Source organism: Flavobacterium covae (assembly GCF_001534645.1).
GTDB classification, from domain to species: Bacteria; Bacteroidota; Bacteroidia; order Flavobacteriales; family Flavobacteriaceae; genus Flavobacterium; species Flavobacterium covae.
On record NZ_CP013992.1, the window covers coordinates 2,761,511 to 2,819,181 of the forward strand.

General features: G+C 32.2%; 46 protein-coding genes (2 of these 46 running past the window's edge). 21 read left to right on the forward strand and 25 right to left on the reverse strand.

All coding sequences use genetic code 11. The annotated features are described in order from the left end of the window. Positions 1 to 1,712, reverse strand: partial view of a DNA mismatch repair protein MutS gene (gene mutS, locus AWN65_RS12155; RefSeq protein ID WP_145902577.1) — the 5' portion only. The gene continues 874 nt to the left of window position 1, outside the view; only the first 1,712 of its 2,586 coding nucleotides appear in the window; it begins with the start codon at positions 1,710 to 1,712; its stop codon lies beyond the left edge, outside the window. A 139-nt stretch (positions 1,713 to 1,851) separates the two neighbouring features. On the opposite strand from mutS, the gene AWN65_RS12160 reads away from it, so the two are divergent. Then, positions 1,852 to 2,370, forward strand: a complete 519-nt coding sequence (locus tag AWN65_RS12160; protein WP_060383409.1) for a DUF1573 domain-containing protein — start codon at positions 1,852 to 1,854, stop codon at positions 2,368 to 2,370. 182 nt (positions 2,371 to 2,552) lie between these two features. Beyond that, positions 2,553 to 3,086, forward strand: a complete 534-nt coding sequence (locus AWN65_RS12165; RefSeq protein ID WP_060383410.1) for an RNA methyltransferase — start codon at positions 2,553 to 2,555, stop codon at positions 3,084 to 3,086. Positions 3,087 to 3,238: 152 nt separating this feature from the next. Here AWN65_RS12165 and folK read toward each other — a convergent pair whose 3' ends face one another. Then, positions 3,239 to 4,375, reverse strand: a complete 1,137-nt coding sequence (folK, locus tag AWN65_RS12170; RefSeq protein ID WP_060383411.1) for a 2-amino-4-hydroxy-6-hydroxymethyldihydropteridine diphosphokinase — start codon at positions 4,373 to 4,375, stop codon at positions 3,239 to 3,241. A gap of 120 nt (positions 4,376 to 4,495) precedes the next feature. Between folK and sppA the strand changes: the two genes are divergently transcribed. Together sppA and AWN65_RS12180 are read left to right on the forward strand one after the other, a co-directional pair. Then, positions 4,496 to 6,265: a signal peptide peptidase SppA gene (gene sppA / locus AWN65_RS12175; RefSeq protein WP_060383412.1), complete on the forward strand. Its 1,770-nt coding sequence runs from the start codon at positions 4,496 to 4,498 to the stop codon at positions 6,263 to 6,265. 105 nt (positions 6,266 to 6,370) lie between these two features. Next, positions 6,371 to 9,001: an AsmA-like C-terminal region-containing protein gene (locus AWN65_RS12180; protein WP_060383413.1), complete on the forward strand. Its 2,631-nt coding sequence runs from the start codon at positions 6,371 to 6,373 to the stop codon at positions 8,999 to 9,001. Between the two features lie 206 nt (positions 9,002 to 9,207). On the opposite strand, the gene AWN65_RS12185 is transcribed toward AWN65_RS12180, so the two are convergent. Beyond that, entirely contained in the window at positions 9,208 to 10,002 is a 795-nt protein-coding gene (locus AWN65_RS12185) for a DUF2797 domain-containing protein (RefSeq protein WP_060383414.1), read from the reverse strand. A 95-nt stretch (positions 10,003 to 10,097) separates the two neighbouring features. On the opposite strand from AWN65_RS12185, the gene AWN65_RS12190 reads away from it, so the two are divergent. After that, entirely contained in the window at positions 10,098 to 11,609 is a 1,512-nt protein-coding gene (locus tag AWN65_RS12190) for a GH3 auxin-responsive promoter family protein (protein WP_060383415.1), read from the forward strand. A 166-nt stretch (positions 11,610 to 11,775) separates the two neighbouring features. On the opposite strand, the gene clpX is transcribed toward AWN65_RS12190, so the two are convergent. The 6 genes from clpX to AWN65_RS12220 all read right to left on the reverse strand — a co-directional run bounded on the left by clpX (position 11,776) and on the right by AWN65_RS12220 (position 17,631). Next, positions 11,776 to 13,008, reverse strand: a complete 1,233-nt coding sequence (gene clpX / locus AWN65_RS12195; RefSeq protein ID WP_060383416.1) for an ATP-dependent Clp protease ATP-binding subunit ClpX — start codon at positions 13,006 to 13,008, stop codon at positions 11,776 to 11,778. Between the two features lie 66 nt (positions 13,009 to 13,074). After that, the gene (gene clpP, locus AWN65_RS12200) at positions 13,075 to 13,731 is read right to left on the reverse strand and encodes an ATP-dependent Clp endopeptidase proteolytic subunit ClpP (protein ID WP_014165004.1); all 657 of its coding nucleotides are present in this window, start codon (positions 13,729 to 13,731) and stop codon (positions 13,075 to 13,077) included. 243 nt (positions 13,732 to 13,974) lie between these two features. Next, positions 13,975 to 15,303, reverse strand: coding sequence for a trigger factor (gene tig / locus AWN65_RS12205; RefSeq protein WP_060383417.1), 1,329 nt, complete (start codon positions 15,301 to 15,303; stop codon positions 13,975 to 13,977). A gap of 95 nt (positions 15,304 to 15,398) precedes the next feature. Further along, positions 15,399 to 15,737: a phage holin family protein gene (locus AWN65_RS12210; protein WP_014165006.1), complete on the reverse strand. Its 339-nt coding sequence runs from the start codon at positions 15,735 to 15,737 to the stop codon at positions 15,399 to 15,401. Positions 15,738 to 15,772: 35 nt separating this feature from the next. Then, positions 15,773 to 16,558 carry an alpha/beta fold hydrolase gene (locus AWN65_RS12215; RefSeq protein ID WP_060383418.1) on the reverse strand — a complete coding sequence of 262 codons (786 nt, stop codon included), beginning with the start codon at positions 16,556 to 16,558 and terminating at the stop codon, positions 15,773 to 15,775. A 347-nt stretch (positions 16,559 to 16,905) separates the two neighbouring features. Next, positions 16,906 to 17,631 (reverse strand): pyridoxine 5'-phosphate synthase, encoded by a 726-nt coding sequence (locus tag AWN65_RS12220; protein WP_060383419.1) that lies wholly within the window; start codon positions 17,629 to 17,631, stop codon positions 16,906 to 16,908. A gap of 123 nt (positions 17,632 to 17,754) precedes the next feature. On the opposite strand from AWN65_RS12220, the gene AWN65_RS12225 reads away from it, so the two are divergent. The 8 genes from AWN65_RS12225 (at position 17,755) to murI (ending at position 26,036) form a co-directional block, all read left to right on the forward strand. Beyond that, positions 17,755 to 18,414, forward strand: coding sequence for a CBS domain-containing protein (locus tag AWN65_RS12225; protein WP_060383420.1), 660 nt, complete (start codon positions 17,755 to 17,757; stop codon positions 18,412 to 18,414). Positions 18,415 to 18,471: 57 nt separating this feature from the next. Continuing rightward, complete coding sequence (locus tag AWN65_RS12230; RefSeq protein ID WP_060383421.1) at positions 18,472 to 19,356, forward strand: NAD kinase; 885 nt, start codon at positions 18,472 to 18,474, stop codon at positions 19,354 to 19,356. Between the two features lie 125 nt (positions 19,357 to 19,481). Further along, a complete protein-coding gene (gene porG, locus AWN65_RS12235) occupies positions 19,482 to 20,165 on the forward strand; it encodes a type IX secretion system protein PorG (protein WP_060383422.1) in 684 nt (227 codons plus the stop codon). Continuing rightward, positions 20,165 to 20,905 carry an isoprenyl transferase gene (locus AWN65_RS12240; RefSeq protein ID WP_060383423.1) on the forward strand — a complete coding sequence of 247 codons (741 nt, stop codon included), beginning with the start codon at positions 20,165 to 20,167 and terminating at the stop codon, positions 20,903 to 20,905. Before porG ends, AWN65_RS12240 begins: the two co-directional genes overlap by 1 nt. Then, the gene (bamA, locus tag AWN65_RS12245; RefSeq protein ID WP_060383424.1) at positions 20,838 to 23,570 is read left to right on the forward strand and encodes an outer membrane protein assembly factor BamA; all 2,733 of its coding nucleotides are present in this window, start codon (positions 20,838 to 20,840) and stop codon (positions 23,568 to 23,570) included. The genes AWN65_RS12240 and bamA overlap by 68 nt, the downstream gene beginning before the upstream one ends. 70 nt (positions 23,571 to 23,640) lie before the next feature. Continuing rightward, positions 23,641 to 24,660 carry an OmpH family outer membrane protein gene (locus tag AWN65_RS12250; protein WP_060383425.1) on the forward strand — a complete coding sequence of 340 codons (1,020 nt, stop codon included), beginning with the start codon at positions 23,641 to 23,643 and terminating at the stop codon, positions 24,658 to 24,660. Positions 24,661 to 24,687: 27 nt separating this feature from the next. Continuing rightward, complete coding sequence (locus AWN65_RS12255) at positions 24,688 to 25,185, forward strand: OmpH family outer membrane protein (RefSeq protein WP_060383426.1); 498 nt, start codon at positions 24,688 to 24,690, stop codon at positions 25,183 to 25,185. 71 nt (positions 25,186 to 25,256) lie between these two features. Next, positions 25,257 to 26,036 carry a glutamate racemase gene (gene murI / locus AWN65_RS12260; RefSeq protein ID WP_060383427.1) on the forward strand — a complete coding sequence of 260 codons (780 nt, stop codon included), beginning with the start codon at positions 25,257 to 25,259 and terminating at the stop codon, positions 26,034 to 26,036. A 2-nt stretch (positions 26,037 to 26,038) separates the two neighbouring features. Here the strand turns inward: murI and AWN65_RS12265 are convergent, their stop codons facing one another. Together AWN65_RS12265 and AWN65_RS12270 are read right to left on the reverse strand one after the other, a co-directional pair. Then, complete coding sequence (locus tag AWN65_RS12265) at positions 26,039 to 26,551, reverse strand: gamma carbonic anhydrase family protein (protein ID WP_060383428.1); 513 nt, start codon at positions 26,549 to 26,551, stop codon at positions 26,039 to 26,041. A 175-nt stretch (positions 26,552 to 26,726) separates the two neighbouring features. Beyond that, positions 26,727 to 27,713 carry a PorP/SprF family type IX secretion system membrane protein gene (locus AWN65_RS12270; protein ID WP_060383429.1) on the reverse strand — a complete coding sequence of 329 codons (987 nt, stop codon included), beginning with the start codon at positions 27,711 to 27,713 and terminating at the stop codon, positions 26,727 to 26,729. A gap of 191 nt (positions 27,714 to 27,904) precedes the next feature. Between AWN65_RS12270 and AWN65_RS12275 the strand changes: the two genes are divergently transcribed. Both AWN65_RS12275 and AWN65_RS12280 read left to right on the forward strand, forming a co-directional pair. Beyond that, positions 27,905 to 28,798 carry a NifU family protein gene (locus AWN65_RS12275; RefSeq protein WP_060383430.1) on the forward strand — a complete coding sequence of 298 codons (894 nt, stop codon included), beginning with the start codon at positions 27,905 to 27,907 and terminating at the stop codon, positions 28,796 to 28,798. A 441-nt stretch (positions 28,799 to 29,239) separates the two neighbouring features. Further along, positions 29,240 to 29,995, forward strand: a complete 756-nt coding sequence (locus AWN65_RS12280; protein ID WP_060383431.1) for a mechanosensitive ion channel family protein — start codon at positions 29,240 to 29,242, stop codon at positions 29,993 to 29,995. Positions 29,996 to 30,166: 171 nt separating this feature from the next. On the opposite strand, the gene tsaB is transcribed toward AWN65_RS12280, so the two are convergent. The 3 genes from tsaB to AWN65_RS12295 all read right to left on the reverse strand — a co-directional run bounded on the left by tsaB (position 30,167) and on the right by AWN65_RS12295 (position 33,781). Next, entirely contained in the window at positions 30,167 to 30,829 is a 663-nt protein-coding gene (gene tsaB, locus AWN65_RS12285; protein ID WP_060383432.1) for a tRNA (adenosine(37)-N6)-threonylcarbamoyltransferase complex dimerization subunit type 1 TsaB, read from the reverse strand. A 133-nt stretch (positions 30,830 to 30,962) separates the two neighbouring features. After that, complete coding sequence (locus tag AWN65_RS12290) at positions 30,963 to 32,276, reverse strand: efflux RND transporter periplasmic adaptor subunit (protein WP_060383433.1); 1,314 nt, start codon at positions 32,274 to 32,276, stop codon at positions 30,963 to 30,965. 77 nt (positions 32,277 to 32,353) lie between these two features. Continuing rightward, complete coding sequence (locus AWN65_RS12295; protein WP_060383434.1) at positions 32,354 to 33,781, reverse strand: TolC family protein; 1,428 nt, start codon at positions 33,779 to 33,781, stop codon at positions 32,354 to 32,356. Between the two features lie 108 nt (positions 33,782 to 33,889). Here AWN65_RS12295 and AWN65_RS12300 point away from each other — a divergent pair, with 108 nt between their 5' ends. Next, complete coding sequence (locus tag AWN65_RS12300; protein ID WP_060383435.1) at positions 33,890 to 35,287, forward strand: DUF4403 family protein; 1,398 nt, start codon at positions 33,890 to 33,892, stop codon at positions 35,285 to 35,287. Positions 35,288 to 35,318: 31 nt separating this feature from the next. Here AWN65_RS12300 and AWN65_RS12305 read toward each other — a convergent pair whose 3' ends face one another. The 8 genes from AWN65_RS12305 to cyoE form a co-directional block, all read right to left on the reverse strand. Further along, positions 35,319 to 35,567, reverse strand: a complete 249-nt coding sequence (locus AWN65_RS12305; RefSeq protein WP_060383436.1) for a hypothetical protein — start codon at positions 35,565 to 35,567, stop codon at positions 35,319 to 35,321. Beyond that, positions 35,557 to 36,096 (reverse strand): DUF420 domain-containing protein, encoded by a 540-nt coding sequence (locus AWN65_RS12310; protein WP_060383437.1) that lies wholly within the window; start codon positions 36,094 to 36,096, stop codon positions 35,557 to 35,559. The genes AWN65_RS12305 and AWN65_RS12310 overlap by 11 nt, the downstream gene beginning before the upstream one ends. Positions 36,097 to 36,124: 28 nt before the next feature. Further along, on the reverse strand, positions 36,125 to 36,808 hold the full coding sequence (locus AWN65_RS12315) for an SCO family protein (RefSeq protein ID WP_060383438.1): 684 nt from the start codon (positions 36,806 to 36,808) through the stop codon (positions 36,125 to 36,127). 17 nt (positions 36,809 to 36,825) lie between these two features. After that, positions 36,826 to 37,500, reverse strand: a complete 675-nt coding sequence (locus tag AWN65_RS12320; protein ID WP_060383439.1) for a hypothetical protein — start codon at positions 37,498 to 37,500, stop codon at positions 36,826 to 36,828. Between the two features lie 75 nt (positions 37,501 to 37,575). Then, positions 37,576 to 37,926 (reverse strand): cytochrome C oxidase subunit IV family protein, encoded by a 351-nt coding sequence (locus AWN65_RS12325; RefSeq protein WP_060383440.1) that lies wholly within the window; start codon positions 37,924 to 37,926, stop codon positions 37,576 to 37,578. 16 nt (positions 37,927 to 37,942) lie between these two features. Beyond that, positions 37,943 to 38,920 (reverse strand): cytochrome c oxidase subunit 3, encoded by a 978-nt coding sequence (locus AWN65_RS12330; RefSeq protein ID WP_060383896.1) that lies wholly within the window; start codon positions 38,918 to 38,920, stop codon positions 37,943 to 37,945. Between the two features lie 43 nt (positions 38,921 to 38,963). Next, the gene (locus AWN65_RS12335; protein ID WP_060383441.1) at positions 38,964 to 39,542 is read right to left on the reverse strand and encodes a cytochrome c oxidase subunit 3; all 579 of its coding nucleotides are present in this window, start codon (positions 39,540 to 39,542) and stop codon (positions 38,964 to 38,966) included. Continuing rightward, a complete protein-coding gene (gene cyoE / locus AWN65_RS12340; RefSeq protein WP_060383442.1) occupies positions 39,542 to 40,429 on the reverse strand; it encodes a heme o synthase in 888 nt (295 codons plus the stop codon). The genes AWN65_RS12335 and cyoE overlap by 1 nt, the downstream gene beginning before the upstream one ends. 232 nt (positions 40,430 to 40,661) lie before the next feature. Between cyoE and AWN65_RS12345 the strand changes: the two genes are divergently transcribed. The 3 genes from AWN65_RS12345 to AWN65_RS12355 are packed head-to-tail and all read left to right on the forward strand — an operon-like array spanning position 40,662 to position 53,046. After that, entirely contained in the window at positions 40,662 to 50,108 is a 9,447-nt protein-coding gene (locus AWN65_RS12345; RefSeq protein WP_060383443.1) for a T9SS type B sorting domain-containing protein, read from the forward strand. A 54-nt stretch (positions 50,109 to 50,162) separates the two neighbouring features. After that, complete coding sequence (locus AWN65_RS12350) at positions 50,163 to 51,077, forward strand: PorP/SprF family type IX secretion system membrane protein (protein WP_060382883.1); 915 nt, start codon at positions 50,163 to 50,165, stop codon at positions 51,075 to 51,077. A 10-nt stretch (positions 51,078 to 51,087) separates the two neighbouring features. Then, a complete protein-coding gene (locus tag AWN65_RS12355) occupies positions 51,088 to 53,046 on the forward strand; it encodes an OmpA family protein (protein ID WP_060383444.1) in 1,959 nt (652 codons plus the stop codon). Positions 53,047 to 53,348: 302 nt separating this feature from the next. On the opposite strand, the gene AWN65_RS12360 is transcribed toward AWN65_RS12355, so the two are convergent. The 3 genes from AWN65_RS12360 to ruvC form a co-directional block, all read right to left on the reverse strand. Then, positions 53,349 to 54,128, reverse strand: coding sequence for a cyclase family protein (locus AWN65_RS12360; RefSeq protein ID WP_060383445.1), 780 nt, complete (start codon positions 54,126 to 54,128; stop codon positions 53,349 to 53,351). Positions 54,129 to 54,187: 59 nt separating this feature from the next. Beyond that, complete coding sequence (hemW, locus tag AWN65_RS12365; RefSeq protein ID WP_060383446.1) at positions 54,188 to 55,339, reverse strand: radical SAM family heme chaperone HemW; 1,152 nt, start codon at positions 55,337 to 55,339, stop codon at positions 54,188 to 54,190. 66 nt (positions 55,340 to 55,405) lie between these two features. Further along, positions 55,406 to 55,960: a crossover junction endodeoxyribonuclease RuvC gene (gene ruvC / locus AWN65_RS12370; RefSeq protein WP_060383447.1), complete on the reverse strand. Its 555-nt coding sequence runs from the start codon at positions 55,958 to 55,960 to the stop codon at positions 55,406 to 55,408. A gap of 54 nt (positions 55,961 to 56,014) precedes the next feature. Between ruvC and AWN65_RS12375 the strand changes: the two genes are divergently transcribed. Together AWN65_RS12375 and AWN65_RS12380 are read left to right on the forward strand one after the other, a co-directional pair. Further along, positions 56,015 to 56,956: a lysylphosphatidylglycerol synthase domain-containing protein gene (locus tag AWN65_RS12375; protein WP_060383448.1), complete on the forward strand. Its 942-nt coding sequence runs from the start codon at positions 56,015 to 56,017 to the stop codon at positions 56,954 to 56,956. 14 nt (positions 56,957 to 56,970) lie between these two features. Next, positions 56,971 to 57,671, forward strand: partial view of a glycosyltransferase gene (locus tag AWN65_RS12380; protein ID WP_060383449.1) — the 5' portion only. The gene runs 409 nt beyond the window's last position; 701 of the gene's 1,110 nt are visible here — the first part of the coding sequence; its start codon is at positions 56,971 to 56,973; its stop codon lies off the right edge, out of view.

Sequence of the window (57,671 nt, forward strand, 5' to 3'; positions counted from 1 at the left end):
TTTATATCTAATACATACGTATCGTTAATTTCTGGGCACACATAATTATTATCAATTGCTTGTTGTGCAAACGAAGTCAAACAATCTAACTGAGCAATGAGGTTAGCATTATGTTGAACAGGCTTAATATAGGTTGCAACCCAAGCTACTAACTGTTCAAACAGAGACATTTCTAATTGATGAATTTTTTCTTCGGCTCCTAATATTTTTGATTCGTATTCTTTTAATTCCTCTGTTATATAGCGTTCTGCATTTACCAATGTTTGTTTACGAATCCACTCTGAAGGCACTTTATCTTTATGTGTATTCCGAACTTCTATATAATACCCAAAAACATTATTAAAAGAAATTTTTAAAGATGGGATACCCGTTTTTTCAGATTCTCTTTTTTCTATTGCCTCCAAAAACTCTTTTCCTGAATTTGAAATATTTCGTAATTCATCTAATTCCTCATTTACTCCTGACGCAATAGCATTTCCTTTATTAATTGCTACTGGTGCGTCTGGATTTAATGTATTAGTAATTTTTTCCCTCAACAATTCACAAGCGTGCAAACTATCTCCTATTACTTTTACTGCTTCCTGAGTACTTTTTAAAGCAAGAGTCTTAACTGGTTCGATAGCATCTAAAGAATTTTTCAAATACACTAATTCTCTTGGTGAAACTCTTCCAGCTGCCACTTTAGATATCAAACGTTCTAGATCTGATATCTGCTTAATCTGTTGTTGAACTTGATATAATATTTCTTGATTATCTTTAAAATAGCCAACTACTTCATGGCGTCCTTTAATCTTATTTATATCTTTTAGTGGAAGAGCTAACCATCGTTTTAACAAACGTCCTCCCATAGGAGAAAGAGTACGATCTATTACATCTAACAAGGTAACAGCGTTAGGATTATAACTATGGTACAACTCTAAATTACGAATAGTAAAACGATCCATCCAAACGTAAGCATCTTCTGCAATGCGGTGAATAGAGGTTATATGTTGAATTTTATTATGTTGGGTTTCGGATAAATAATACAAAATAGCCCCTGAAGCAATAACACCATACTCTAACTCTTCTATTCCAAAGCCTTTTAGTGAATTAGTTTGAAAATGATTAATCAAACTTTCAGTTGCATAGTCTTGTTTGTACACCCAATCTTCAAGATAAAAAGTGTGAAAATTTTCGCCAAAAATCTCCACAAACTCTTTTTTATTATGTTTAGGAACTAAAATTTCACTTGGATTAAAATTTTGCAATAATTTATCTACATAATCTGCATTGCCTTCAGAAGTTAAAAACTCCCCTGTTGATACATCTAAAAAAGCCACACCTAATTGTTTCTTTCCAAAATAAACAGAAGCCAAAAAGTTATTGGATTTAGACATCAATACTTCGTCATTCATAGAAACACCAGGGGTTACTAACTCCGTTACTCCTCGTTTTACAATAGTCTTGGTCATTTTAGGATCTTCTAACTGATCACAAATAGCTACACGTAAACCTGCCTTTACCAATTTTGGCAAATACGTATTTAAGGAGTGATGTGGAAACCCCGCCAAGGCTGTTTCACTTTCTGTTCCGTTGCCTCTTTTTGTTAAAGTGATCCCTAAAATACGAGCTGTACGAACAGCATCATCTCCAAAGGTTTCGTAAAAATCGCCCACTCTAAATAACAAACAAGCATCTGGATACTTGGTCTTGATCTCGTTATACTGTTTCATTAGAGGAGTTTCCTTAGGTGTTTTAGCTTTTACTGACAAAACGTTAAATTTTTTGATTAATCGCGACGAATTTACTTATTTTGGCGTAATATTTGATCAAATATTTTTACATTTGTGTATAACTAATTACAAGTCAATTATGAAAAAGGCAATACTAGCAGTAGCAACAATAGTATTTTTAGGAAATTTATCAGCTACTGCTCAAGAAAAAGCAAAAAAAGCAGCTTCAAAAGCGAAAATGGAGGTAGCTAAAAAAGTAGAAGAAACAAAATTTGAAATTACGAAAGTATCAGGTCCTGGGATGTATGTAGAAAAAGAAACTATAGACTATGGTACAATTGAACAAGGTGCTGAAGGAAAAAGAGAATTTGTTATTGTAAATAACGGTAACGAACCATTAGTTATTTCAAACGCTCAAGGTTCTTGTGGCTGTACTGTTCCTTCTTTCCCTAAAGAACCAATTGCTCCTGGAGCAAAAGCTGTAATTGGCGTTAAATATGACACAAACCGAGTAGGAGCTATTAACAAATCTGTAACAGTTACTACAAACATGAAAGATAATCCTACAAAAGTATTACACATCACAGGTAATGTTGTAGCTAAACCAACACCAACTAGTCCTTTAGATGCTAAACCAACAGGTCCAACTGCACAGTAGTTAAACTTTAAAAAGACATCAAAAAGCTCTCATTGGAGGGCTTTTTGATTTCATTTCAGTTCTATTTTTACTAGAATAGTAATTCACAAGATACCTACATCAAACAGATAATACTAAGATTATTTCCTGTCTATTCAAAAACAGAATCATCATTATTATCGAAAGAAATGTAAATTTGCCAAATGAGAAAAATTGAAAATAGCGAATTAGAACGCAAAACAGTAGAGCAATTTAAAAAAGCTCAAAAAACACCTCTTATTATTATATTAGACGACATACGAAGCCTTCATAACATTGGTTCTGTGTTCAGAACAAGTGATGCTTTTTTAATTGAAAAGATCTATTTATGTGGAATTACCGCCACGCCTCCTAACAAAGAAATTCACAAAACAGCTTTAGGAGCAACCGAAACGGTTTTTTGGGAATACCACAAAGATGTGTTAGAGCTTATTGAAAATCTTAAAAAGGAAGAAGTTGAAGTGTATGCTATTGAACAAGTTGAAAATGCTATATTCCTTGATCAATTTAGACCGAAACCTACTAAAAAATATGCTTTAGTTTTTGGAAATGAAGTTTTTGGAGTAAACCAAGAAGCTATAAAACTTTGCAACGGAGCGATTGAAATACCTCAACTGGGAACTAAACATTCTTTAAATATTTCTGTAAGTACTGGTATTGTTATTTGGGATTTATTTTGCAAATTGAACGAAAAATAAAACAGAGGCTGTCCGAAAAGATCTCAATCTTATCATTTCAACCAAAGAGGAAATCAAACGAAGAACAACGAAACCTTTAGATTTATTATTTGATCGAAGTGACAAACCAGACGTTGAGTTTAAACTTTTCAGACACCCTCTCTTCATTTTTTTTAACAATTTAATTTTTCTTGTATTTTTTGTAAGATGATTACATAATCTTCTTGTCTTTTTACAAAATCTAAATCAGAAACATCTATTACTAGCATATTTAAGCCTAATTGTGTTTTAATATAATCTAAATAACCTTTATTAATCTTATCTAGATATTCTGCTGGTATTTCTTGTTCATAACTACGCCCTCTCTTTTTTATATTTTTAAGTAATCTATCCGTATTCTGATATAGATATACATATAAATCAGGTTTAGGCATTTCTTTATAAATAATATCAAATAGGGTTTTATAAAGACGAAACTCATCACCTTGCAAAGTAACTTTTGCAAAAATCAAGGATTTAAAAATATGATAATCTGCTACTACGAAATCTGCAAAGAGATCAAATTGTGACAAATCGTCAGCTAATTGTTGATAGCGATCAGCCAAAAAAGACATTTCTAAAGGAAAAGCATAACGTCCTTGATCTTTATAAAATTTTGGCAAAAAAGGATTATCTGCAAAACGTTCTAAAACTAATTTTGCATTAAAATCAGCTGCTATTTTAGAAGCTAAAGTAGTTTTTCCCGCCCCAATATTCCCTTCTATGGCTATATAATTTAATTTATCTACATCAAACTGTTTAATAGGAGCCGTAAGTTCCGTAACCACTTCACAGGAACTCATATCAGGACAGTCCAACAATAAACGATCTACATTTTTAGACAAAATAGGATGTACCCACTCTACTCCAAGATCCTTCATGGGATATAATACAAAACGCCTGTTTTGCATGTGAGGATGCGGAATTATTAAATTTTCTGTATTTAATATTTGGTCATCAAATGCTACAATATCAATATCAATAATACGGGGTTCGTATCCTACCTCTTTCTTCTTTTGACGCCCCATTTCTTTTTCAATACTTGTTATTTTTCTTAAAACTTGTTCAGGAGTAAAAGAAGTATGAATAAGTATTGCACAATTATAAAAAGCATCACTCTCAAAACCCCAAGCAGGTGTTTCATACAACTTTGACACCTGTAAAACCAATCCAATTTTACTATGAATCAACTGTATACAAGCCGTTATATGACCAAGCTTATCTCCTTGATTGCTTCCTAAAGATAATATTACTTTTTTTTGTATTCCCATGCTTGGCAAAGTAACTAAAAAGTTTTGGAGAATAGAAGTATATTTGCATCTGTGTTAATAACTTATTTTTTCGTGTAACTTTTTTAATATTTTAAACACTAATCTGTAAAAAACAAAACAATGAATTTTTTAAAGAATGTATTAGCAAGCATAATTGGGCTTTTTATATTTTGCATTATCTGCTTTTTTGGCATTATTATACTAAGTACATTAGTTGCTAGTGGAAAGGAAAAAGTTGAAATTCAAGATAATTCTGTACTGGTATTAAACTTAGAAAAAATAACAGAAGATTACGCTGGAAAATTCAATTATGAAGATATGCCCTTTTTAAATGAAAAAGGAAAAGGAGAAGGTCTTATAGACATATTAAAAGCAATTAAAGAAGCTAAAAACGATAGTAGAATAAGAGGTATTTCTATTTTAAACAACACTCTTCATTTAGGTACTGCTCAAACTAAAGCTCTTAGAGACGAGATAGAAAATTTCAGAAAATCAGGAAAGTTTGTTTTAGCGTACGGAAATAGCTATTCACAAAAAGAATATTACCTAAACTCTGTTGCCAGTACAGTTTATTTAAATCCTGTTGGAGAATTAGAATTTAAAGGATTATCAAGTGAAGTAATGTACTTCAAAGATTTTCAGGATAAAACAGGAATGAAAATGGAAATTATTCGACACGGAAAATACAAAAGTGCAGTTGAACCTTTTCTAACGAATACTATGAGTCCTGAAAATCGAGAACAAATTAGTGGTTTTTTAAATTCTATTTGGAATGCTATTACCGAAGATATCTCGAAATCAAGAAACATATCTGTAACGGACTTAAATTTAATAGCTACTGATTTATTGGCCCGTACTCCTGAGTTGGCAAAAAACAATAAGTTGATAGACATCATAGCCTATGAAGACGTATATCATCAGGACATCAAAAAAAGATTAAAAGTAGCTGAAAGTGAAGATTATAACACTGTAAATATTCTTGATTACTCAAAAGAACTAGCTAACAATGAAGAATTTAGTTTAGGTGAAAAAATTGCGATTATTTATGCACAGGGCGAAATAGGCTCAGGAGAAGGGGATCTAAATACCGTAGGAGAAGGTTCTATGAAAAGATCTTTAAAAGAAGCTCGTGAAGATCAAGATATAAAGGCTATTGTTCTACGAATTAACAGCCCTGGAGGAAGTGCTTTAACATCTGACCTAATATGGAGAGAAATAGAATTAACTAAAAAGGTAAAACCAGTCGTTGTTTCTATGGGTAATCTAGGCGCATCTGGTGGTTATTATATTGCTTGTAATGCTCATAAAATTTTTGCGGAAGCAAGTACAATAACAGGTTCTATTGGAGTTTTTGGGATGTTGCCTAATTTATCTGAAATCAGCAAACGATATGGAATTAATACAGAAACAGTAGAAACTCATAAAAACGCATCTGGATATAGTGTTTTTGAACCAATAGACACTGATTTTAGAAACTTTACACAAGAGGGCGTAGAAACCATCTATAAAACATTTGTAAACCGGGTAGCTAAAGGTCGCAAAATGACTTTTGAACAAGTAGATGCCATAGCACAAGGTCGCGTTTGGAGTGGCACAGACGCACTCAAAATTGGATTAGTAGACAAAATTGGAGGCTTAGATGATGCTATAACCTACGCAGCTACTCTTTCAAAAACAAAAAAATACAGCACTATTTCATATCCTGAATTTGAAAAAAATTTCCTTGATGAATTAGAAAAAAGTGGCTTTATGAGTTTCTTTAAAACACGTGAAAATCTGCTAAAGGAACAAGTTGGTGAAGAAGGTTTAGAAATGATTAATCAGATAAAACGAATGAATAATCGAAGAGGAATACAATTAATACTTCCTTATGAATTAAAAATAAATTAGCCTCTAACACAAAAATCCGTTTTCATATTAAAGCGGATTTTTTTTATGTATTTTTGTAAATAAACTAAAAAGTTTTACAACATACAATTTCAAAAAGATTACAAAATGAAAAAGAAAATTTTTATAGGTATTGGAGCCTCTCTCTTTATTATAATTGGCGTCTTAGCCTCCATTCCTTTATTTTTTAAGGATACAATAAAAGCTAAAATTCAGGAAACCATTAATGAAAATCTAAATGCTAAAGTTGCATTTGCCGATGCTGATATAAGCTTGTTCAAAAGTTTCCCAAAAGCTACCATTTCCTTAGAAAAATTCACAATCATTAATCATGCTCCTTTTGAAGGCGATACACTTGTTGCTTTTGATGAATTAAATCTAAAAATGTCCGTAACTGAACTTTGGAAAGACAAAAAAGAACCTATGTCGTTAGAGGCAATCAGTATTAAAAACGGTTTAGCCAACATCCTTTTCAATAAAGAAGGAAAAGGAAATTTTGATATTGCAAAAAAAACGAACGAACCTACTTCTTCTAATGAAAAGAGCGAACCTTTTTCAATGAACATACAAAATTATGCTGTTGAAAATTTTCGTTTCAAATTCTATGACGAGCGTTCTAAAATTAAAATGGTTTTAGATAGTATACAACATAGTGGAAAAGGTGACTTTGGCTCTCAAAAATTAGATTTACAAACTCAATCTGTTGCTAAAGTATCTCTTGATATGGATAAAATGAACTATATGAAAAATGTAGTTATAACATTAGATGCCGTATTAGGAATAGATCTATCTGCTAATAAGTATACATTTAAAGAAAATAAGGCAAAAATTAACGAACTCCCTCTTGAGTTCAATGGTTTTATACAAATGCTACAAGGAGAACAACTTTATGATTTAACCTTCAAAACCCCTACTTCTTCTTTTAAAAACTTCTTGGGTCTTGTACCTGCACAATATGCAGGCAATCTAGAAACAGTGAAAACTTCGGGTGATTTTACGATAAATGGAAAAGTAAAAGGAAAACTCAAAGAAAATATAATTCCTACATTTAATATTTCAATAGCATCTAACAATGCCTCTTTTCAGTATCCCCAACTTCCAAAATCAGTCCGAAATATTGTAATTGACACTAAAATAATTAACGATAGCGGTGCTTTAAGCGATACCTATGTAAATCTAGACCAATTATCTTTTCAAATAGATCAAGATGTTTTTAACGCAAAAGCATCTATCAAAAATGTAGCTACAAACCCAAATGTTAACGCAGCTCTAAAAGGAACTATTAATCTAGGTAATTTCACAAAAGCGTACCCCATAAAAATAGACAAACCGCTTTCTGGAATTCTAAAAGCAGATATAACAACAGAATTTAATATGCAAGCTGTTGAAAAGAACGAGTATGAAAAAATTAAAAATGCAGGCACTTTACATTTAACTGGATTTAACTATACTGGTCCTGAAATGGCTAAACCTGTTCAAATAAAACTAGCTCAAGTTAGTTTTAATAATAGTCAGATTAAACTGAATCAATTAGACATGAAAACAGGGAGTTCAGACTTAAAAATAAATGGTGTATTAGAAAATTTCTATGGCTTTTTCTTCAGAAAACAAACCTTAAAAGGTAATTTTAATATGGGGTCAACTCAATTATATGTAGCCGATTTTATGGCTCCTGCTCCAGTAAATTCAACAAACAAACCTAATTCAAGCACATCCAACAGCGAAGAAAATACTTCTTCCGTTAAAAAAGGAAAAAAAGAAGCGGTTAAAATACCTGCTTTTCTTGATTGTACAATTAGCGCAAAAGCAAACACAGTTGTATATGATAATTTAGCACTTAAAAATGTATCAGGTAAAATGATGATTAAAAATGAAACTGTTTCCTTACAAAACGTAAAAACAGACATTTTTAACGGCACTATTGGTTTTAATGGGCTTGTATCTACAAAAGGCAATACTCCAACGTTTAATATGAATTTAAATCTCGACAAGGTGGATATTACCCAATCTTTTACTCAATTAAATCTACTAAAAAATATCGCACCTATAGCAGGAGCTATCACTGGAAAACTTAATTCTACTATTAAGTTAAATGGTAATTTAGATGCTGTTGAATTAACTCCAGACATTAAGACTTTAACAGGTGACTTATTAGGACAATTACTTTCTGCTTCAATAAATGCTAATAATTCGCAAATGCTTAGTGCATTAGGATCTCAACTAAAATTCTTAGACATCAAAAAAATCAATTTAAATGATATTAAAGCCAATTTAGCATTTGATAAAGGACGTGTAATTGTTAAACCATTTAAAATAAAATATCAAGACATCGTAGCTGAAGTAGGTGGTACACATGGTTTTGATCAAAACATGAATTACAATATCAAATTAGATGTACCAGCCAAATATTTAGGAGGTGATGTAAATAAATTATTAGCGAAACTGAGTCCTAACGAAGCATCAAAAATTGAAAGTGTTCCTATTAACGCGTTGATGACAGGTAATTTTAAATCACCAAAAGTGACCACAGACCTAAAACAGGCAAGCTCTAACTTAGCCTTACAAATTGCTAAATCACAAAAAGACAAATATCTTAATCAGGGAGTTGACGCTCTTAGCAATATTCTAGGAGGAAATAAAAAAGGAAAAGACTCTACGTCTACAAAAGACCCTAAAAAAGAAGCTATTAAAAACACTGCTAATCAAGTCCTTGAAGGTCTTTTTGGCAGAAGAAAATAACTAATTATTAAAAGCAAAAAACTATGGGTGTCTAAAAAAAGGATCAATTAGCATCTAGTTTATCTCTTACACAACAGGAAAAATCAGATTATCAACGTTATATAATTTGATTTTTCCTGTTCACTTTATTCAAGCCTCCTTTTGGTTGAAATAAGTAGATTGTACCCTTTTGAACACCCTCAGTTTTTGTATTTTTTTATATGGTATTATAGCTCAATCTTTACTACATAACCTTCGTAGGTTCTAATATTAAAAACAGTATTATCTTCAAATATTAAATATTGTCCTTTAATTCCTTTTAAAATTCCTGTATAATGTGGTGTTTTTTCTAAATTCAAACTCATTACTTTTTTAGGATATTCTAAAACGGGGTACTGAATTTCATATAAATCATCTGCAACAGGGTGATAATACTCTTGTACCTCTTGGGGTAAAATAGACTGTAAATTATTACGTTCTAGTATCAAATCTACATCAGGCACTTCATTTTTCAGCATACGTTGCCAGTTCGTTTTATCCGCATATTTATTTTTCAACGCTACCTCTGTTATACCTGCCAAATAACGATTTGGAACTTCAACAATAGGAATAGCCTGTACAGCTCCCTGATCTATCCATCTAGTTGGTACTTGAGTTTTTCTTGTTACTCCTACCTTCACTTCGCTAGACAAAGCTAAATACACTACATGAGGCTGTAATTGTACTTTTTTTTCATATTCTAGATCACGATCTTCAACATCTAAATGAGCTTTACTTAATTCTGGTTTCATAATCCAATCACCCGCCGATGCACTTGCCATAAAACAATCATAACAAAAACCTTGTCTAAAAATTTTTTTTTCTTTCCCGCATTCTAGACATTGATAACCAAGATGTAAAAATGTTATTGGCTTACCTAATAACTGATTAATATTTAAAAAGGAGTTTTCAAGAACTAGATAATATTCAATAGGATTAACAAATTCTGTCTGCATTTTGGTAAGTACACCTTGAAATGTCATAGTGATTTTAGATTTTAGATTTTAGATAACCTTTTTTTTTATATTTTAGCGTAAAGTTATAATTCAAAATTCAAAATTCAAAATTCACGATTATAATGCCTTTACCAATTATAAATTCTATTGCCTCTTGGGTTTTAAAACAACGTATTCATCAGATAGAACTTTTTTTAAAATATCCAAATGAAGTACAAGAAGAACTGCTGACAAACCTAATTCGTCAATCAGAAAACACCATAGTTGGTAAAATATATGATTTCCAATCAATAAAAACATATCACACTTTTCAAGAAAGAGTCCCTATTTCATGCTATGAAGATTTAGAGCCTTTAATTGAACGTACACGCAAAGGAGAGCAAAATGTTTTTTGGCATCAACCCATTAAATGGTTTGCTAAATCAAGTGGAACAACTAATGCAAAAAGTAAATATATTCCTGTAAGTAATGAAGCTCTTGAAAACTGTCATTATAAAGGTAGTAAAGATTTACTTTGCATGTATCTTAATAATAACGAAAACTCTCAGCTTTTTACAGGAAAAAGCCTTCGTTTAGGAGGCAGTAAACAGCTTTATGAAGACAATAATACTTTCTTTGGCGATTTATCTGCTATTCTTATTGATAATATGCCTTTTTGGGCTGAGTTCAGCAGTACCCCATCCAATAAAACCTCTTTAATGAGTGAATGGGAAACGAAACTTTTAGCAATTGTTAACGAAACTAAAACCGAAAATGTGACCAGTTTTGCGGGGGTTCCATCTTGGATGATGGTATTACTTAACAAACTTATGGAAGAAACTGGCAAAACAAATCTATTTGCAGTTTGGCCTAATCTAGAGGTATATTTTCACGGTGGTGTAAGTTTTGAGCCATATCGTGAACAGTATAAAAAGATACTTCCTAATCCTGACTTTAAATACTATGAAATATATAATGCTTCTGAAGGTTTTTTTGCCATACAAGACCTCAATAATTCGAGCGACTTATTACTAATGTTAGATTATGGTATTTTTTATGAATTTATACCTATGGATACATACGGTACTGTAGATCAAAAAATAGTACGTCTAGCAGAGGTAGAACTTTATAAAAACTATGCTGTTGTAATTACTACTAATGCAGGCTTATGGCGTTATTTAATTGGCGATACTGTTCGATTTACCTCTTTATCCCCTTATAGAATTCGGATTACAGGACGAACCAAACATCATATTAATGTATTTGGAGAAGAATTAATGGTTGAAAACACTGATAAAGCGTTGGCAAAAACCTGCCAACTAACGAACTGTGAAATAAAAGATTATACTGTTGCTCCTATTTTTATGAATGGAAAAGAAAAAGGGGCTCATGAATGGGTTATTGAATTTAAGACTCAACCTAAATGTATTGATCAATTTAGTCAAATTTTAGATCAAAGTATACAATCATTAAATTCTGATTATGAAGCTAAACGGTATAACAATATGACTTTAAATCCTCTAAAAGTTAATATAGCTCGTGAAAATTTATTTTATGATTGGTTAAAGGAAAAAGGAAAATTGGGTGGTCAAAACAAAATACCTCGCTTATCAAATTCTCGTGAGTACTTAGAGAGTCTCTTAAAAATTCAGTAATTTAATTTCTGCAAAGTTTATTTCAAAATCTTTATTTTTTTTATTTTGTTAACTCTAATGAATAACTAAAAAACTGTCTAAAAACTCACTAACTCCTCATCTTATTAAAAAATGATTGTTGTTATTTTAAATTTTCAGACAGTCTATTTATGATTATAAAAAAAGTTTATGATGCAATTTCTAAACGCTTAAGCAAATTCTTATTAAGGGCTACTTCCACGTATTTTTTATCTACATTTAAGAGTTTTTCATCTGAACTTGGTATCTCATACATTGCATCTGTTAGAACAGCCTCACATAACGAGCGTAAACCACGCGCGCCTAGTTTATATTCTAATGCTTTGTCTACAATAAAGTCCAATGCTTCATCACTAATATTAAACTCGATTTCATCCATAGCAAACAATTTTTTATATTGTTTTATGAGTGCATTTTTAGGCTCTGTTAGAATAGCACGCAAAGTGGCCTTATCTAAAGGATCCATGTGTGTTAATACTGGTAATCGTCCTATTATTTCAGGAATTAATCCAAAATCTTTAATATCTTTTGGAATTATATACTGCAACAAATTGGATTCATCTATCTTATCTGTTTCTTTAGATGCTCCGAAGCCCATTGCTTGACGATTTAAACGTTTTGATATAATACGTTCTACCCCATCAAAAGCTCCTCCTGCAATAAATAATATATCCTTAGTATTAACTTCTACAAATTTTTGATCAGGATGTTTACGTCCTCCTTTTGGAGGAACATTAACTACAGTTCCTTCTAACAACTTTAACATGGCTTGTTGTACTCCTTCACCAGAAACATCACGTGTAATAGATGGATTATCGCTCTTACGTGCAATTTTATCAATCTCATCAATAAAGACAATACCTCGTTCTGCTCTTGTTACATCATAATCCGCTGCCTGTAATAAACGAGTTAAAATACTTTCTACATCTTCTCCTACATAACCTGCCTCAGTTAGTACCGTGGCATCTACTATTGCTAGTGGCACATCTAACATTTTGGCAATTGTTTTGGCTACCAAAGTTTTTCCTGTACCTGTTTGACCTACCATAATAATGTTTGATTTTTCAATTTCAACATCATCTCCGTGATCTAATTGCATTAAACGTTTATAGTGGTTATATACTGCAACTGAAATAACTTTTTTGGTTTGTTCTTGTCCTATAACATATTTATCTAAAAAAGCTCTAATATCTTTTGGTTTTTGCAGAACTAAATCGGTTATTTTAGCAGACAAACCACTTGCTTTTAATTCTTCTAAAACAATTCCATGTGCTTGCTCGATACAATGGTCGCATATATGTGCATCAATACCTGCAATTAATAAATTAGTTTCAGGCTTTCTCCTTCCGCAGAAGGAACATTCTAAAATTTCTTTTGCCATTATTTAAGTTTAATGTCATAAAGTTCAGAATCTAAGATCAAAGACTCTGAACTTTAGACGAAAAATTTATCTTCTTAAAACTTCATCAATCATTCCGTATTCTTTTGCTTCATCGGCTTTCATCCAATAATCTCGCTCAGAATCTTTATATACTTTTTCGAAAGGTTGCTTTGAATGATGTGAAATAATTTGATATAATTCATCTTTCAATTTTAACATTTCTTTCAAATTTATTTCCATATCGGTTGCTACACCTTGTGCTCCGCCAGAAGGTTGATGAATCATTACTCTTGAATGTGGTAAAGCAGAACGTTTTCCTTCCGCACCTGCACATAAAAGTACGGCTCCCATAGATGCTGCCATACCTGTACAAATAGTTGCTACATCAGGTTTTACAAACTGCATAGTATCATAAATACCTAAACCTGCATATACACTTCCTCCTGGAGAGTTAATATATATTTGAATATCTTTGGAAGCATCTACACTTTCTAAGAACAACAACTGTGCTTGAATGATATTAGCCATATAATCATCTACTCCTGTTCCCATAAAAATGATTCGATCCATCATCAAGCGTGAAAAAACATCTAACTGGGAAATATTTAATTGACGTTCTTCAATTACATAAGGAGTCATGCTACTTACGATTTTATCATAGTACATACTATTTACTCCGTGATGCTTGGTAGCATATTTTTTAAATTCTTTACCGTAATTCATTTACTAATTAGTTTAAAAGTTTAGAGGTTTAAAGTTTAAATTTATAGGATTAAACGATTTAAACTTATTACAATTTTTAGACCTTTTTATTCCTAATGACAGTTTGTCAATAAAAAAGCGTCAAATAAAACATTTGACGCTCAAACTTACGTATTTTTTTATGATTTTTCTTTAAGAAAATCTAAAAGTTTACAGAAGTAAATTCTTTCTTTTAATTATTTTTAAAGTATATAATTCTGTGTATTAGATTTCACCATACATGGCTTTAACGAACTCATCATAAGTAACTTCTTTAGTAGATGTATTTAATTTTTCTTTAAATACATTCAATAATCTTTCACTCATTACTTGTTCTGACAAACGACGAACTTCTTCTTGATTTGTCATTACACGGTTCACGATATTATCTACATCTTCTTGTGAAGGATCTAACTGACCAAATTGTGCCATTTGTTTTTTAATAATATCACTAGCGTATGTTTTTAAATCTTCAAAAGTTACTTGTAGATTATTAGAGGTAATGATCTTGCTTTCGATTAATTGATAACGTAAACCGTTTTCAGAACGGGCATACTCAACTTCTGCTTGTTCAGCTGTTAATGGTGTTTCTCCAACTGTTTGAATCCATCTCTTTAAGAATTCAGTTGGCAACTCAACTTGATGATTTTTGATTAAATATTCTGTTGCATCATTATAAAACTTTTGATCTGCTTGTTGTGCGAAAGTTTTCTCTGCATCTTCTTTAATTTTAGCTTTTAGGTCTTCTACTGAGGTTACATTTCCTTCGCCAAATAATTTATCAAATAATTCTTGATTTAATTCAGCTGGTTCTGTTGTTGTAACTTCTTCAATTTTAAAGTCTACAGTAATATCTAAACCATGAACATCATCATGACCTAAACCTAAATAGTCCATTAATTTATGATCATCATTAAATAATCCTTTTGTAGGTATAGCCACTATATCTCCTGCTTTTTTACCGATAAAAGATTCTGCAACTGCTTTATTTTCAAAAATGTCTAGAGTGATTTGAGCAGGTTTATTAATTCCTTTTTCTTCATTTACAAAAACACCGCGAATATCATCTTCTTTAGCGATTACGTCTTTAGAAGACATTTTTCCAAATTGTTTTTGAATTCTAATTACTTGCTCATCTAATAATTTATCATCTGCTACAATATTGTAATAGGTCAAATCTTCAGATCCTTCTAACTTCACGTCAAATTCAGGAGCTAAACCTAATTCAAATTCAAATTTAAAATCATCAGCATCCCAATTAAAATCTTCCGTAAATTTAGGAAGTGGATTTCCTAAGATATCTAATTTTTCTTCTACTAAAAACTTATTTAAACTTTCTTGAATTAACTTATTTACCTCCTCAGCTAAAACCGCTTTACCGTATTGTTTTTGCACTAAAGACATTGGCACTTGACCTTTACGGAAACCTGGTATATTCGCGTTTTTACGGTAGTTTTGCAAAACTTTCTCTACCTTTTCAGCATAATCATTCTTTGCAACTTCTACAGTTACCACTGCGTTTAACGCATCAATATTGGTTTTTGTAATATTCATTATATATGTTTTTTACGTACTAAATTTGGGTGGCAAAATTACATAATTTATACCACCCAACAAATTTTATTTTATCAAAATCAACTTACTAATTTTTAGTCTTTTATAAACTTATACAACACCCATTGTGAAACAGACATCAAGACACTAAAAATAAGGGCTGTAACAAACGATTCTACAACAAATCCATCTACCAATTTAGCACACAAAAGAACCATTCCTGCATTAATAACTAGTAAAAAAATCCCCAATGTAAAAAACGTAATAGGCAAAGTAAAGAAAACTAATATTGGCTTTAAAAAGGTATTTAAAACCCCTAAAACAAAGGCTACAACAAAAGCTGTTGTAATATCTTTAAAATGTACTTCTTTCATAAAATAAGAAAGCACTATTACAATTAGCGTTGATATTAAGAATTTTTGCAATAATTTCATTTTTATATATGGTTTAAAATATTATTTTTTTATTTCTAAAACGTATTTGAAGAAAAACGCTCCAAAAAACACAACGTTTTTTCTAAAAAATCTTTTGGATTTTCCGCATGCAACCAATGACCTGCATTGGATACACTTACTATTTCTGCTTTGGGAAAATGATGATAAATTGTTTCAAAATCGCTATCTAAAATATAATCTGATTTATCCCCTCGCAAAAATAGGGTTTTTTTAGTAAAATGGTTTTCAAATGGTAAAGCTTCGCCTATAACAGAGGTGTTTTCTATAAATACTTTTAAATTAAATCGAAAACCCAATTGTCCTGATTCAATCCAATATAAATTCTTTAATAAAAATTGTCTAGTTCCCAAATCTTTTATATGTTTTGAAATGACTTCTTCTACATCTGAACGTGATGGCTTCACTGAAAAATCAACGGCGTTTAAGGCTTCTAAGATGGTTTGATGATGTGGTGCGTAATATTTAGGCCCTATATCCGCCACTATTAATTCATCTACTAAATCTGGATAATTTGTAGCTAAAAGCATGGCTACTTTCCCTCCCATTGAATGTCCTATTACGGATATATTGGATATTTTTTTTTCTTTACAATAACATACTACGTCTTGCATCATAAAATCATAACTCCAATCATTCGTATGGAAACTTTTCCCGTGATTACGCATATCCAAAGCATGCACTTCAAAACCTTGTTCTGCATATTGAGAGGCTAAGGTTTTCCAGTTATCTGACATCCCCAGAAATCCATGAATAATAACTAAAACCTTTCCTTCTCCTTGTATATTACTATGTAATTTCATATTTATTTCTTTGTTTTCTCAAACACATTTTTAAAATAACTAAAATATAAATCTAAAGTTTTATATTTTTTAACCATACCTAATTTAACTTTCTAAATAAGCGTTAGAAAAAAAGAAATCTATTGATCTTATTTTGCAGTCTTTTATATGAGGAATGTTAAATATTTTTCATCTTCTTCTACAAAAGCTATTTTATTTAGGATTTAAATTAGAGTTTTATATTTAGTATCTTTTGATATTTCCTCTACTAAATCATCTATAATACACACTACTCAACGGAAAAAAACTAGGATTACAAACTTTATTTTCCCATTAAACCAGAAAATTATTATTATTTAATGATTAATTTACTTTAATTTTCTCAAATACATGTTTACTACATTTTCTAACCCTAAATACAATGATTCAGAGATTAACGCATGACCAATAGATACTTCTAGCAAACCTGGGATATTTTGATTAAAAAATTCAATATTATCTAGACTTAAATCATGACCTGCATTAATTCCTAAATTTAATTCATTTGATAATTCAGCCGCCTCTATATAAGGTAAAATTGCTTTTTCATTTCCTAAACTATATTGATGAGCAAAAGTTTCAGTATATAATTCAATTCTATCAGTTCCTGTTTCTTTTGCTCCTTCTATCATTTTTAATATTGGATCTACAAAAATAGAAGTTCTAATACCGTTGCGCTTAAACTCAGCAATTACTTCTCTCAAATATGTTTGATTTGAAATAGTATCCCAACCAGCATTAGATGTTAATGCTCCAATTGCATCAGGAACTAGAGTTACTTGAGTAGGCTTACATTCTAAAACTAAATCAATAAAATTATGCTGCGGATTTCCTTCAATATTATATTCTGTATAAACTACATCTTTTAAATCACGTGCATCTTGATAGCGAATATGTCGTTCATCCGGACGGGGATGTATTGTAATTCCCTGTGCACCAAATTCTTGAATACGCTTAGCTCCTTCTAGTACATTTGGTGTATTTCCTCCTCTAGAATTACGCAACGTAGCCATCTTATTTATGTTTACACTGAGTTTACAGTTATTTTGAATCATTTGAAACTATATTTTAATAAAACGAAACAAAAATACAAACTTACAGATGGGTCTTATATAATTTTTTAATTATTTTGCAACTAGATAACAAATCAAAATATTTTTAAACAATACGCTGGACTCATGAATACACTTATCGACTATATTAATCAAGACTTTACACCATTAGACATTAATGAGGAGGTAGCAACTGCTCAGGATTTTTTTTCTGACTATTCTTTTTCACATTTCCCTGTAACTGAAAATGGCATTTTCATTGGCAATGTAGCTGCAGAAGATGTAGACGGGTTTGATTTCAGCAAAAGTTTAGCAGAATATCGATATACTTTTGAACCTTTTTTTACTAGAAGTAATTCCGTTTTGTTAGATGTACTGGACGATTTTGCTAAAAACGAAACTAACATTATACCTGTTTTAGATCTAAACAATCAATACATAGGATATTATGAACTAGAAGATGTAATACGTGTTTTTAACGAAACACCTTTCCTACGCGAATTAGGAGGTATTATAATTATTGAAAAGGGAATAAATGATTATTCTTTCAGTCAAATTACACAAATAGTAGAAGGCAACAACGGTAAATTACTTGGCGCTTTCATTTCTAATTCTGATACAGAAAAAATTCAAATCACATTAAAATTAGGAGAAGGAAGCCTTAATGAAATCATCCAAACATTTAGACGTTATGATTATGAAATCATATCAGAACATCAAGAAGATGAACATCTAAAAACGCTTAAGGAGCGTTCCGATTATCTAGACAAATATTTAAACATCTAATTTTTTCAACCCAATTATAACTAACATAGATTATCTCCTGATAGAAACAATACTAATATGAAAGTAGCCATCTACGGTCAATATTACCAAAATACAACCGCACCTATTATAGAAAGGTTAATCCTTTTTTTAAAAACAAATGCCATAACATTCACCATTGAGGCTAACTTTTTAAAAATCCTCCAAGATCATCAAATAACCATGAACTGTGTCGAAACTTTTAGTACACATAGTGATTTAGACAATTCTTATCAAATGGTATTAAGTGTAGGTGGAGATGGAACTTTTCTTAGAGCTGCTACATTTGTAAGAGATTCTGAAATTCCTATACTGGGAATAAATGCAGGCAGACTCGGTTTTTTAGCCAATGTACAACAAGAAAACATTGAAAAATTCCTAACACTTGTATTAGAAAAAAAATACACCATATCAGAACGAACACTTCTTAGTGTAACTTGTTCTCCTGAATTGAGTTCATTAGACAATATAAATTTTGCCATGAACGAGATTACCGTAAATCGTAAAGACACGACCTCTATGATAACCATAGAAACTTATTTAAATGATGAATATTTAACCTCTTATTGGGCCGATGGATTAATCATATCTACTCCTACTGGTTCTACTGGTTATTCGTTAAGTTGTGGTGGTCCTATTCTAACCCCCGAAACAGAGAGCTTTGTTATTACCCCCATTGCGCCACATAATTTAAATGCTCGTCCTATGGTTATCCCTGATTCTACAATTTTAAAATTAAAAGTAACAGGTCGAGAAGAAAACTATTTAGTTTCGTTAGATTCTAGAATTAGTTCTGTAAAAAATGAAAGTATTTTAACCATAAAAAAAACGCCGTTTAAAATAAAAATGGTAGAAATAACAGAAGAAACCTTCTTAAAGACTCTACGAAAAAAATTATTATTTGGTGAAGACAGAAGAAATTAAATTATAGAATACTAGCCAACAAACTTTTTCGTTTAGGAAGAAACAAGTTTACAAATTAAAACCAACTAATTAACAATTCACTTTGTGGAGTGTTCATAATTACTATATTTGCAACCTATTATAAAATGAAAAAGTTAACACACATTCTCCTATTTATTTTGACTATCAGTCAGAACCACGCTCAATTACACGAAATCGGTGTTTTTGGAGGGGGTAGTAACTATGTGGGTGATATTGGAAGTACTTATTTTATATCTCCAAAAGACCCAGCCTTTGGTCTTATTTATAAATGGAACAAAAGTAAAAGACATGCTTGGCGATTTTCTGCTATGACTAGTAGTATTAGTGATGAGGATTCTAGATCAGATCATACAGCAAGAAAAGAGAGAGGATATTCTTTTCAAAATAAAATTTCAGAATTATCTGCTGGTTTAGAATTTAATTTTTTTGATTTCAACCTTCACGAAAACAATTTTATCATTACTCCTTACATACATTCTGGGTTAAGTTATTTTAATTATAAAAATCTATATTTTAAAGATAACATAGCAACCTCTAAACAAAGTTCTTGGGCATTTGCAATACCCATGACGATAGGTATAAAAATGAAAATAACCAACAAAATAATATTGGGTTTAGAAACTCGTTTTAACTATACATTTATTGATGATTTAGACGGTAGTTTACCAAAAGATAACACACTAAAAAATCTTTCTTTTGGAAACACCAACAGCAATGATTGGTATACTTTTACAGGAGCTACTCTAACCTATACTTTCGGACAAAATCCTTGTTATTGTAAGAATTAATGAACTTGATAGACAAAATAAACAAAAACACTCTACCCCAACATCTTGCCATTATCATGGACGGAAATGGACGCTGGGCGAAACAAAAGGGAATGCTACGTGTTTTAGGACATGAAAACGGCACAAAATCTGTGCGCACTACCGTAGAAACTTGTGTTAAATTAGGAATCAAAAACCTCACACTCTATACCTTTTCTACTGAAAATTGGAATCGCCCAAAATTAGAGGTAGAAACACTCATGAAAATACTAATTTCTTCCCTAAAAAAAGAATTAGATACTTTCACTAAAAACAACATCAAATTAAACAGTATAGGTAATTTAGAATTGCTTCCTAACAACGTACGAAAAGAATTATTAGAAGTAATTGAAAAAACAAAAAATAACAACCAAATGACCTTAACTTTAGCATTAAGTTATGGTTCAAGAGAAGAAATCTTAAATGCTGTTAAAAAAATATCCGATAAAGTTAAAAATAATATAATTTCAATTGAGAATATTGACGAATCAATTTTTAATAATCATCTTTACACACATGATTTACCAGAAGTAGATTTAGTCATACGAACAAGTGGCGAACATAGAATCAGTAATTTTTTACTTTGGCAAATAGCGTATGCTGAATTTTACTTTACTGATGTTTTATGGCCTGATTTTAGTGAAAAAGATTTATATGAAGCCCTCATTAGCTATCAAAAAAGAGAACGTAGATTTGGAAAAACAAGTGAGCAAGTCAAATAATTTTACACAAGTTAAAAGAAGCATAAAATTTATGCTTCTGATTGCATTTACAAGCATTGCTATAAACGCGCAAGCACAAGAAAGATTAACTATTGAAAATGGCAAGTCTTATGTACTCAAAAAAGTAAATGTAACAGGTAAAGTTACCTATAACGAACAAACTATTGTCACGTTTGCAGGTCTTACGAAAGGACAACCTATTACAGTTCCTGGAGAAGAAATTAGTAATTCCATCAAAAAACTATGGAAACTAGGATTATACAATAATGTTAACTTCTATGTAGATAAGATTGAAGGCGATAGTATTTCTTTAGAATTAAATCTAAACGAATTACCTAAACTCAGCAATGTTAAAATTGTTGGTGTTAAAAAAAGCGCAAAAGAATCTTTAATCAAAGACAATGGTCTTACTAATGACAAAATTGTAAATGAAAACCTGCTAACAACAACTAAATATTATATTGAAAACAAATATAAAAAAGAAGGTTACTACAACACAAAGGTAAACATAAGCACTTTTGAAGATACTACTACCATAAATCACGTAAACATGGTAGTAAACATAGATAGAGGGAAAAAAGTAAGAATAAAAGATATTGAATTAGTTGGCAATGATGAAGTAAAAAAAGGCATATTACTCCGTTCAATGAAAGATACACGTCATTTAAGTCTTATGAATTTCCTAAAACTAAAATCAATGAAATTCAAAAGAGATAAATATAAAGACGATTTAAATTTATTAATTGACAAATACAAAGAAAATGGTTATCGAGATGCAAGAATAAAATCAGATACCGTTGTATATGATCCAAAATCAAATAAAGTTAAAATTAAAATTAACCTAGAAGAAGGTAAGAAATATTATTTTGGCAATATTAATTTCACAGGAAACACTGTTTATAACGACCAATTATTATCAAAATATCTAGGAATAGAAAAAGGAGATGTCTACAATAGTGTTTTATTAGATAAAAGAATTGCTGACAAAACACAACCTGATGGAGAAGATATAACGAACTTGTATCAAAACAACGGCTATCTATTTTCAAACATTAACCCTATAGAAGTTAAAACAGAAAACAATCAAATCGACCTAGATATAAGAATTGTAGAAGGACCATTAGCCTATTTCAATAAAATATCAGTCGTAGGTAATGACAAAACAAATGACAAAGTAATTTACCGTGAATTAAGAACAAAACCAGGAGAAGTTTACAGCAAAGAAAATTTAGTAAGAACTATTCGTGAAATTGGTCAATTAGGTTTTTTTGATGCAGAAGCTATTAAACCTGATTTTGAAAATGTAGACCCAGCAGGTGGCACCGTAGACATTAAATACCACGTTGCCGAAAAAGGAGCAAGTCAAATTGAATTACAAGGTGGTTATGGCGGCGGTGGATTCATAGGTACTTTAGGATTATCATTTAATAATTTTGCTTTAAGCAATATTTTCAAAAAAAACGCTTACAAACCACTTCCTATGGGAGATGGACAAAAATTATCTTTACGTCTACAAGCCAGCTCTTATTTTCAAACTTATAGCTTTTCATTTGCAGAGCCTTGGTTCGGTGGTAAAAAGCCTGTTCAATTTTCAGGTTCATTATCATATAGTAAACAATTTTCAAATAATTTCACAAATAATAGCGTAGACAGATCAAGAAGTTTTAACATTTTCACGGCATCTATAGGTATAGCTAAAAGATTACAGTTTCCAGATGATTACTTCGTCCTTTCTCAAGGTATTAGCTACCAACATTATGATTTAAATAATTACAACATCGGATTATTTACATTTGGTAATGGAACATCAAGAAACCTTTCCTATACAATTGGATTAACTCGAAACAATAAGGGAGTAAACCCTATCTTCCCTACGTATGGTTCTGAATTTAGCATAACAGCTAAACTTACCCCTCCTTATTCTTATTTTAATGGAGTAGATTATCAAAACCTAGGAAATCTTCCTGAAAACAAATTATATGCAACAAACTCATCTGAAACATATAATGCAGGAGACCCCTTGATTAACAATAATGGCGTATTAACTAAAGCCAATTCTATTGAAGAAGCCTCAGCTGATCCTTCTAAAGTAGACCAACAAAAATTTAACTGGCTTGAATATTATAAAATCAAGGTAAAAGCTGAATGGTTTTCTAAAATATATGAAAAGCTAACACTTCGTACTTTAGGAGAGTTTGGTTTTATGGGAGCTTATAACAATAAACGAGGACTAGTACCTTTTGAACGTTTTTATCTGGGTGGTGATGGCTTAGCTAATTTTGCAATGGATGGTAGAGAGACCATTCAATTAAGAGGTTATCCTAATAATTCATTAACACCAACCATTACACAAGGCGAAAGAGCGGGGCAACAAATAGGCGGTACAGCATTTAACAAATTTTCATTAGAATTACGTTATCCTATTACACTAAAACAAACAGCATCTATATATATGATGGCTTTTGTAGAAGGAGGAGCCGCTTTTGAAGGATTTAAATCATATAATCCTTTTGCCATAAAACGCTCCGCAGGTGTTGGTCTAAGAGTTTTTATGCCTGCATTTGGACTTTTAGGAATTGACTTTGCACATGGATTTGATTCTATAAATCCTGGTGGACCAAAATCAGGTTGGCAAACACATTTTATCATAGGACAACAATTTTAATTATATTTGACGTTATATTTGATATAACGTCAAATAATAAGCTCTTACAGCTTATCAAAATTTAAAATATATGAAAAGACTCTTCTTAGTATTAGGTTTATTTACCATAACTAATATAATAGCACAAACAAAAACAGGGCTTAAAATTGGTTATATAGATATGGAATATATCCTTGAAAACACACCTGATTATAAAGAAGCATCCTCTCAACTGGAAGAAAAAGCTCAAAAGTGGAAACAAGACATTGAAAGTAAAAAAAACGCAATCAATAAACTCAAAGAAGCATTAAAAAATGAAAATGCCTTATTAACTAAAGAGTTAATTAAAGAAAGAGAAGAAGAAATTAAATTTCAAGAAAATCAGTTATTAGACTATCAACAAAAACGATTTGGATCAAGAGGCGATTTAGCATTACAAAAAGAAGCTATTTTAAAACCTGTACAAGATCAAGTTTTTAACGCAGTTCAAGATTTAGCAGAAAAAAAACAATATGACTATATTTTTGACAAATCTTCTGCACAAATGACAATGCTTTTTTCTGCTAAAAAATTTGACATTAGTGACTTAGTAGTTCGAGTTATAACCAGAGCTGAAAAAAGAGAAGAACTAAGTAAAAAACAACAAAAAGCCTTAGAAGAAAAGGAATCAAAAGAAGACGAACTTGCCGAAAACACAAATTTAGCGGAACGAAAAAAAATATTAGATGAAAAAAAATCTCGTCGCGAACAAATATTAGAAGCTAGACGATTAGAAACAGAAAAGAAAAGAAAAGACTACGAAGAAAAAAGAAAAAAACAATTAGAAGAACAAGAAATAAAGAAAACTGGCACAACAATTGAAACCTTAAAAAATAATGGATCGCAAAACAATACAAGTGATCAATCCATTCATTTTAACAAAAAAGAAGATAAAAAAATAAATCAAGATTCTATCCGAATTGCTCGAGAAACAGCAAGACAAGAATTAATAGAAAAAAATAAAAAAGCACTTGAAGAAAGGAAAAAAGCTTTAGAAGAAAGAAGGAAAAAAATTCTTGAAGAAAAAGAAACACAACGTAAAACACAAGAAGAAAAAAAGAGTACTAATTAATTTTTAACTATACTAAATACTTAGATGATGAAACAATTGAAATCTTTATTAATTGCGACTGTGATGTTTTTAGGAATCAGCGGAATGAATGCGCAATCAAAAACAGCTCATATTGATGTTCAGCAATTACTTTCAAAAATGCCCGAAATGACTACTGCTAAAGCACAGTTAGAAACGTTAAGCAAAACTTTAGACGCAGAGTATTCAAAAATGGTAACTGAATACCAAACTAAAATGAAAAAATACGAAAGCGAAGCTCAAACAGCTGGTGATGCTGAAAACGAAAAGAGAGCAAAAGAAATGCAAGACATGGGACAAAGAATCCAACAATATCGTGATAATGCTCAAAAGCAAATTTCTGACAAAGAAACAGAAATCGTAAAACCTATCATGGAAAAAGCTAAAGCTGCTGTAATCAAAGTAGCTCGTGCTAAAGGTTTCCAATATGTAATGGATTCTTCAGCTTTGATATTAGCAGACGGACCTAATTTATTTGAAGATGTAAAAAAAGAATTAAAATTCTAATTTTATAAAAATAAACCTTTAAAAACTGCCTTGTTATTTTACTCAAGGCAGTTTTTTTTTATTTTTGTTTTATGATAAATACACAACCTATAGGCTTCTTTGATTCAGGAATCGGTGGTACTTCAATATGGAAAGAAGTACATTCTTTACTACCTAACGAAAACACTATTTATCTAGCAGATAGTAAAAATGCTCCTTATGGAAAAAAAACAAAAAAAGAAATTATAAATTTATGCTTCAAAAATGTTGATTTTTTACTCCAAAAGAATTGCAAACTAATCGTTGTAGCTTGTAATACCGCCACTACTAATGCAATAAAAGAAATGCGAGCTAAATACAATATTCCTTTTATAGGTATTGAACCTGCTATAAAACCGGCGGCAACTCTTAGCGAAACCAAGACCATTGGAATTTTAGCTACAAAAGGCACTTTAAATAGCGAACTTTTTATTCGTCAGTTAGAAAACTATACGAATATCAAAATTATGGAACAAGTAGGCCATGGCTTAGTTGAACTTATAGAAGAAGGCAAAATTCAATCAGAAGAAATGAAAATACTTCTAATTTCTTATTTAACCCCAATGATTGAAGCAGGAATAGATTATTTGGTATTAGGCTGTAGCCACTATCCTTATTTAATTCCTGAAATAAAAAAAATAATCCCTAATTCAATCAAAATTATTGATTCAGGATTAGCTGTTGCTAGACAAACTCAATCTATCTTAGAACAACACCAAATAGTCAATACTGAAGAAAAAAAAGGCACCACTATCTTTTACTCAAACAGTGATGCACGCGTTCTAAAATCAATACTAGGATTTGATAAAAATGTTTTAGAATTAAACTTTTGACATTACTCCTTAAACCAACTCGAATACATAACATAATTATTAGAAATACGTTCAATCTCACCAGCAAAATTACTCTGATCAATATCTTTTACTTTTTTAGCTGGGATTCCTGCATAAATAGTTCCTGATTCTACGATTGTATTTTGCGTTACTACAGAGCCTGCTGCTACAATTGAATTACTTTCAATAACACAACCATCCATAACAATAGCTCCCATACCTATTAACACATTATCTTTTACAGTACAACCGTGTACAATAGCTTTGTGACCAATAGAAACATTATTCCCAATTTCTGTAGGATGTTTCAAATAAGTACAGTGTATTATAGCTCCATCTTGAACATTAACTTTATCACCCATTCTAATTGAGTGTACGTCTCCCCGGACTACAGCATTAAACCATACGCTACATTCTTTCCCAAAAGTTACATCACCTACGATAGTAGCATTTTCGGCAACATAACAATCTTCAGGAATTAAAGGGGTTTTACCATTAACTGTTTTTATTAACATATTTTATAGAGATAAAAAGGGGGTATCTGAAAAATCAAAACTCAACGTCTAGTCATCTATTGAATGAAAGGAGAAGCAACATTATCAGCAGATTGATTTGCTTAGTCTGTTCACTTCATTCTAGCTTCCTTTTCATAAAAATAACAAGATTGTGATCTTTTCGAAAACATCCTCATTAATTTACAGAAGGACAATTACAATCATATTTCTCACGTTTACAGCCAAAATTATAACCTAAAGTTAACTGATGGAAACCTCCTTTATCAAATTTTACATCTCCTATAATATAGCTATAATTATAGGCTAACATGAAATTCTTATAATGAGCTCCTACAATAGGTGTAATGTACTGTAAACGTTGTTTTTCTACTGTTTCATTGTTTATATATTGTGTACCATCAAAACTATTTCTATAAGACAAACCTGCCCAAAGTTTTCCAAAATTCATATTTTTATAAACCTTTCCATTTAAGTCTAAGATTCTTTCTTTTGTTAACTCAGTGTATTGAAACAGAATAGAAGGCTCGTATAATATTCGGTCACGATTGCCTAAAATATAACCCAAATTAAGAACATATTTTCTTAAATTACTTGATTCAACATCTGTATAAATATTTCTACTTTTAAAAATTGCATTTTTTACAGTAGCATGTATATAAAAATCAAGAAAATTATAAGATGCTCCAAAATCTACATTATAATAAGCCGCGCTTTGCACTCCCCCACCAATAATGGGATCAAAAGTAGTTCCGAATTCTGTTTCGTCTAATTGCAATTGATTAACCCCTACATTTACACCAAATGAGAGACGATTTAAATCTATATCATTTCTAGAAAATAAAATATGATGTGCATAAGTAGCTTTAAAACCTCTATTTGAATGATTTCCATTACGATCATTAAACAAGATAAGTCCCACACCTGATTTACCATCTTGATCTACGCTTCCATTAACACTTAACGTCTGCAAAGCAGGTGCTTTGTTGTTTCCAAACCATTGTTGTCTTCCTGTAGCTCTAATTTTCACACAATTGGCAGCTCCAGCCATCGAAGGATGTATCAGATAATAATTATCCGTTAAATAATCGGAATATACAGGTATATCCACCTGACTATACAAAGACAAACTTATGAATGTCAATACAAGTGATAAGTAGTTCATTTTTACTTTAGATATGAGTTTTCAAAGTTAAACTATTTTAAAATATTGAAAAATAATAATCCGATACAATTCCTTCTAATTCATTAAATTTATTACAACTTTCAGTAATAATTCTTATTATTCAACTTCTTTCTTAAATTTGCATATCCAAAATTTTTCCTTCATTGGAAAATAAATTATACTTTATACACATGAAACTAATTACTATAAAAGAAACTTCTAATCCTTCAATTTTAAAATTTGAATTTTCTTATTTTATTTGTCCCAATCAGAGTTTTGAATTCAAAAACGTAGATGAATGTGCGGATTCTCCTTTAGCTAAGCAATTATTTTATTTACCTTTTGTAAAAACTGTTTACATATCAGGAAATTTTATTGCAATAGAAAAATTTAGCATAGTAGAATGGGATGATGTAAAGCATGATGTTTCTGAACAACTTGAAAATTATGTTAATGCAGGAGGTCCTGTTATTATTGAAAAAGAAATTAAAAAAATTGCCGTAACGGTTTATGCTGAAAGCACTCCTAATCCTTCTGTAATGAAGTTTGTAGCAAGTAGAATGCTTACAAAACAAATTGTAGAATGTAAAAACATAGATGAAACAGCAGCTTCTCCTTTAGCAAAAGCGTTATTCAAATTCCCTTATGTAAAAGAAATTTTTATTGACGAAAATTATGTTTCTATCACAAAATATGCGGTAAGTGAATGGCAAGAGGTTACAAATGAATTACGAACTTTTATTAAGGAGTTTATAGAAAATGGAAATATAGCTGTAGATGAAACAAAAATTATTGTTTCACAACAACAGGAGAAGCAACAATTAGTAAATTTTGACAATTTAGATGTTACTTCTCAAAAAATCATCAATATAATTGAAGAATATATAAAACCTGCTGTAGCTTCAGATGGTGGAAATATACTATTTGACTCCTATAATGAAGAAGATAAAAAAGTAAAAGTAATTCTTCAAGGAGCTTGTAGTGGCTGTCCTTCTTCTACTTTTACTCTAAAAAATGGTATTGAAAATATGCTTAAAGAAATGCTTCATGATCAGGAAATAACAGTTGAGGCTCTTAACGCATAATTTTATTTTTAATTATCAAAGATAAAAGATTTCAGAAACTCTAAATAATCAAAAAAATCTATAAAAAACGATTTATCATTTCCTATAAATTCAACTTTTAGCATTTCATTCTGAATCAAGAGGATGTTCTAAAAGTTTGTAATCTTACTATTTAAACGAAAGAAGAGATCACATAGTACTAGTATAATGTGATTTCTCCCTTTCGTCAAAAAAATAACATAACCGTTAAGTTACTACTTTTTTAGAGACTTGCTTGATTTTTATTTTTCAAAAAATAATGACAGTAAATTAAAACCTTTTGATTTTGTAAAAATCATCTAAAAACAAAGTTTTCATTAAAGACAACAAAAAACTCGTTTAGTGAAACTTATTTTTAATACATATTAAAGGGGTTTTAGTTTTTATTTTATATATCTAAATTTGTAATTAAACACTTAAAAAATGATTAATATAGACACTCTAGAAACCGCAAAAGAATATATCATTACCTACTCTATTAATATATTGACTGCGGGTTTAATTTTTATCGTTGGAATATGGCTTTCTAAGTTTATCACAAAGACAACAAAAAAAATACTGATTAGTCGTAACATAGAAATTACACTTGTTGAATTTTTAGAAGATTTAATTTATTGGACTATAAGAGGGTTAGTTTTTATAGCCGTTATATCTAAATTAGGAGTAGAAACTTCTTCTTTCGTTGCTATTTTAGGAGCTGCTGGATTAGCTGTAGGTCTATCCTTACAAGGATCTCTTTCTAATTTTTCTGGAGGCATCCTCATTATTTTATTTAAACCTTTTAAAGTCGGAGATAAAATAGAAGTACAAGGAGAAATTGGTAAGGTTGAGGATATTCATATTTTTTCTACTAAGCTTACAACTGGAAACAATCAGGTTGTTTATATACCAAATGGTATGCTTTCGAATGGTAAAATAAAAAACCATTCTCAAAAAAACACTTCAAGAAATGACTTTACTTTTACTTTTCCAATAGATCAAAATATTAAAATATCAAGATCAAAATTAGAAACATTAGTCCAAAATCACCCGTTAATATTAAAAGATCCTAAACCAGAAATTTTCATAGCGAATATAGAACTTGAATCATTTAGCCTTTTAACTCGTGTTTGGACACAAAACAGCGATGGAGTGGCTGTTAAATCTGACTTATTGAATTCACTTTATGATTCATTATAGCAATGCGGGTGTTTAAGGAGTCGTAACTTAATGTTTAAAAGCATTTCTACGATAGAGAGAAGTACATATCAGCACTATCTGCCCCTTTCTCTTATTTACTCCGAGGACTTCTCCCCTTGGTCTAAAAGCAAGATTCCATCCTTTTAAAACACCCTCATCGTCCTTTACTTATCATTTTGTATTCAACATAAACTCTTTTAAATAAAAAGGTTCAAAATATGCTACATCTACAAATTCTTTAATTAAAAATTTTTGATATGCAATTTCTATCATTTCTTTTGAGGATGGAAAAACGATTTGATCGTGATAAATAAATTGACTTGTATTGAGTATTTCTTTGCATTTAGATGCACCATCTCCTAAAAGATGTATTTTTTCTGAATATTCAGAAAATATATGCGGTTCTATAATTTGAGATTCTACTTTTCGTTGTAATTCATGATTTCTAGAAAAAACAGCGGTATAACATTCCATACGCCTAGCATCTATCATAGGAATAATAACGCCTTCTAAATTCTTTATTTGTCTCGCCAATATTACTAACGTATCTATTGCTATTAGTGGGATATTTAAAGTATAACATATACCTTTAGCTGCAGAAACCCCAATTCTAAGACCTGTATAAGACCCTGGTCCTTGACTAACAGCTACTGCATCTAAATGATTTATGGTTATTTGAACTTCGTTTAAAATTTCTTCTATAAACACATGTAATTTTTCTGCATGTGTATATCCTAGTTCTGCAATTTCGCGAATTGCAACTAACTTTCCATCTTTAGCTAAGGCTACAGAACAATTACGAGTGGCCGTTTCTACATGTAAAATATAAGTCATAGGTAAGTATATATAGGACAAAAGTACAACAATCATAAAAAAACAGGATTGATTCATCTAAAAAAATGGCTCAATCCCGTCAAACAGCAAACTATTTTTAAAAAATTTTACTCCTTATTTGATAAAATTTACTTTATTGATTTTCCTTTATCTTTTTATCTCCTGAGGTTTTTTTTATTTTGTCCCCTGGGTTTAATTCTTTTGTAACGGTAGTATAAGGTCCTGTAATAATAACTTCTCCTTTTTTTAATCCAGAAAGCACTTCTATATAGTTATCATCTTGAATTCCTGTAGTTATAATTTTCAGGCGTACCTTATCTCCTTTTTTTACAAATACACATTCATAGCGTTTTTGTTCTTTTAGTGGTTTTTCTTCCTTTATTTCAAAATCATCTTCTTCATTTTCTAGATATGCTTTTCTTGAGGACGTTGTATCTGTACGCATGACTACAGCACTTATAGGAATTGCCACTACTTTTTCTTTTTGAGTCGTAATAATATCAACTGTAGCGGTCATACCAGGACGAAAAGGAGCGTAGTTATCTGATTTTCCTTTCATTAATTCGGCATAAGATTCTTTTAATATTTTTACCTTTACTTTAAAATTAGTTACTTGATCTGCTGAAGTTGTCAAATTAGCTGAATTAGAAATACTGGTTACAATTCCTTTAAAAGTCTTTTTAAGATAGGCATCTACTTGAACATTAGCTTGGTCTCCTATTTCAATCTTTACTATGTCATTTTCATTAACATCTACTTCTACCTCCATATTATGAAGATTGGCTACACGCATTAACTCTGTTCCTGTCATTTGTTGTGTTCCTAATACACGTTCGCCTAGTTCAACGGCTAATTTAGAAACGGTACCTGACATAGGAGCGTAAATAGTAGATTTACGCAAGCTTTCTCTTGATTCATTAACTGTGGCTGTAGCACTTTCTACATTAAAATAAGCTGCTTGTTTAGCTGCTTTCGCTCCTTCAAAAACAGCCAAAGATTTATCCCATTCAGCTCCCGATATGATTCCTTTTTCATATAATTTTTTATTACGTTCATAACTAGCTTTAGCTTCTTTATATTGTGCTTCTATTTGCGATAAATTAGCTTTTGTATTAGAAAGTCCAGCTTGAGTACGATTAACTCCTTGTAAATATAATTGAGGATTTACCTTTGCTAATAAATCTCCTTTTTGAACCATTTGTCCTTCTTTAACAGGCAATTCTATTATTTCACCTGAAATTTCGGATGAAATCTTAACTTCTGTTTCGGGCTTAATTTTACCTGTAGCTGATACCGTTTCTATAATGGTTCTTTCTGTAACTTCTTGCCATTGAACTTCAACTATAGAGCTGTCATTCCCTAATATACCTTTTTTTCTCAACCCTATTAGTCCTATTACTAAAACTATAATTACACCAATAAGTATATATTTTGTTTTTCTTTTCATTTGGTTTAGTTATTTAATATTCAAGAAAATAGCTTTTTATTTAAGGTTAACTAGTTTTTTCAGAAGTACTCTTTTTTTTAAAAAATAGGAATACCAAAATAGAATTCTAAAATTTTTGTCCTAAAAATATAATCATACTTGGTTCTTAGAGCATCTGATTGTGCATTTATTAATTGTGTTTGTGATTGATTATAATCAAACACATTCATTAATCCTACTTCATAACGTTCTTTTGCATAATCAACTGCTTTTTGTCTTGCTTCTAAAACAATCAAAGATGCCTCGTGAGCTTTTTGAGCTCCTCTTGTATCTGTATAAGCTGTATAAACGGTACGCTCAAGATCTAATTTTTGTTGTTCTAGTGCTAATTTAGTTTTTTGAAAGAGAACTTTAGATCGATTTAGATTATTCTTTACGGCAAAACCGTTAAAAATAGGAATACTCAATTGTAGTCCAAAACTATGTCCTTTATTATCATTTATTTGTTGAAAAAAAGGATTGGCATTTCCTAACACAGGAACTGTATTAATTGAGGAAACTAAATCACCTGTTGATTGTACAAAGCCTATTTTTTTAGTTGGATTTTGCGAATCTATTTCAAATCCTTTGATTGTTTTTGCATAAGAAACACGGGTATTTAAATTATAAAACCCTTGCAAACTGGGCTGATACGCACCTTTAGCAATAGCAATATCTTTTTTCGCAATTTCTAAATTTGTTTGTGCTAATTTTAATTCAACACGGGTTACTAGAGCCTTATTGAAAATAACATTTGGGGTTTCTGCTAAAACGGCACTCAATGTAGCTTCAACTTGGCTTTCGGCAATATCAAAAGTATCATATTCTTTGATTTGTAATAATTGAGCTAAACTTAATTTTGAAATTAACAACGCGTTTTCTGCACTAACTACTCTTTGATTATTTGTAGCAATTGTAGCATTTATATCTAGTAAATCACCTTTAGGAACTACACCTACACTGACTAATTCTGTAATTCGCTTTTTTTGTTCAATACTAGAAGATAATTGTTCTTTTTGTACTTTCAAACTTTCTTTATTAAACAAAACTTGTAAATAAGCGTTTATCACGTTCAAAGAAATATCTTCCTTAATTTTAACCAACTGATATTCTGACGCTATTTTTGAAAGGTTTGCTTTTCTAAATTGGTTTTGATTTTGTAATCCTTTATAAATATCTACACCTAGTGTTATCCCTACTGAAGTAAATTGGTTTGTTTGATTTTCTAACAATCCTGTTGTTATATTCTGATTTAATCCTATATTCCAAGAATGTGATAAATTTCCATTAACAGAAGGTGAAAATCTAGCCATTGCATTTTTTTTATTTATTGTTGCTACATCCACATCTAAAGAGGATTGTTGTATCGCAATATTATTTATCAATGCGTAATTTACACATTCTTTCAAGGTCCATTTTTTATCCTGCCCCTTAACAGTCAACCCTATGAATATTAAAAAGATAAGTATATAGGATGTTTTTTTCATATTTTAGTTTCTTCCTTTCTTTCGTTACGAAATATTAGACTATCAAACAATCTCTTTGTTACAATCTCTTTAAAAATAATTTTACTTTTGTAATAAAATCATTATAACATGAAAAAAATTTCCTCTTTATTTTTCGCCATAGTCATCAATTTTTTATTAAGTAATTGCTCCTCAACTCAAAAAATAGAATTAATGCAACCAGAACCAGACAAAGCTTTACCTGTAAACTACCCCACACATTCCTCTTACATTAATTTTCCTATTCAGCTAACAGTAAAAGATATAGAAAATCAAACTAATAAAGCTTTGACAGGACTGATCTATGAAGATAACAATTTAGATGATGATAAAATAATGATTAAAATTTGGAAAAATGCTCCAATCATCATGAACGAAAAAGATCAAAAACTCCAAACTATTGTACCTTTAAAAATTTGGGCAAAAATAAAATACGGAACTTCTGTATTAGGGATAGACCTTTATGACACACGCGAATTTAACTTAAATGCAACAGTAAGCTTATTAAGTAATATTAATCTAATTAATTGGCAAGTAAACACCCAAACTCAATTAGAAAATATTAACTGGAATGAAAGTCCAACAGTAAGTATAGCCGGTAAAGATGTAAAAATAACTTATCTGATTAATCCTACATTAAATTATTTTAAAAACAAAATAGAAAAAAGCTTAGATGACGCTATTAGTAAATCATTAGATTTTAAAAAACAGATTTCTGATCTGATGCAAAAAGTAAGTACCCCAATAGAGATGAATAAGAACTATGAAACTTGGTTACGCATAAATCCACAAGAGATTCATTCAACTCAAGCTGTTCTAAAAGAAAATAAAATCAGCTTGGATGTTGGTTTAAAATGTCAAATAGAATCTTTAGTTGGACAAAAGCCACAAAACATATTTAACAAAAACAGCTTTATATTTAAATCTGCACAACAATTACCTAATAAAATAACAGCCTCATTAGTAGCATTATCAACCTATAATGACGCATCAAGGTTAATAAACAATAACTTTAAAGGAAAAGAATTCGGTTCTGGAAATCGAAAAATAAGCATCCAAAATGTTGCTATTTGGCATAAACAAGGAAAAATGATCATTGCACTTGATCTTCTAGGGAGTCTAAACGGACGTATTTATTTAGCTGGTTTTCCAAAATATGATACAGAAAGAAAAGAGTTTTATTTTGACGATTTAGACTATGCTTTAGAAACTAAAAACAAACTTATCAAAACGGCTAATTGGCTTTTTCAGAGTGCTATCATACAAAAGCTAAAAGCTAATTGTAGGTATTCTATTGCTACTAATCTAGAAGAAGGAAAAAAAAGTATTATACAATACCTAAATAATTACTCTCCTATGCAAGGTATATATATTAATGGAAAATTAACTCATATTGATTTTGATAAAGTACAGCTTACTAATGAGTCTATTTTAGGTTTTTTAACCATTACAGGTAATTTGAAAGTGGAAGTAAATGGTTTACAGTAAACAGTGTTTTAAAAGAAGAGTTAGCCTGTAACTAACTCTTCTTTTTTTTATACATTTTATAAACATAATAACCTGCGAAACCAACCAAAATATAAGGAATTGCCATGAGGTAAACAATACCGTCATTTATTGCTTCTCCTTGTGCTACGTCTCCTGTACTTTCTAAGGATGCGCGACACATTGCACATTGCGCTTTAAATGTTATAGGAAATAAAACATGAGCTATAAAGAACAAAATATTTTTTATTCTTATATTTTTATCTTTTATTCTAACTAACATAATATGGAGAAATCATTAGATATACAATAACACCTGTTACTGCTACATAAAGCCATAAGGGAAATGCCCATTTAGCAATTATTTTATGACGATCAAAATTTCCAGCTAATGCCCTTACGTATGTTATCAAAACAATTGGAATGATTGCTATTGAAAGTGCAATATGTGTAATTAAAATAAAAAAGTAGATTGATCTCATGATCCCAACACCACCATAGGGTGTTGACTCCGCGGTCATGTGATAAGCTACATACATTCCTAAAAAGGCTACAGAACAAATTATGGCTAACTTCATTAATTTTTCATGTAAGGTTTGGTTTCCTTTTTTTATAGACACCACTGAGCAAACTAAAAGTATAGCTGTTAAACCATTAATTGTGGCATAAATTGGAGGTAGAAAAGTTAAAGGCTTTACATCAAATCCAAAATCTTTTAATTTAACTTTAAACAACAAAGCTACCACTAAAGGAATAGCAACCGATAAAATGGTAATCCATACATTGTATTTCTTTTCTATATTATTTTCCATATTATTTATTATTCAAATTATGCTATATTTATTCTGCTAACAATTTTGATATATCTTGTTTAATTTGTTTAATTCCTTCTGGTTTTAACCCATCATAATAGACTATAGGATTACCATAGTTGTCTTTACGACATCTTATTTTCCCTTCTTTATCTATTAAAGCAAACATCCCCGAATGTTCAAAACCTCCACTTACTTTTTTATTTTGTCCTACATATAAATTAAATCCTTTTTGAGCTAAATTGTATATTTTGTCTTGATCTCCTGTCAAAAAATGCCAATTCATTCCTTTTAAATTCAATCTTTCCGCATGATCTTTCAAAACTTTTTGAGTATCTGTTTCAGGATTAATAGTAATAGAAGCAATTCCAAAATTAGCATTGGAAGCAAAACTATCTTGTATTAGTTTCATATTACGATTCATAATAGGACAAATAGTAGGACAAGTGGTAAAGAAAAACTCTACAACAAAAACTTTTCCTTTATAGGTTTCATTTGAAATTGTCTTTCCCTCTTGATTCTCTAAAGAAAATTTAGGTGCGGAACCCACTGTAAACAGATCACTTTTACCAACTCCTTGATCGACTATTGTACTCAAACGATCTCCTTTTACGACTTCCCCTTCTTTAATTCTTTTTATAATCTTTGGAATAAAAATAATTCCAAAAACTAAAACAATAAAACTAATCCCTATGTATGATTTATTCTTCATAACTAATTATTATAATCTTATTTTTTTTCGTGTAAACGAAAATCTTCTTTATTCTTGTTTCTTTTTAGAGCTAAACGATACTCTCTTAAAAGAATTTTAATATCGTCCATCATTTCATTATGTAAATCAGCAGCAGAAGTAGTATTATAACTTTCACGATATTCTTCTATTCCTTCTTTATTTTTCCCTATACGTCCTCTGTGATTAATATCTTTATCTAAAATAAATACTTCTGAAGTTGCACAATCATTATTTAGCTTACCTCTAAGTTTAAATGAATCATAGTAAGTTTGAATCTCCGATTTAGATGCAAAAACAATATGATAACCTGACATATTTTCTGTAAATCCTTTTAATTTATCAAACAGTTCTTTAACTTGATTTTGACTTCCATCAACAGCTAAAAAGACTACTTGAAAATCTTTAAACCCAACATATTTATCATAAATTTTTTGATTAAAATTAAAAATATTCCCTTGCACACTCTTAATATCACTTCCTAAAAACCCTATAACTGTTATTTTGCCCTTTAATGTTACGTTCTTTTTTTCTAAACTTTTCCAATTAGGTAAATCAAGATTATTTTTTGAAATAGTAGGCAAAAACAGTTGATTATGTGTAGCCGAGGCAAAAATCAAGTAAATAATAATTGGTAAGACCAATAATATTATAAGTATTATTTTTTTCTTCATAAAAGGAATTTTGTGAGTATACAAAAATAAAAAAATCCCGACGCAAATCGGGATTCTTTATGAATTAATATGTTGTTAAAAATTCCACTTTATGGTCGAATTTTTGAACACCCCAAATACATAATCAGCCTCAACTAATAAGATAAAAACTAAATATATGATTAAGAATACTAATGGTGCTACTATAGACCAACGTAAAGAAGAAACTTCTCCTTCAAGGTGCATGAATGACCACATAATTCCGTATGCTTTAGCTACTGTTAAGATAATGAAAATCCAATTAAGTAAATTCGTACCTAAAACATTTGTAAAATAAAGTGAATGAGGTTTATAAATACCCAAAACAACTTCTATAATTGTTATAACAGAAAGTATTCCAAAAACTTTCCAAATTTTTCCCGCGTTCGATTCGTGTGCGTGTCCCATAATCTTACTTTTTTTATTATACTAAGTAGAAGAATGTAAATACAAACACCCAAACTAAATCTACGAAGTGCCAGTATAAACCTACTTTTTCAACCATTTCATAACTTCCTCTTCTTTCATAAGTACCTAAAAGTACATTAAAGAATATAATGATGTTGATAATAACACCTGAAAATACGTGGAAACCGTGGAATCCAGTAATGAAGAAGAAGAAATCAGCAAACAATTTATTTCCGTACTCGTTTTGCTTTAAATTAGCACCTTCAACTACTGACTTAGCCCCTTCTAACCTTTTTAAAGACTCTTCACGAGTTAAAACAATTTTTTGTTTAGTTTCTGGATTTACTTTTTCAGAACGAATTAATAAATTTTGATTTGCTTTAAATCCTTCTACTACTTCTGCAACCGACACAGAAGTCAGAGCTGATTCGCTCACAAACCACAAACCTTTATTACTTGTGTGTTGTGTTCTTTCTTCTGGTAACTGCAATGCAAACTCATGCAAAGCTACACGTTTGCCATCTTTATCAACAAATTGCAAAATAGACCCGCCTTTAGTTTCTATTGCACCATATTCTCCTTTGATAAAATTTTTCCATTCCCAAGCTTGAGAGCCAACGAATATAAAACCTCCAACAATGGTAAGAAACATATAGATTGCTACTTTATCTTTTTTCATTTGGTGACCTGCATCAACAGCTAATACCATAGTTACAGATGAAAAAATTAAGATAAAAGTCATCAATGCTACATAATACATTGGAGCAGGCACTCCATGCATAAATGGGAAGTGAGTAAACACTTCATCGGCCAAAGGCCAAGTTTCGATAAATTTAAATCTTGAAAAACCGTAAGAAGCAAGGAATCCAGAGAAAGTTAAAGCATCCGAAACGATGAAGAACCACATCATCATTTTACCATAGCTTGCTTTCATAGGCTCGTTTCCGCCGCCCCAAACTTTACCTTCAGTACTTGTAGTAACTGTCGTTGCCATAGAATTCATTTTAAAAAGTTGTCAAATTTACATTTTTTATTTTTTATACGAAATATAAAAACAGAAACAAATATACCCAAAGAAAATCTAAAAAGTGCCAAAACATCGCACCAAGCTCTATTCCAGAGGTTTGAGTAGAATTATATTTTTGTTTATAATGATTATAAATTATAATTAATAGTGAAATTACACCTGCAAAAAGGTGAACTAAATGCAACAACGTTAACATATAAAGGAAAGAAGTAGTTACCGTACTTTCGCTACCTGTAAAATAATATCCCATTGCTACAATTTGGCTAAACCCTGTAAACTGCAAAAACACAAACACTAGTCCTAAAACCAAAGTTAAACCCAAGTATAAAGACACCTTAGCACGATTATCTTTTCGTATAGCTAATTTCGCCAAATGAATTGTTACACTACTTAAAATAATTACAACAGTACTAATCATAAAAGCAGGAGGCAATACCATATCATGTACCCAATCCTTACGAGAAGCACTAACTAAATAAGCACTAGTAAGACCCGCAAACATCATAAACATACTTAGCATCCCAAACAACAGGATTAATTTATAAGAGCGAACTTTTTTTTGTTTTTCTTCTTGTATGGTAATTTCCATTATCTTAAAAATTTATCTAAAACATATACTATTTGCAATAGTGAGATATAGGTTACACTCACCAACATTAAACTCTTAGCAGCTTTTGGCGTTTGTTGTTGATACAATTTGACTGCGTATAAAAGCATCCACCCCCCCATAGCCAATACTAACAAAGCTGACAAATCAGACAAGTATAATTGTCCTGTATAACCAAAACTTGGCAAAACAGAAGCAACTACCAACCAAATTGTATACAAAATAATTTGCATGGCGGTTGACTTATCACGACTACCTGTTGGCAACATAAAGAAACCACCTTTTTCATAATCATCAAACAAAAACCATCCTATAGACCAAAAATGAGGAAATTGCCAAAAAAACTGAATTAAAAACAATGTTCCTGCCTCGATACCAAACTCATTAGTAGCTGCAACCCAACCCAACATAAAAGGAATTGCTCCTGGAAACGCTCCCACAAAAACAGACAAAGGAGTCTTTGTTTTCATAGGCGTATACATGCTTGTATATAAAAAAATAGAAACAGCACCAAACATAGCTGATTTCTCATTAATATTATACAAAACAACAACTCCTAAAACTGCCAAGATAGTTGCTATAAAAAAAGCTTTTTTTACAGACATCCTTCCTGAAGGAATAGGTCTATTTTTAGTACGATCCATCAAAATATCTAAATCTTTCTCTATAATTTGATTGTAAGCATTAGAAGCTCCCACCATACAGTAGCCTCCTATTGCCAACATAACAAGAGTAATCATTGTACTTTGATTAATTTCTTCTACCCCAAGCATAAAACCAGCTAAAGAAGAAAAAACAACACTCACAGCCAAACCTGCTTTTGTTATTTCTTTAAAATCAAGTAAAAAAGTTTTTAATGATAAAGACATCTTATGAGTAGTACTCAAAATAAAAATTTTAAAAATCGCGACAAAGATACATTTTAGTTTAGAAGTATAAAAATCTAATCAAGTTTAATTACAAAGAAATCTAATTAACTTTATCTTTATTTATTTTCAAAAAACAACCCGTCATTCTTAATAAAAATACACTTATTAGAAAGTTTTCTACAAAATAACCACAAAAAAACTATTAATTTTACAAAATAAAAATATAAAAAAAATGAAAGCCCCTAATCTTAAGACATTAATCATTTTTACATACTTATTTTTAAGTTCTTTTTTTCCTAACCTAACATCTGCACAAGTTCCAGATGCAGGCAAGGCTACAACAGGTAGTGGACTTTATAAAGATCGTATATTTTGGTTAAATTGGGATCTTAATAAGGACGGCGCTGGAGGTGATTTGATTACTAACGGATCCTCAAGAACTTTCACTTCTCCCGCAGGTGTTCTTTATCAAGCCACAATATCAAACGTTACAGGCACCCCAAAATCCAGCAATTCTTATGATTATTCAGGAAATAACTTCCCTAGTGGTTATGGAAATATTGGAGGAAATACTGGAGCTGGTAACATTGTAGGTATAAACAACGGGTGTAACGCTTGTACTTCTACTTTCAGAATTACCATAACAGCCAATTATCCAAATGGCATATCGGGTAATGTGGCCGCATTTGTCATAGGAGGAACAGAAACACTAGCTAGTACTAGCGAATTCTATCAAATTACAGTCCCTTCAGGAACCGTAAGATACTTAGATAAGTATATAAAAAATGACAATTGGACTAACTCATCCATCCGACTAGACGTTTCAAATTCAGGTCGAACTATTAAAGTTACCAATCCTGGAACTGGAGATAGTAGAGGTGACGCTTTATTAATTGCTGAAGATGTTCCCTATATAGACGCTCAAGTAAAAGGAGGTGGTGGGCAACATTTTGGCATTGGATTTATAGAGGATCTGGATTACTCAGATGCTCCTAACTCGTACGGAAAAGCTACTCATATAGTAAACAATTCTATCCAAGGAGGAACTTTTACCTCACCTAGTCTAAATACCTTAAGCACAACAACCAACGTATTAGACACACAAAAAGGTTCTTTTGTAAGCCCAAATTTAATTCTTGGTACTAATATAGATGTTGAAAGCAACTATAACCCCGTAACTAATGGTACTATACCTAATACAGATGACATCACTGGAATTGATGATGAAGATGGTATACAAGATATTAACTGGTCTACATGTACAGGAACCGTATTTGTAAAAAACACCACTGCCAGTTTAGCTTATTTAAATTTATGGATAGATGCTAATTCAAATGGTATTTTTGATAACAACGAAAACACAAATACTATAATTCCTTCAGGCACAAACGGAAATATAAATGTCCCTTTAAATCCAATTAGTGGACTTACTTCTGGTAATAGTTACTATGCCCGATTAAGATTATCCACTACTCAAAATCTTTCTCCTTCTGGCTTTGCTGCTGATGGAGAAGCTGAAGATCATTGGGTAAATATTACAAAAACAACATTAACCACTAATCCTCTTACTTCCTGCGTTGGTTCACCTATAATCTTCTCTTCTATTTCAGGAATGCTTAGTTATAACTGGACTGGACCAAATGGTTTTACATCAAATCAACAAAACCCAATAATCGCAAATAGTAATACTAGCCATAATGGTATCTATACACTTGTCGTTACAACACCTGGAGGCTGTACTATATCAGATTCAACGAACGTAATAGTCAACCCATTGCCAGCAGCTCCTATTATATCAAGTATAACACAACCTAGCTGCAATGTTTCTACAGGAAGTGTTAGTTTCAATAATTTACCTGCATCTGGCACATGGACTGTAACAGCTTCACCTGGTGGCACTAGCATAACAGGTTCTGGAAGTAATGCAATTTTTAGTGGTCTAACAGGAAATAACACCTATACTTTTACTGTCACTAATTCTAATGGATGTACCTCTGCTGTAAGTGCACAGGTTCTTATCAATGCACAACCTGCAACGCCTAATGCGCCATTAGCGGGGGCTGTTACACAACCTACTTGTGCTACTGCTACGGGTAGTTTTCAAATTATGGGCTATAATTCTAATAGTGTCTATAATTTTAGTCCTGCGGTTTTGAATATCTCGGCAACGGGGGTTGTTACGGCTAATGCGGGTACTTATACTTTTACGGAAACAAATGCGGCGGGATGTACCTCTGCTGTAAGTGCACAGGTTCTTATCAATGCACAACCTGCAACGCCTAATGCGCCATTAGCGGGGGCTGTTACACAACCTACTTGTGCTACTGCTACGGGTAGTTTTCAAATTATGGGCTATAATTCTAATAGTGTCTATAATTTTAGTCCTGCGGTTTTGAATATCTCAGCAACGGGGGTTGTTACGGCTAATGCGGGTACTTATACTTTTACGGAAACAAATGCGGCGGGATGTACCTCTGCTGTAAGTGCACAGGTTCTTATCAATGCACAACCTGCAACGCCTAATGCGCCATTAGCGGGGGCTGTTACACAACCTACTTGTGCTACTGCTACGGGTAGTTTTCAAATTATGGGCTATAATTCTAATAGTGTCTATAATTTTAGTCCTGCGGTTTTGAATATCTCAGCAACGGGGGTTGTTACGGCTAATGCGGGTACTTATACTTTTACGGAAACAAATGCGGCGGGATGTACCTCTGCTGTAAGTGCACAGGTTCTTATCAATGCACAACCTGCAACGCCTAATGCGCCATTAGCGGGGGCTGTTACACAACCTACTTGTGCTACTGCTACGGGTAGTTTTCAAATTATGGGCTATAATTCTAATAGTGTCTATAATTTTAGTCCTGCGGTTTTGAATATCTCGGCAACGGGGGTTGTTACGGCTAATGCGGGTACTTATACTTTTACGGAAACAAATGCGGCGGGATGTACCTCTGCTGTAAGTGCACAGGTTCTTATCAATGCGCAACCTGCAACGCCTAATGCGCCATTAGCGGGGGCTGTTACACAACCTACTTGTGCTACTGCTACGGGTAGTTTTCAAATTATGGGCTATAATTCTAATAGTGTCTATAATTTTAGTCCTGCGGTTTTGAATATCTCAGCAACGGGGGTTGTTACGGCTAATCCGGGTACTTATACTTTTACAGAAACAAATGCGGCGGGATGTACCTCTACTGCAAGTGCACAGGTTCTTATCAATGCACAACCTGCAACGCCTAATGCGCCATTAGCGGGGGCTGTTACACAACCTACTTGTGCTACTGCTACGGGTAGTTTTCAAATTATGGGCTATAATTCTAATAGTGTCTATAATTTTAATCCTGCGGTTTTGAATATCTCAGCAACGGGGGTTGTTACGGCTAATGCGGGTACTTATACTTTTACGGAAACAAATGCGGCGGGATGTACCTCTGCTGTAAGTGCACAGGTTCTTATCAATGCACAACCTGCAACGCCTAATGCGCCATTAGCGGGGGCTGTTACACAACCTACTTGTGCTACTGCTACGGGTAGTTTTCAAATTATGGGCTATAATTCTAATAGTGTCTATAATTTTAGTCCTGCGGTTTTGAATATCTCAGCAACGGGGGTTGTTACGGCTAATGCGGGTACTTATACTTTTACAGAAACAAATGCGGCGGGATGTACCTCTACTGCAAGTGCACAGGTTCTTATCAATGCGCAACCTGCAACGCCTAATGCGCCATTAGCGGGGGCTGTTACACAACCTACTTGTGCTACTGCTACGGGTAGTTTTCAAATTATGGGCTATAATTCTAATAGTGTCTATAATTTTAGTCCTGCGGTTTTGAATATCTCAGCAACGGGGGTTGTTACGGCTAATGCGGGTACTTATACTTTTACGGAAACAAATGCGGCGGGATGTACCTCTGCTGTAAGTGCACAGGTTCTTATCAATGCACAACCTGCAACGCCTAATGCGCCATTAGCGGGGGCTGTTACACAACCTACTTGTGCTACTGCTACGGGTAGTTTTCAAATTATGGGCTATAATTCTAATAGTGTCTATAATTTTAGTCCTGCGGTTTTGAATATCTCAGCAACGGGGGTTGTTACGGCTAATGCGGGTACTTATACTTTTACGGAAACAAATGCGGCGGGATGTACCTCTGCTGTAAGTGCACAGGTTCTTATCAATGCGCAACCTGCAACGCCTAATGCGCCATTAGCGGGGGCTGTTACACAACCTACTTGTGCTACTGCTACGGGTAGTTTTCAAATTATGGGCTATAATTCTAATAGTGTCTATAATTTTAGTCCTGCGGTTTTGAATATCTCAGCAACGGGGGTTGTTACGGCTAATGCGGGTACTTATACTTTTACGGAAACAAATGCGGCGGGATGTACCTCTGCTGTAAGTGCACAGGTTCTTATCAATGCGCAACCTGCAACGCCTAATGCGCCATTAGCGGGGGCTGTTACACAACCTACTTGTGCTACTGCTACGGGTAGTTTTCAAATTATGGGCTATAATTCTAATAGTGTCTATAATTTTAATCCTGCGGTTTTGAATATCTCGGCAACGGGGGTTGTTACGGCTAATGCGGGTACTTATACTTTTACGGAAACAAATGCGGCGGGATGTACCTCTGCTGTAAGTGCACAGGTTCTTATCAATGCACAACCTGCAACGCCTAATGCGCCATTAGCGGGGGCTGTTACACAACCTACTTGTGCTACTGCTACGGGTAGTTTTCAAATTATGGGCTATAATTCTAATAGTGTCTATAATTTTAGTCCTGCGGTTTTGAATATCTCGGCAACGGGGGTTGTTACGGCTAATGCGGGTACTTATACTTTTACAGAAACCAATGCGGCGGGATGTACCTCTGCTGTAAGTGCACAGGTTCTTATCAATGCACAACCTGCAACACCTAATGCGCCATTAGCGGGGGCTGTTACACAACCTACTTGTGCTACTGCTACGGGTAGTTTTCAAATTATGGGCTATAATTCTAATAGTGTCTATAATTTTAATCCTGCGGTTTTGAATATCTCAGCAACGGGGGTTGTTACGGCTAATGCGGGTACTTATACTTTTACGGAAACAAATGCGGCGGGATGTACCTCTGCTGTAAGTGCACAGGTTCTTATCAATGCACAACCTGCAACACCTAATGCGCCATTAGCGGGGGCTGTTACACAACCTACTTGTGCTACTGCTACGGGTAGTTTTCAAATTATGGACTATAATTCTAATAGTGTCTATAATTTTAATCCTCCGGTTTTGAATATCTCAGCAACGGGGGTTGTTACGGCTAATGCGGGTACTTATACTTTTACGGAAACAAATGCGGCGGGATGTACCTCTGCTGTAAGTGCACAGGTTCTTATCAATGCACAACCTGCAACGCCTAATGCGCCATTAGCGGGGGCTGTTACACAACCTACTTGTGCTACTGCTACGGGTAGTTTTCAAATTATGGGCTATAATTCTAATAGTGTCTATAATTTTAATCCTGCGGTTTTGAATATCTCAGCAACGGGGGTTGTTACGGCTAATGCGGGTACTTATACTTTTACGGAAACAAATGCGGCGGGATGTACCTCTGCTGTAAGTGCACAGGTTCTTATCAATGCACAACCTGCAACACCTAATGCGCCATTAGCGGGGGCTGTTACACAACCTACTTGTGCTACTGCTACGGGTAGTTTTCAAATTATGGGCTATAATTCTAATAGTGTCTATAATTTTAATCCTGCGGTTTTGAATATCTCAGCAACGGGGGTTGTTACGGCTAATGCGGGTACTTATACTTTTACGGAAACAAATGCGGCGGGATGTACCTCTGCTGTAAGTGCACAGGTTCTTATCAATGCACAACCTGCAACACCTAATGCGCCATTAGCGGGGGCTGTTACACAACCTACTTGTGCTACTGCTACGGGTAGTTTTCAAATTATGGGCTATAATTCTAATAGTGTCTATAATTTTAATCCTGCGGTTTTGAATATCTCAGCAACGGGGGTTGTTACGGCTAATGCGGGTACTTATACTTTTACAGAAACCAATGCGGCGGGATGTACCTCTGCTGTAAGTGCACAGGTTCTTATCAATGCACAACCTGCAACGCCTACCCCCCCTACAGCTACAACATTACAACCTACTTGTACACTATCAACAGGTACCATTACCTTTACTACACAAACGGATGTAGAATACAGTATTAATAACGGAACAAGTTATCAAGCCAGCAACGTATTTAGCGGATTAAATCCTGCTACCTATACCTTACGAGTACGAAGCACTACTGATAACACCTGTACTGCACAAGCTGCTACAACTATTACTATTAATACACAACCAGTAACACCATCAGCCCCTATAACAGGAGCTATTACACAACCAAACTGTATCACTTCAACAGGAAGTGTTACTTTAAATGGTTTACCAACATCAGATCCATGGACTATTATAACATCGCCAAGTGGTCTTACATTAAATGGCACTGGAACTAGTGTAAATTTTACAGGACTAAATCCAGGTAATACATATACCTTCACAGTTACTAATTCTAATGGTTGTATTTCACCTGCATCATCTGCTATAACAGTATATAATCAAATATGTGCAGTAGATGAAACAACAATGCCTATAAACGGTCTATCGGGAGGAACAACCGCTCCACTTACGGCCAATGATACACTTAACGGAGCATTAGTAACAGTAGGAACGGCTCCTGGTAATGTTCAAATTACGGCAAGTACAGTTCCTATCGGGTCTGGACTAATACTAAATCCAAACGGAACAGTATCAATACCAGCTAACACCCCTGCGGGAACATACACCGTTAACTACACCATTTGTGAAGTCAACAATCCTAAAAACTGCAGCAATGTTAGTTCTAATGTAGTGGTAGATACTCCTCAGATTATAGCCATAACAGAAACAACAACGCCTATAAACGGTCTATCGGGAGGAACAACCGCTCCACTTACGGCCAATGATACACTTAACGGAGCATTAGTAACAGTAGGAACGGCTCCTGGTAATGTTCAAATTACGGCAAGTACAGTTCCTATCGGGTCTGGACTAATACTAAATCCAAACGGAACAGTATCAATACCAGCTAACACCCCTGCGGGAACATACACCGTTAACTACACCATTTGTGAAGTCAACAATCCTAAAAACTGCAGCAATGTTAGTTCTAATGTAGTGGTAGATACTCCTCAGATTATAGCCATAACAGAAACAACAACGCCTATAAACGGTCTATCGGGAGGAACAACCGCTCCACTTACGGCCAATGATACACTTAACGGAGCATTAGTAACAGTAGGAACGGCTCCTGGTAATGTTCAAATTACAGCAAGTACAGTTCCTATGGGGTCTGGACTAATACTAAATCCAAACGGAACAGTATCAATACCAGCTAACACCCCTGCGGGAACATACACCGTTAACTACACCATTTGTGAAGTCAACAATCCTAAAAACTGCAGCAATGTTAGTTCTAATGTAGTGGTAGATACTCCTCAGATTATAGCCATAACAGAAACAACAACGCCTATAAACGGTCTATCGGGAGGAACAACCGCTCCACTTACGGCCAATGATACACTTAACGGAGCATTAGTAACGGTAGGAACGGCTCCTGGTAATGTTCAAATTACGGCAAGTACAGTTCCTATGGGGTCTGGACTAATCCTAAATCCAAACGGAACAGTATCAATACCAGCTAACACCCCTGCGGGAACATACACCGTTAACTACACCATTTGTGAAGTCAACAATCCTAAAAACTGCAGCAATGTTAGTTCTAATGTAGTGGTAGATACTCCTCAGATTATAGCCATAACAGAAACAACAACGCCTATAAACGGTCTATCGGGAGGAACAACCGCTCCACTTACGGCCAATGATACACTTAACGGAGCATTAGTAACGGTAGGAACGGCTCCTGGTAATGTTCAAATTACGGCAAGTACAGTTCCTATGGGGTCTGGACTAATCCTAAATCCAAACGGAACAGTATCAATACCAGCTAACACCCCTGCGGGAACATACACCGTTAACTACACCATTTGTGAAGTCAACAATCCTAAAAACTGCAGCAATGTTAGTTCTAATGTAGTGGTAGATACTCCTCAGATTATAGCCATAACAGAAACAACAACGCCTATAAACGGTCTATCGGGAGGAACAACCGCTCCACTTACGGCCAATGATACACTTAACGGAGCATTAGTAACAGTAGGAACGGCTCCTGGTAATGTTCAAATTACGGCAAGTACAGTTCCTATGGGGTCTGGACTAATACTAAATCCAAACGGAACAGTATCAATACCAGCTAACACCCCTGCGGGAACATACACCGTTAACTACACCATTTGTGAAGTCAACAATCCCAAAAACTGCAGCAATGTTAGTTCTAATGTAGTGGTAGATACTCCTCAGATTATAGCCATAACAGAAACAACAACGCCTATAAACGGTCTATCGGGAGGAACAACCGCTCCACTTACGGCCAATGATACACTTAACGGAGCATTAGTAACAGTAGGAACGGCTCCTGGTAATGTTCAAATTACGGCAAGTACAGTTCCTATGGGGTCTGGACTAATACTAAATCCAAACGGAACAGTATCAATACCAGCTAACACCCCTGCGGGAACATACACCGTTAACTACACCATTTGTGAAGTCAACAATCCTAAAAACTGCAGCAATGTTAGTTCTAATGTAGTGGTAGATACTCCTCAGATTATAGCCATAACAGAAACAACAACGCCTATAAACGGTCTATCGGGAGGAACAACCGCTCCACTTACGGCCAATGATACACTTAACGGAGCATTAGTAACAGTAGGAACGGCTCCTGGTAATGTTCAAATTACAGCAAGTACAGTTCCTATGGGGTCTGGACTAATACTAAATCCAAACGGAACAGTATCAATACCAGCTAACACCCCTGCGGGAACATACACCGTTAACTACACCATTTGTGAAGTCAACAATCCTAAAAACTGCAGCAATGTTAGTTCTAATATAACAGTGGGTGAGCCTAGTGTTAATGCTCAGAACGATATCTTTTCTTCTCAAAACGGTAGCCAAGGAGAGACATTAGGAAATATATTTACAGATAATGGAAATGGATTCGATTTAGCTGACGGAAATCAAGCAAATTTAAATAACATAACATTAACAACAACTGCTTGGACAGGTCAAAAAAATCCATACATTGATTTAAATGGTAACGTAATAGTACCTTCTGGAACACCTTCTGGAACTTATACTATACCTTACAAAATTTGCTTGCTAACACCATTTAACACTATTTGTGATACCGCTACAGTAACTGTAAGAGTAGAACCATCAAACAAAGAGGAATTTGTTATTTACAACCACATGACTCCTAATGGAGATGGGAATAACGATGTATTCTTTATAGACGGAGTAGATAAATTTCCTAATAACTCAGTAGAAGTTTACAACCGATGGGGAGTATTAGTATATGAGGCAAAAGGATATAATAATAATGATCGATCATTCCGAGGCATATCATCAGGACGAGTTACGATCAAACAATTAGAAGAATTGCCAGAAGGAACATACTATTATATGTTTAAGTACGAAGATACTAAAGGTATGCCCCAAGAAAAAGCAGGTTATTTATATATCAATAGATAAAGAATTAATATACCTCCGTCTTTAGGGCGGAGGATATTTAAAAAAGAATATGATATGAAAAACAAAATTATATATTTACTACTTTTAATGAGTGGAATTAGTTTTGCTCAACAAGAAGCACAGTATACACAATATATGTATAACACTGCCAATGTAAATCCCGGTTACACAGGTACCCGCGGTTGTTTTAGTGCTTTAGTAATGCACCGCTCCCAATGGGTAGGATTAGAAGGAGCCCCAAAGACAAATACAGTTGCAATGAGTACCCCCTTAGGTCTTAACAATAGGATGGGATTAGGAGTAAGCGTTATAAACGATAAAATAGGTCCTTCAGATGAAAATGCAATATCAGTAGACCTAAGTTATAATATTAACACTACAGAAAACTCTAAATTGTCTTTTGGAATAAAAGGAACAGCTAATTTTTTTAGTGTTGATTTTAATAAGACAAAGATTCATAATGTATCAGATGGTTTGATAAGACAAAATGTAGACAATCGTTTTTTCCCAAATATAGGAGCAGGAGCATTTTGGTATTCAGATAAGACCTATGTAGGACTATCCATCCCTTTTATATTAGAACAAAAATACTATGATAACGATGTTCAATACGTAGCCAGTGAACGTATGCACCCTCATTTAATAGCAGGACACGTATTTCGCCTAAGTAGTGAAGTACAATTTAAACCCACAACGATGATTAAATATGTAAATGGAGCCCCATTACAAGTCGATTTATCAGGGAATTTTTGGTTTAATGAAAAATTTTCATTGGGAGCCGCCTATCGTTGGAGTGCAGCATGGAGCGCTATGGCAGGATTTCAAATTAACGATTCTTGGTTAGTAGGATATGCCTACGATCGAGATGTTACCAGATTAGGAAATTTTAACTCTGGTTCACACGAAATATTTTTACGTTATGAATTGTTTAAACGTGTAGAAAAAGTGGTAGCCCCACGTTTCTTCTAAAACTATTATTATGAAAAGAATAATTTTATTTACTGTATTAGGATTGTCTTTGAATGGAATATATGCACAAGAGAAAAAAATCATAAAAGCAAGTAATCACTATAATGGTTTAGCATACGTCGATGCAATTGGCACCTATTTAAAAGTAGCTCAAAAAGGATATAAATCAAAAGAGTTATTTCAACGCTTAGGAGATTCCTATTACTACAATGCTAAATTTACAGAAGCCCATAAATGGTATACTGAATTATTTGCTTTAGGTGAAACAGTAGAACCTGAATATTACTATCGTTATGCACAAACCCTCAAATCGGTAGAAAATTACAAAAAAGCCGATGAATATATGGATAAATTTTATCAATTAACATCCAAAGATACAAGAGCCAGTATTTATAATAATCAAAAAGATTATAAAAATATTATCGCAAAAAATTCTGGACGTTTTGAAATAAAACCAGTAAGCATTAATGGCAGTTCTTCCGATTATGGTACAGCATTCTATGGAAACAAAGTACTTTTTGCATCCACTAGAGATACCATTGGAGTTTTCAAAACAAAAGCAAAATGGACAGGAAAATCATTTACCAACCTGTATGCTGCTGATAAAAATGAAACAGGAGACGATCTTATTAATACAGCTCGTTTTGCAAAAGAAATCAATTCCAAATATCACGAAGACTCTCCCGTTTTCACCAAAGATCTAAAAACAGTTTACTTTACCCGTAATAATTTCAATGAAGGAAAAGTAGGAAAAGACGATAAAAAAGTCATCAATTTAAAGATCTATCGAGCTAATTTAAATACAAAAGGAGAATGGATTAATATAACAGAACTACCATTTAATAGTGATCAATACAGTGTAGCACATCCCGCCTTATCCCCTGACGAAAAAACCTTATATTTTGCCTCTAATATGCCCGGAACATACGGGCAATCCGACTTATTCAAGGTAGCTATTTTAGGAGAAAACAGTTATGGAACCCCTATTAACCTAGGAAATACAATCAATACAGAAGCCAGAGAAACCTTTCCTTTTATAAGCGATAAAGGAGTATTATATTATGCAACCGATGGACAACAAGGACTAGGAGGATTAGATATTTACGCAACACAATTAGATGATAAAGGAATGGTTACTAATTTAGTAACCAATGTTGGATCCCCAATAAATGGTCCCATGGACGATTTTGCTTTTATCATAGACGAAAAAGGAAAAGGCTTCTTTTCCTCAAACCGTTCAGAAGGCAAAGGTTTAGATGACATCTATAGTTTTATAGAAAAATCCCCATTAAATTTAGAAATCCAACACCAACTAACAGGCATTGTTACAAACTCCGAAACAGGAGAAGCAATTCCAGAAGCAACCGTAACATTATATGATGAAAAATTTAAAGAAATAGAAAAAGTTCTAGCAGACAACAAAGGATTTTATGATTTTAAGAAAATTCCTGCGGGTAAAAAATATTATGTACGAGCAGAAAAAGAAGATTATGAAACCAAAGAAAAACCAGTAGAAATTCCAAATAAAATAGGAAAAACAAATTTACCTATAGATACTGCCAAAAAAGTAAAAGAAATAAAAGAAGGATCCGATTTAGCCAAAATATTTGAAATTAAAATTATTTATTTTGATCTAGATAAATCATTTATTCGTCCTGATGCAGCAGTAGAATTAGCTAAAATTTTAGAAGTGATGAAACAATACCCCACCATGAAAGTAGACGTTCGATCACATACTGACTGTCGTCAAACCGCAGCTTATAATGCAAAACTTTCAGATCGTAGAGCAAAAGAAACAGTGGCTTGGCTCATCAAAAAAGGTATTGCAAAAGATCGTTTAACAGGTCGTGGTTATGGAGAATCACAATTAATGAATAATTGCGGTTGTGAACCAACTAATCAATCTTCTTGTACAGAAGAACAACATCAAGAAAATAGAAGAAGTGAATTTATCATTGTAAAAATGTAATAAAAAAAGGTGTCTTAAAAAAGTTTAATAGTAAAAAATAGTTGGTAAAACAGCTGTAAAGTATTATAAAATATGATGTTCCCAAAAGTTTATTGAAATTCGTTTCAATAAACTTTTTTTGTTTATGAAAATCTCAAAAAAAAGCGATGTCCAATCTCCACAAGTCTAAAATCCACAAGAGAAAAAGACAAAGAAGTCTTGCCCAGTTGCTCAAAGTTTTCCGACTTTGAGGAGTGATAAATAAAAAATGAATACGCTTACGGGCGTGTTTTTTTGTGGGTTGTTGTTATCGTATTTACAACTTAATTTTTTTTAGGATATAATATAGGCTTACTAGGGCTAGCATCATTCTCAAAAGAGGCTATTTGTAAATTTAACAAGTAAGTGTCATCTGTAATTGTATTATCAACAAAAATCATTTCGGTAATGGTACAATCTAAGCGTGCATCTGAATTTAAATGATTTACATCTGTTACATTCCAAAAAGCTTTGTGAGCTAAGAGTTTGCCTTCATCTCTTTCTCTATCAATACTGGGCAAATCAATTAATAAGTGTTTAACACCTATTTCACGTAAATAAAATCCTGTTTCTTCTGTCAGATAGGGTGGATTGGTATTTGAGTATTTTTTTGTTTTTTTTTCGCTATTATTTGGTAAAGTACGAATTACTAATGCTTGGAACGAATTTTGTGTTTCTTTATTTTTACTCATAGACAAGAGTTTATCTTCTATCATTTTTTTTGTAATGATCAAATCTTGGTTGCTTTTTTGAGGCTCTATAGTAATTACTTTGGCAAGAAAAAAGAATTCTTTTAAACAGTCATTAATACTGTAGAAATCTTTTGTAATATGTCCTAAACATTCAGTATGTGTACCATGCCCATGGGGGTTAAAAAAAATATTGTTAAAATTTACAGAGCTTCCGTTTGATACTTTTCCGACCCAATTGTCAAAACGAACGGGTTCTATTATTGGTTTTTCTAGATACCAAGCAATTGGATTTGACTCAGTATTATTTAATGGAATGGAAATATCAAGAGGATTAGATAAATCGAACGTAATATTATCTGTTTTTAAAATCATTTTATGATAAAGACTATAAAAATAAATTACACAAAAGAGAGGATTAATAAAAAAATGCCTTAGATTTTCTTGGGGCTATTCAAATTTAGAAAAAATAAATCTGATGCAATTCCATCACAAAAAAATTTCCCTTTACGAGTGGTTTTTAGAATATGATTATCTAATTCTAATTGTGTGTTATTTATATATGGTTGCGCATTTTTTATTAAATAGTCATGATAGTTGTTTCCAAAATCTTTTTTAATTTTTTCCAAAGAAATACCCCAAATAGTTCTTAACCCAGTCATTATATATTCATTGTAACGATCTGTTAATGAAAGAATTTCTGTTTCAATAGGTAGCTTTTCTTCTTCTATAGATTTTATATACAATGAGTTATTAGTCACATTCCAGCTTCTATTTATTCCGTTATAACTATGTGCTGATGGACCTATCCCTATATATTTTTTTCCTAACCAATAGGCTGAATTATTTTTAGAAAAATAGTTTTCTTTTCCAAAATTAGATAATTCATAATGAATGAAATTGTTTTTTTCTAGTGTATCAACTAATAGTAAAAATTGTTCATGAGCAATTTCTTCATCTGGAGTAGGAACTTTACCTGTTTGAATAAATTTTTGCAAGGCAGTTTTAGGTTCTACGGTTAGGGCATAACTAGAAATATGAGGGATGCCTAAATCTAATAAAACTTGAATATTTTCTAGCCACATTTTATTAGTTAAACCAGGAGTTCCATAAATGAGATCTACTGAAATATTGTCAAAATATTGGGTTGCTATTTTTAGACTTTTTTTTGCCTGATGAGTATTATGAGCACGATTCATTAGTTGTAAATCCGCCTTATGAAAAGACTGTACACCAATAGAAATACGATTAATTCCGATGGATTTAAAATCCTGAAATAAATTATTCGTTTCTAAATCATCAGGATTTGCTTCAATAGTGATTTCAGGGGTATTGGTAACTTTGTAATTATTGTAAACTTCATTAATTAAAAGTTGTATATCTTCAATTGGCAATATAGAAGGTGTTCCGCCACCGAAGTAAATAGTTTCTACTACTTCATTTTCAAATTCGTTTTTTCGTATTGCTATTTCTTTTATTAATGCTTTGATCATTTCATTTTTTTTCTTCAATGAAGTCGAAAAATAAAAATCACAATAATGGCAAGCCTGTTTGCAGAATGGGATATGGATATAGATTCCTGACATATTTTTAAATTATCGTCATAGGTTTAGTAGTAATTTATAAAATGGAAGATGTATCTTTAAAATACTTTATTTTTTTATTCGTTCTTCATTTTGTTTTATAAAAGCTTCCCAACCAGAATAGCTTTTGCCTAGTTCAACTTTTCCTGAATTAAAAAAATGGCATACAGCTGCTGCTAAACCATCAGTAGAATCTAAATTTTTAGGAAGCTCTTTTAGTTTTAAAAGTTGTTGGAGCATTTTAGCTACTTGTTCTTTACTAGCATTACCGTTTCCTGTAATGGCCATTTTTATTTTTTTAGGTTCATATTCGGTTATAGGTATTTGACGTGATAAGCCAGCTGCCATAGCAACTCCTTGTGCTCTCCCTAATTTTAGCATTGATTGTACATTTTTGCCAAAAAATGGGGCTTCAATGGCAATTTCATCAGGATGATAAGTGTCAATTAATTCAATAGTTCGTTCAAATATTTTTTGAAGTTTTAAATAATGATTATCGTATTTACTTAATAACAATTCGTTAAGTTGGATAAATTCCATTTTTTTATTCAATACTTTTATCAGACCAAATCCCATAATGGTAGTTCCTGGGTCAATACCTAAAATTATTCTTTCGTTTGCCAAATTTTTTATTTAAAGTTTCGAGTTTCAAGTCCAAAGTTTTGTTACTTTGTTCCAATGCAAAAAATATCCAACAAATCTAAACAATTCTTTACACTTCTGCTTAAACTAATTATAGTAGTAGGTGCTTTTTATTTTATATATGAAAGATTATCAAATCAATCTAATATGGATTTTGATCGTTTTAAAAATCAAATTTTATTCAAACAAACTTGGTATACTATTGTTTTTATTTTGTTTTTATCAGTTCTTAATCGGTTTATAGAAATTTTAAAATGGCAAAATTTGATACAAGAGATAAAAACTATTTCTCTGGTTGAATCTACTAAACAAGTTTTAGGTGCTTTAACTTTGGCTTTGTTTACACCTAATGGTATAGGAGAATATGCAGGAAAAGCATTGTTTTTTGAAAAAAACCAAACTTCAAAAGTTATTTTTTTAAACTTGATTTGCAATGGAGTTCAACTTGTTTTAACCGTATTTTTTGGTATACTAGGATTGATGTATTTCAATACTTATTTTTCAGTTGTAAGAAGCAAAGTTGTTTTTATTGTTTTGGGGATTACTGTATTTTTGATTTTAATTATCATATTCTTTAGAAAAGCTAAAATAGGAAAGTATTCAATAGAAAAAATTATTCATAAGATTAATGCAATACCTAAAAAAATACATCAAAAGAATCTATTTTTAGGCGTATTGCGTTATTTAACTTTTTCTCATCAATATTATTTTTTGTTTCTAATGTTTGGTGTTGATCTACCTTATTTACTTTTGATGAGTGTAATTACATCTGTATATTTTTTAGCATCTTCTCTACCTTCTTTCCAGTTTTTAGATTTTGCAGTAAAGGGGAGTGTGGCTGTTTTTTTCTTTGGTTTATTAAAGGTTAATGAGTGGGTTGTTCTTTTTATTAGTACTTTGATGTGGATTTTAAATACTGTTTTACCTGTAGTTATTGGTAGTTATTTTGTGTTAAATTTTAAATTGAGAGAATCATAAATAAAGGTATAATAATGGAAACTCTAATATTGATAGTTTATTTAGTTTTACTCGGATATAATATCAATATTCTTTGGATATGTATTGGTTTTACTAAAGTTAAAACTTTTTCATATAAAAAAATACCTCCTAAAACTAAATTTTCTATAATAGTTCCGTTTCGTAATGAAAATAAAAATTTACCTAATTTATTAGCTTCTTTTGAAAAATTGAATTACCCGAGTCATTTGTTTGAAGTTATTCTAGTAGATGATCAATCAGATGTTAAATTTGAGCTAATAAAGAGTAGATACTCAATTTCTTTGATTGAAACAATTAGAAAATCTAATTCTCCTAAAAAAGATGCTATTAATGCGGCTATTACAATAGCAAAAAATAATTGGATCATAACAACGGATGCAGATTGTACAGTAAATAAAAATTGGTTAACTACTTATGATGCCTTTATTCAAAAAAACAGCCCTAAAATGGTAGTTTCTGGAGTGTTGTTTAATCCTGTTGAAAGTTTTTTGCAAAATTTCCAATATTTAGATTTATTAAGTTTACAGGGTGTTACTATAGGTAGCTTTGGTAATGATCAAGCTTTTATGTGTAATGGTGCTAATTTTTGTTATCAAAAATCTTTTTTTAATGAACTAAAAGGGTTTGATGGAAATGAGGAGATAGCAAGTGGAGACGATGTTTTTCTACTTCAAAAGGGTGTTAAGAGAGATTC

Excerpts from the sequence above, each read along its gene's own strand:
- AWN65_RS12160 (WP_060383409.1), top strand. The coding sequence starts at position 1,852 with ATGAAAAAGGCAATACTAGCAGTAGCAACAATAGTATTTTTAGGAAAT.
- AWN65_RS12165 (WP_060383410.1), top strand. The coding sequence starts at position 2,553 with ATGAGAAAAATTGAAAATAGCGAATTAGAACGCAAAACAGTAGAGCAA.
- folK (WP_060383411.1), bottom strand. The coding sequence starts at position 4,375 with ATGGGAATACAAAAAAAAGTAATATTATCTTTAGGAAGCAATCAAGGA.
- sppA (WP_060383412.1), top strand. The coding sequence starts at position 4,496 with ATGAATTTTTTAAAGAATGTATTAGCAAGCATAATTGGGCTTTTTATA.
- AWN65_RS12180 (WP_060383413.1), top strand. The coding sequence starts at position 6,371 with ATGAAAAAGAAAATTTTTATAGGTATTGGAGCCTCTCTCTTTATTATA.
- AWN65_RS12185 (WP_060383414.1), bottom strand. The coding sequence starts at position 10,002 with ATGACATTTCAAGGTGTACTTACCAAAATGCAGACAGAATTTGTTAAT.
- AWN65_RS12190 (WP_060383415.1), top strand. The coding sequence starts at position 10,098 with ATGCCTTTACCAATTATAAATTCTATTGCCTCTTGGGTTTTAAAACAA.
- clpX (WP_060383416.1), bottom strand. The coding sequence starts at position 13,008 with ATGGCAAAAGAAATTTTAGAATGTTCCTTCTGCGGAAGGAGAAAGCCT.
- clpP (WP_014165004.1), bottom strand. The coding sequence starts at position 13,731 with ATGAATTACGGTAAAGAATTTAAAAAATATGCTACCAAGCATCACGGA.
- tig (WP_060383417.1), bottom strand. The coding sequence starts at position 15,303 with ATGAATATTACAAAAACCAATATTGATGCGTTAAACGCAGTGGTAACT.
- AWN65_RS12210 (WP_014165006.1), bottom strand. The coding sequence starts at position 15,737 with ATGAAATTATTGCAAAAATTCTTAATATCAACGCTAATTGTAATAGTG.
- AWN65_RS12215 (WP_060383418.1), bottom strand. The coding sequence starts at position 16,558 with ATGAAATTACATAGTAATATACAAGGAGAAGGAAAGGTTTTAGTTATT.
- AWN65_RS12220 (WP_060383419.1), bottom strand. The coding sequence starts at position 17,631 with ATGATTCAAAATAACTGTAAACTCAGTGTAAACATAAATAAGATGGCT.
- AWN65_RS12225 (WP_060383420.1), top strand. The coding sequence starts at position 17,755 with ATGAATACACTTATCGACTATATTAATCAAGACTTTACACCATTAGAC.
- AWN65_RS12230 (WP_060383421.1), top strand. The coding sequence starts at position 18,472 with ATGAAAGTAGCCATCTACGGTCAATATTACCAAAATACAACCGCACCT.
- porG (WP_060383422.1), top strand. The coding sequence starts at position 19,482 with ATGAAAAAGTTAACACACATTCTCCTATTTATTTTGACTATCAGTCAG.
- AWN65_RS12240 (WP_060383423.1), top strand. The coding sequence starts at position 20,165 with ATGAACTTGATAGACAAAATAAACAAAAACACTCTACCCCAACATCTT.
- bamA (WP_060383424.1), top strand. The coding sequence starts at position 20,838 with ATGAAGCCCTCATTAGCTATCAAAAAAGAGAACGTAGATTTGGAAAAA.
- AWN65_RS12250 (WP_060383425.1), top strand. The coding sequence starts at position 23,641 with ATGAAAAGACTCTTCTTAGTATTAGGTTTATTTACCATAACTAATATA.
- AWN65_RS12255 (WP_060383426.1), top strand. The coding sequence starts at position 24,688 with ATGAAACAATTGAAATCTTTATTAATTGCGACTGTGATGTTTTTAGGA.
- murI (WP_060383427.1), top strand. The coding sequence starts at position 25,257 with ATGATAAATACACAACCTATAGGCTTCTTTGATTCAGGAATCGGTGGT.
- AWN65_RS12265 (WP_060383428.1), bottom strand. The coding sequence starts at position 26,551 with ATGTTAATAAAAACAGTTAATGGTAAAACCCCTTTAATTCCTGAAGAT.
- AWN65_RS12270 (WP_060383429.1), bottom strand. The coding sequence starts at position 27,713 with ATGAACTACTTATCACTTGTATTGACATTCATAAGTTTGTCTTTGTAT.
- AWN65_RS12275 (WP_060383430.1), top strand. The coding sequence starts at position 27,905 with ATGAAACTAATTACTATAAAAGAAACTTCTAATCCTTCAATTTTAAAA.
- AWN65_RS12280 (WP_060383431.1), top strand. The coding sequence starts at position 29,240 with ATGATTAATATAGACACTCTAGAAACCGCAAAAGAATATATCATTACC.
- tsaB (WP_060383432.1), bottom strand. The coding sequence starts at position 30,829 with ATGACTTATATTTTACATGTAGAAACGGCCACTCGTAATTGTTCTGTA.
- AWN65_RS12290 (WP_060383433.1), bottom strand. The coding sequence starts at position 32,276 with ATGAAAAGAAAAACAAAATATATACTTATTGGTGTAATTATAGTTTTA.
- AWN65_RS12295 (WP_060383434.1), bottom strand. The coding sequence starts at position 33,781 with ATGAAAAAAACATCCTATATACTTATCTTTTTAATATTCATAGGGTTG.
- AWN65_RS12300 (WP_060383435.1), top strand. The coding sequence starts at position 33,890 with ATGAAAAAAATTTCCTCTTTATTTTTCGCCATAGTCATCAATTTTTTA.
- AWN65_RS12305 (WP_060383436.1), bottom strand. The coding sequence starts at position 35,567 with ATGTTAGTTAGAATAAAAGATAAAAATATAAGAATAAAAAATATTTTG.
- AWN65_RS12310 (WP_060383437.1), bottom strand. The coding sequence starts at position 36,096 with ATGGAAAATAATATAGAAAAGAAATACAATGTATGGATTACCATTTTA.
- AWN65_RS12315 (WP_060383438.1), bottom strand. The coding sequence starts at position 36,808 with ATGAAGAATAAATCATACATAGGGATTAGTTTTATTGTTTTAGTTTTT.
- AWN65_RS12320 (WP_060383439.1), bottom strand. The coding sequence starts at position 37,500 with ATGAAGAAAAAAATAATACTTATAATATTATTGGTCTTACCAATTATT.
- AWN65_RS12325 (WP_060383440.1), bottom strand. The coding sequence starts at position 37,926 with ATGGGACACGCACACGAATCGAACGCGGGAAAAATTTGGAAAGTTTTT.
- AWN65_RS12330 (WP_060383896.1), bottom strand. The coding sequence starts at position 38,920 with ATGGCAACGACAGTTACTACAAGTACTGAAGGTAAAGTTTGGGGCGGC.
- AWN65_RS12335 (WP_060383441.1), bottom strand. The coding sequence starts at position 39,542 with ATGGAAATTACCATACAAGAAGAAAAACAAAAAAAAGTTCGCTCTTAT.
- cyoE (WP_060383442.1), bottom strand. The coding sequence starts at position 40,429 with ATGTCTTTATCATTAAAAACTTTTTTACTTGATTTTAAAGAAATAACA.
- AWN65_RS12345 (WP_060383443.1), top strand. The coding sequence starts at position 40,662 with ATGAAAGCCCCTAATCTTAAGACATTAATCATTTTTACATACTTATTT.
- AWN65_RS12350 (WP_060382883.1), top strand. The coding sequence starts at position 50,163 with ATGAAAAACAAAATTATATATTTACTACTTTTAATGAGTGGAATTAGT.
- AWN65_RS12355 (WP_060383444.1), top strand. The coding sequence starts at position 51,088 with ATGAAAAGAATAATTTTATTTACTGTATTAGGATTGTCTTTGAATGGA.
- AWN65_RS12360 (WP_060383445.1), bottom strand. The coding sequence starts at position 54,128 with ATGATTTTAAAAACAGATAATATTACGTTCGATTTATCTAATCCTCTT.
- hemW (WP_060383446.1), bottom strand. The coding sequence starts at position 55,339 with ATGTCAGGAATCTATATCCATATCCCATTCTGCAAACAGGCTTGCCAT.
- AWN65_RS12375 (WP_060383448.1), top strand. The coding sequence starts at position 56,015 with ATGCAAAAAATATCCAACAAATCTAAACAATTCTTTACACTTCTGCTT.